Raw genomic sequence first — 54,845 nt, 5'->3', positions numbered from 1 at the left:
CGCGGCGGACCACGCCGAAGGGCGTGGAGACGACCCGGCGCAGCAGCAACGCGGTGGCCGCCGCCGCGACGGCGGGCAGCCCGAGCACCACCGCACCCAGCGCGACGGGCGACGGCAGCACGTCCGTGGGCAACGCGAGCCGGCCGTCCGCGTCGGGCCGGTCGAGCAGCTCGTGGGCGACCAGGAAGACGACCAGGCCGCCGACGGTGCCGAGCAGGCTGGCCACCCCGGTCTCCAGCGCCGCGAGCCGGGTCACCTGGCCGGGGGTCGCGCCGGCCAGCCGGAGGGCGGCCAACCGGCGGTCGCGGGCCGGCGCGCCGAGGCGGGCGCACTGCCCGGCCAGCGCCAGCACCGGCAGGGCGAGCAGCAGCAACGCGAAGGCCGTACCGCCGCGCAGCCCCGGCTCGCGCAGCAGCGCCGTGGCGTACTGGAGCGACCAGCGGACCCCGTTGTCGTCGGTGGCCGGCGGCGTCGGGATGGCCAGCACGGTCAGCGCGGCCAGCCCGGCGAGGGCGGCCAGGGCGGCGCTGAGCGCGGTCAGCACCACCCGGATGGTGTCGGCGCGGGTGCCGGCGAGGGCGAGCCGGCCCAGGGTGCCCGGCCTCACCGTGCCCCGCCCTCCGGCGCCTCGCCCGCCGGCGCCCCGGCGGGCAGCAGCCCCGGCCTGGGCGCGCCCGCCGCCGGCAGGTCGAGCCCCAGGCCGGCCCCGTCGACCTCGCCGTCGCGGAGGATCACCTCGCGGTCGGCGTACCCGGCGATGCGCGGCTCGTGGGTGACCAGCACGACCGACGTGCGCTGCTCGCGCGCCAGCCGGACGAGCTGGGTGAGCACCTGCTCGCCGGCCAGCGTGTCGAGCGCGCCGGTCGGCTCGTCGGCGAAGATCACCCGGGGCTCGGTGACCAGCGCCCGCGCCAGCGCGCAGCGCTGCTGCTGCCCGCCGGACAGCTCGCCCGGCCGGGCGTCGGCCAGGTCCGCCACGCCCAGCCGGGCCAGCCAGGCCGTCGCCACCGTCCGCCCTGCTCGCCGCCCCGTGCCGGCGAGCAGGAGCGGAAGGGCGACGTTCTCCGCCACGGTCAGCTCGGGCACGAGCTGACCGAACTGGAACAGCACCCCGAACTCGGTGCGCCGCAGCTTCGACCGGGCCGCCTCGGACCAGGTGTCGATCCGCTCGCCCCGCCAGAAAACCTGGCCGGCGTCCGGGCGCAGGATGCCGGCCAGGCAGTGCAGCAGGGTGGACTTGCCGCAGCCGCTCGGGCCGGTCACCGCGACGATCTCCCCCTCGGCGACGTCGAGGGTGATCCCGCGCAGCGCGGGTGTGGGCCCGTACGCCTTCACCACGCCGCGAGCCTGAAGTTCCGTCACGAGTGCACCTCCCGGTGCCAGTCGGCGACCCGCTCCAGGGTGGTGTGCAGCCACCGCAGGTCGGCGTCGAGGTGGGCGATGGCGTAGTCGGCCGCGACGACGTCGTCGAGGCTGGCCGAGGGGTCCGTCTTGACGGCGGTCAGCTCGCGCAGCCGGTCGGTGTGCGCCCGGCGCTGGGCGACGAGGTACGACCGGACGTGGCCCGCGTCGGCGACCAGGAGTGCCACCACCACCTTGGCGAAGAGCGTGCTGGCCACGTACGGCAAAGGCGGCTCGACCTCGGCGAGCCAGGCGGCCAGGGCGTCGCGCCCGGCGGGGGTGAGCGCGTAGGCGGTGCGGTCCGGGCCGGCGTCGCGGTCCTGGCCGGCGGGCGCGACGAGCCCGTCCCGCTGGAGGCGGCCGAGCGTGGCGTAGACCTGCCCGAACGCCAACGGACGCGCCCGGGGCAGCCGCCGGTCGTGGGCGCGCTTCAGCTCGTACCCGTGCTTGTCGCCCTCGGCAAGCAGGCCAAGCAGCACGTGCGGGATGGACACACACCCCACTATTCACTGAGCGAATAGCATCGTCAAGCACCCCACCCGCCCCGCCCGGTCCCGCTCCCCCGCCCCGCCCCGCCCGGTCCCGCTCCCTCCCGCTCCCTCCCGCTCCCCGCCCCGGTGATCAAGAGATTTGCGTCATGACGAAGATCAACTTTGACGCTTTTCTCTTGATCACCGGGGCGAGTTGATCACCGGGGCAAGCTGAGCGCGGCAAGGAGCGGTCAGCTTGGTGACCAGTGGGGGTGCCGGCCCATGCGGGTCAGGACGAGGTCGAGCGGGGTGGCGTTCGGCGGGGCGGTGACCGGGGCGGCGAAGGCGCCCATCCGCTGGCCCATCTCGCCCATCCGGTCCATGAACGCGACCAGCGTGGCGATCACGGCCGGCGCGGCCTCGTACGGCTGGCCGGTCGCCCGCGCCAGGTCCCACGCGTGCACGGTCAGGTCGATCAGCGCCATCTCGCCGACGGTCTCCTGCGGCAGGCCCATCCCCGGCGACACGCCCTCCAGCGCGGCCGGGTCGGCCCACGCCGTCACCAGCCGCTGCGTCTCGGCGGCGAACCGGTCCCGCCAGCCGTCGGTGAGGCGGTCGGTCTTGTCCGCCCAGTCCACCGGCCGCCGGGCGGCCAACTCCTGAAAGTTGACCACCACCTGGAAGAGGTGGCCGAGCAGGTCCCGCACGGAGTAGTCCGCGCACGGGGTGGGCAGGTCGAACTGGTCGTCGGAGATCGCCCGGACCACCGCCACGGCGCGCGGCGCGGCGTCCGCCAGCAGTTCACTCGTCTTCGTGCTCATGGGTGCAGCGTATGAGGGCTAGCTTGAAGAAATGCGACACCAGCCGCGCGCCGACAACCGGGGCATTCTCGACCCCGCGCGGCTGCGGCGCGAGGTCCGCTTCCGCCGCCTGCCGCCGGCCCCCGCCCTGCGGCCGTACGTCGAGCACTACTGGCTGATCGACTGGGACCTCGACGAGCCGTTCGAGCAGCGCGTGCTCCCGCACCCGGCGGTCAACCTCGTCTTCCGCCGCGACTCTGCGGGCAGGGCCGTTTCCGAGTCCGCCGAGGTGGCCGGCGTCGGGCGGGACCTGTTCCGGATCAACCTCGCCGGCACCGGCCGGGTCAGCGGCGTGCAGTTCCGCCCCGGCGGGTTCCGCCCGTTCTGGCCGCGACCGGTCGCGGAGCTGACCGGCGAGCGCCGCCCGCTGCCCGCCGGGCTCGTCGCGGGCCGACACCCGTGCGACGGTACGGACGACGAGCGCGCCGCCGCCCTCGACGCCCTCCTGCTCGCCTGGCGCCCCCGCCCCGCCTCGCTGACGGCGACCCGGTCGGCGGCTGCCGCCCCGGCGACCGCCCTGCCGGCGGCCAGTCCGCCGATGACCGCCCTGCCGTCGGCCAGTCCGCCGATGACCGCCCTGCCGGCGGTCGAGCCGGGCGCGGCGGAGGCGATGGCGCTGGCCGGGGAGATCCGCGCCGACCGCAGCGTGCTGCGGGTCGACGAGCTGGCCCGCCGGCACGGCACCACCACCCGACGGCTGCAACGGCTGTTCCTCGACCACGTCGGCGTCGGCCCGAAGTGGGTGATCCGGCGGTACCGCATCCAGGAGGCCATCGAGCACGCCGCCGACGGCCGGCCGATCGACTGGGCGGCCCTCGCCGCCGACCTCGGGTACGCCGACCAGGCCCACCTGATCCGCGAGTTCACCGCCGCGACGGGCCTCACCCCGGCCGCGTACGCCCGCTCGCTCAGTCGGCCGGGGTGAGCCGGGCGAGGCGCAACTCCTCGGCGAAGTGGTCGAGCATCGACGCTCGCTCCGCGGACGCCCTCCGTACTCCCGTGGGGAGCTGCGGAATCGCGGCCCGGACGCCCGGACGGCCCGGGCCGCGACCATTCACACAGTAACCGCATCATCAGCAGAATGTGACCCCAGCGGCCCGTCCGGGTGTCTCCCCCCGAGATTTCCCCGGCCCGGGCGGGACCGCGGCGGGTGTTAGGAAGGGGCCCCTGTACAACAGAAAGCGTTAACAAGGTGCCCTTCCTTGCACCTCACCGGCGGCGGACCGCTACCACCGCCACGTCGTCCTGGATCTCCGTGGGGGCCAGCTCGACCACCAGCCGCTCGCAGAAGCCGTCCAGGTCGGCGTCCACCGCCTCGGCGCAGCCGGCCAGCGCGGCCAGCCCCTCGTCGATGGTGGCGTCCCGCCGCTCGATCAGCCCGTCGGTGTAGAGCACCAGCGTCGACCCGGCCGGCAGCACGAACTCCAGGTCGGCGGGGCGGTCCGCGCGCACGCCGAGCAGCGGCGCGGAGTGCTTGACGTACTCCACCTGGCCGGCGCGGCTGATCAGCGGCGGCAGGTGACCGGCGCTGGCGAGTCGGACCCGGCCGGTGCCGGGGTGCAGCAGCAGCACGCAGAGGGTGGCCAGCTCGCCGGGGAGCAGCGCGCGCATCAGCTCGTCGACCCGGGTCAGGACCACGCCGGGCGGATGCCCCTCGACCGCGTACGCCCGCACCGCGTGCCGCAGTTCGGCCATCACCGTCGCCGCGTGCAGCGAGTGGCCGGCCACGTCGCCGATGGCCACCAGCAGCTCGTCGCCGAGCATCACCAGCTCGTAGAAGTCCCCGCCCACCTCGGTCTGCGCGCTGGCCGGCTCGTAGCGGACCGCGAGGTCCAGCCCGGCCACCTCGGGCAGCCGGTGCGGCAGCAGGCTGCGTTGCAGGGTCACGGCGATCCGGTGTTCCTCGTCGAGGGTCCGCTGCGCCTCCACGGCCGCCGCGAGGGCCTGGGCGAGCTGGCGCACCACCGGGGCGTCCGGGAGCAGGGCCCGGGGCGGCACCGCCACGTAGATGGGGGACCGGTCGGCGCGCAGCCGGGCGACCGCGACGACCAGCTCCGGCTCGCCGCCCCAGTCGTGCACCGCCCACTCGGCCGGGTCCACCTGCTCCCGCAGGATCGCCCCGATCGGCACGTCGTCGGTCGGCATGGGCCAGGGGCGCACCACGGGCTCCGCGCCGGGGCCGGTGGTGGCGGCGGCGAGCGTGGTGCCGTCCATGGTCTCGGCCAGCACGACGGCGGGGGTGCCGAGCATCCTCGCCGCGCCCTTCGCCGCGGCGACCATCAGCCGGGGGAAGCTCGGCGCGGAGTTGACGGCGAGGGTCGTCTCGGCGAGCCGGCTGAGCCGGTCGGCGAGCAGCTCGGCGCGCTGCCGGGCCCGGTAGTAGCGCAGCACCGCCTGGGCGGTGGCGACCAGCTCGTCCGGCTCGATGGGCTCGGCCAGGTAGGCGTCCGCGCCCCGGGTCAGGCCCTGCGCCCGGTCGTTGACGTCGACCGCGTGCGCCGACACGTGGATCACCGGCATCGCCGGGTGGGCCTTCTTGATGCGCTCGCAGACCTCGAACCCGGTCAGGTCGGGCAGCCGGACGTCGAGCACCACCAGGTCGATCGGGTCCACCCCGACCCGCGCCAGGGCCTCGCCGCCGCTCTCCGCCTCCAGCGTCGCGAAGCCGGCCCGGCTCAGCCAGCTCACCAGCAGGTAGCGCTTGGTGCGGCTGTCGTCGACGACTAGCACGGTGACCTCACCACCGTCCACCGTCACGCCCCGCCCACGGGCAGGACGACGGTGAAGGTGCTGCCCCGCCCCGGCTCGCTGGCCAGCTCCAGGGCCCCGCCGAGCAGGTGCGTCACCCGCCTGGCGTACGGCAGGCCGAGGCCGGTGCCGCCGACGCGGGGGCTCCCCGGCACCTGGTAGAACTCCTCGAAGATCCGCTCGTGCAGCTCCGGCGCGATGCCCGCCCCGGTGTCGGAGACGGACAGCCGCCACCACCCGTCGCGGATCTCGGCCCGCAGCCGGACCTCGCCCCGCTCGGTGAACTTGAGCCCGTTGTGCAGCAGGTTGCGCAGCACCTGGGCGAGCAGCACCTCGTCGGAGCGGACCGTGCCGGGCGGCGGCGGGTCCTCCACCACCAGCTCGACGCCGGGCTTGGTGGACAGCGCCCGCAGGGTGCCGCGCAGTTGGCCGAAGATGGCCCGCAGGTCGACCTCGGACCAGTTTGGCTCCAGCCGCCCGGACTCCGCCTTGGCGAGGTCGAGCAGGTCGTTGACCAGGCCGAGCAGGTCGGTGGCGGAGTCCCGGATCAGACCCACCTGGCGGGCCTGCTCGGCCGTGAGCGGGTCGGACGCGGAGTCGGCCAGCAACCGGCTCAGCCCGATGATCGCGGTCACCGGGGCGCGCAGCTCGTGGCTGACGTTGGCCAGGAACCGGCTCTTGGACTCGCTGGCGGTGCGGAGCTGGGCCGACTTCTCGTCCAGCTCGGCGTAGAGGGCCACCACGCCCCGGTTGGTCGCCTCCAGCTCCTCGGTGAGCTGGTTGTAGAGCGCCATCACGCCCCGGTTCGTCTCCTGGAGCTCCTCGTTGAGCACGGCCAGCTCGTCGCGCTGGCTGCGCACCTCGTCCAGGGCGGCGACGAGCTGCTCGTTCTGGAGCGCCAGCTCGTCGGTGGCGCTGGCCGGGGCGGTGCTGCCGAGCTCGGCGCGCAGCTCGGCGAGGCGCTCGGGGGTCAGCGCCTGCGCGTTGGCCGGGACACGTCGGGACATCCTCACGACCGTATCGCCCTCCCGGCCCACCACGCTGAGCATGTCCACCAGGCGTGCCACCGCGCCGGACTGCGGGACGTACCGGTCGCCGGGGAGCGGACGCGCCGGTGCCAGGTCGACGCGCAGGTGGACCGGGCCCTGCGCGTCGACGACGACGCCGAAGGTGACGTCCGCGCCGCCGCAGAGGCGCAGCAGGTCGCGGGCCACCTCGCTGAGCGCGGTGGCGAACCGGACCTGGTCCTGGTGTTCCAGCCCGACCGCCTCGGCCACCTCCCGGCCCCGCTGCCGGATGAGGAAGATGTCGTGCTCGACCCGCAGCGCAAGCTGGAGCAGCGACGGGCCGCCGGCCGGGCCCGTCACCAGGGCGCCCTCGCGGCGAGTACGCACGCGTCGTCCCGCCGCACCCCGGCGTCTCGCAGCACGGTCGCGGCCAGCACCAGCGGGGCACGCCCGGCCAGGCCGGGGTAGTCGTCGAGCTGCCAGCGGTCCGCCACCCCGTCACTGTGCATCACCAGCGCCGCCCCGGCGGGGAAGGGATACTCGTACTCGCGGACGACGGGGCGCTGGTGGCCGGCGATGCCGGGCAGGGAGATGAGCCCGCGCCGCCGCTCGCCCTCGGCGAGCACGGTCGCCGCGATGTTGCCCAGCCCGGCGTACCGGAGCAGGTGGGCCTGCCCGTCCAGTTCGGCGACGGCCAGCGCGGCCCCCCGGGTATGCGTCATCGCGCGGTGCAGGTGCTGCACCACGGCGGCCGGCGCGGCGGCCGGGGCGGACCGGAACGCGGCCAGCGCCGCGTCGGTCGCGGACGCGGCCAGGGGGCCGTGCCCGAGCCCGTCACAGACCAGCACCTGGTGCCGCCCCTCGGTGACGCGGACGGCGTACCCGTCGCCGCTGACCGCCTCGCCGGTCAGCGGCCGGGTCAGCGCCCCGGCCCAGGACTGCGCCGGGGCGGGCCCCTTCGGCCAGATCTGCACGGCGAGCACGGTGCCCCGGCCGGGGAGGGAGTAGCCGTCGAACCAGTCCGCCTGGCGCATGATGGCGCCGAGGCCGATGCCGAGCGTGCCGGCGGTGGAATGGCCGTCCCGGGAGGAGACGGTGAGGTCGGCCATGCCCGGCCCGGAGTCGATGGCGACGAGTTCCACGCCGGCCCGGCCGCCCCGGCGCACGGGGCGCAGCAGCAACACCCCGTCCTCGGCATGCTTGACCAGGTTGCTGGTCAGCTCGGCGGCGACGATGGCCAGGTCGGCGGTGCGGGCGTCGCCGATGCCGAGCTGCCCGCCCAGCCGCTCGGCGGCGCGCCGGACGGCGCTGGCCGCGCTGCTGCTCTCCACCCGGAACCAGATGCCGTGGTCGGGCACGGCGTCCAGGGTCATCGGGACCACTTGGTGACCGTGATCCGGGTGCCCTGCCCCGGACCGGTGTCGATGTCGAACTCGTCGACCAGGCGGCGGGCGCCGCTGAGGCCGAGCCCGAGGCCGCCGCCGGTGGTGTAGCCGTCGGTGAGGGCCAGGTCCAGGTCGACGATGCCGGGGCCCTCGTCGGCAAAGACGATCCGCACCCCGCGCCGCCGGCCGTTGTCCACGGTGAAGACCTCGGCGGTGCCGCCCCCGCCGTAGACGAGGGTGTTGCGGGCCAGCTCGCTGGCGGCGGTGACCAGCTTCGTCTGGTCGACGAGGGAGAGCCGGACCGCCACCGCGACCGTACGCACCAACTGGCGGACCCGCACCACGTCCTCGTCGCTGCGGATCGCCTGGGCCTGCGGGTCGCCCAGGTCGACGCCCACGGTCACGTCGTGTCCGCAGGCTGGTCGCCGGGTTCGTCGAGGTCGTCGTCGCCGTGGTCGTCGCGGGTCGCCGCGATCAGCTCCATGCCCCGTTCCACGTTCAGGGCCGTGCGGATGCCGTTGAGCGACAGGCCCAGCTCGACCAGGGTGATGGCGACGGCGGGACGCATCCCGACCACCACCGTCTCGGCGTCGAGCACCTTGGAGATGGAGGCGATGGTGGAGAGCATCCGGCCGACGAACGAGTCGACGATGTCCAGCGCCGTGATGTCGATGATCACGCCGTGGCAGCCGGTGGCGACGATCCGCTCGGCCAGGTCCTCCTGGAGCTGCACCGCCGTCTGGTCGGACATGTCGACCTGGATCGAGACGAGCAGGATGTCGCCGATCTTCAGGACCGGCACCCGCTCCATCAGGGCTCCCGACGCGATTGGCGGCGAGCCGCCTCCACGCCCGTCAGCCGCAGCACGTGTCGTAGCGCGTCGGCGAGGCTGGCCTTGGTGGCGATGTCGCCGAACTCGATGCCGAGCGCGACGATGGTCTGGGCGATCTGCGGCCGGATGCCGGAGATGATGCAGTCGGCGCCCATCAGTCGGGCGGCCACCACGGTCTTGAGGATGTGCTGGGCGACCTGGGTGTCGACCGCCGGCACGCCGGTGATGTCGATGATCGCGTACGGCGAGCCGGTGTCGACGAGGGTCTGCAGCAGCCGCTCCATCACCACCTGGGCGCGGGCGGAGTCGAGCGTGCCGACCAGCGGGACGGCGACCACGCCCTCCCAGATCTTGACCACCGGGGTGGAGAGTTCGAGCAGTTGCTCGGCCTGGTCGGCGATCAGGCTCTCCCGGGTGCGCACGAAGCTCTCGAAGGTGAACAGCCCCATCTGGTCGACCAGGGAGGAGAAGGCCACGTAGTCGCGCAGCGCCTTGTCGCCGGCGTCGGCCTCCAGCAGCTCGAGCAGGACGTCCTTGAGGGCGTACACGCTGATCGCCGTCTCGGTGGCGGTGAAGCCCTGCCGGGCCCGGCCCCGGGACAGCTCGGCCAGCACGGCGCGCAGCTCGCCGGCCGACTCGGACTCCAGGTCGAACCCGCCGCCACGGGCGGCCTCGATGACGGCCCGGTGCAGCTCCTCCACCTGGCGGCGCAGCTCCGCCTGGCTGAGTCGGCCGCGCAGCGAGGCGGCCACCAGCTCCACCCAGCGCTGGGTGATCCGCTCGGCGTGCCCGTCGAGCAGACCGGTCAGGCGACCGCTTTCCTCCGCGCTCAACGCCACAACATCCTCCCTACGACCTGGATCGGGCCGGACTCTACCACCGGGTAGCCGGAAACTAGTTGTCCCACGGCAACGACATGACGCCCGGCACCCCGGCGCTCCCGGCTCTGCGCCAAACCCCGCTCGTGGGATACGGTTCCACCGATAACAGCAGGAGGTCGGCGAATGTCCTTGACGGTGCAGACGGAACAGCGCGACGACGTGGTTGTCGTGTCGGTCGCGGGCGAGCTGGACATGGCGACGGCTCCGCAGCTCCAGGACCAGATCACGGACCTGCTGGACAAGGGCCGCAGCCGCCTCGTGTTCGACCTGGCGGAGGTCTCGTTCTGCGACTCGACCGGGCTGTCGGTGTTCGTGCGCGCCAAGAACAGCTGCGACGAGGCCGGGGGCGTGGTCCGGCTGGCCGCCCCGCAGCGCGGGGTGCTGCGCATCCTGGAGGTCAGCGGGCTCGTCGAGGTGCTGCACACCTACCCGACGGTCGAGCAGGCCGTCGCGGGTGGTCCCACGCCGGCCTCCTCCTGACCACTCACCCTCTCTTCTCGTCCTCGACGAACCGGGGGCGGGCGATGACCAGGCCCGCGCCCGTCTGCACGGCGAGGGCGGCGAGCAGGAACCCGATCGGCGCGGTCCACCCGCCGGTCGCCTCGTAGAGGACGCCGACCAGCAGCGGGCCGAGGGCCGCGATCACGTACCCGGTGCTCTGCGCGAACGCCGACAGGGCCACCGTCCCCTCCGCCGTGCGGGCGCGCAGCCCGATGGTGGTGAGGATCAGCGGGAACGCGCCCTGGCCGAGGGCGAGCAGGGCCACCCAGAGCAGCGCGCCGTCGCGCGGCGCGAGCGCCAGCCCCAGGTAGGACGCGGCCGAGAAGGCGGTCAGCCCGAACACCAGCGGGCGCAGCGTCCGCAGCCGGCCGGCGAGCGTCGGCATCAGCAGCGCCACCGGCACGCCGAGCGCGGTCACCCCGGCCAGCAGCAGCCCCGCCGTCTCCGGGTGGAAGCCGGCGTCGCGGAAGAGCTGGGCCAGCCAGCCCATGATCGCGTACCCGCTCAGCGACTGCGCGCCGAAGTAGACCGCCATCGCCCAGCCGAGCCGCGTCCGCGCCGGCCGCACCCGGGCCGGGGCGGCGACGGCCACCGCGCCGCCGGCGGCCCGCCGCGCGGCGCGGGCCCGCAGCGCCAGCGGCACCCACGGGAGCACGGCCAGCGCGGCCAGCGCGGCCCAGACCCCGAGCCCGGCCCGCCAGGACCCGAAGGCGTGCGCCACCGGCACCGCCGACGCGGCGGCCACCGTCGTGCCCGTCGTCAACGCCATCGTGTACGCCCCGGTGACCAGCCCGGTGCGGTGCGGGAAGTGCTGCTTCACCAGCATCGGCAGCAGGATGTTCGCCACCGCGATGCCGGCCAGCGCGAGCGCGCTGGTGACCACGAAGACCAGCGCGGAGTCGGTGACCACGCGCAGCACCTGCCCGACGGCGAGCGCCGTCATCGCGACCACGAGCACCCGGGCCGGGGCGTACCGCCGGACCAGCCAGGGGGTGAGCGCGCCGAGCCCGGCGAAGGCGATCGTCGGCAGGGTGGTGACGAGCCCGGCCATCGCCCCGGAGAGCCCGAGGCCGGTGCGGACCTCGCCGAGCAGCGCGCCGAGGCTGGTCACGGCGGCGCGCAGGTTGAGGGCGACCAGCAGCATCCCGACCAGCACCAGCAGGCCGCCGGGCACGGGCCGCCCGGTCTTGTTGATCTCGGTCTGCTCGCCGGGGGTGGGAGCGGGGGCCGGGGCGCGCGCCACGTCGAGGGTCGGGCGGGGTCGGGCGGTCCCGGTGGTGGGTTCCGCGATGGCGGTCGGTGGCGGGGTCATGGCCTTCAACCTACAATCATGGGATGAATCCTGGGCGGGTGATGTAACCAGTGCCACCATCGGTTGATTCCTCACCCCCGCCGGAATCCGCGTCCCTGACCGGCTCCCCGCCGCCGCCCCGGGGTCAACGCGTCCGGCAGACGATCGAGCAGCTCCGGGCCCGCATCCTCGGCGGCGAGTGGCCGGTGGGCGGGCGCATCCCCACCGAGCCGCAGCTCGTCGCCGCCCTCGGCGTGGGGCGCAACACCGTCCGGGAGGCCGTCCGCGCCCTCGTGCACGCCGGGGTGCTGGAGTGCCGGCAGGGCTCCGGGACGTACGTGGTGTCGACCGACGAGCTGGCCCCCGTAGTGGCCCGCCGACTCACCGACGACCGGATGACCGAGGTCGTCGAGGTGCGCCGCGCCTTCGAGGTGGAGGCGGCGCGGCTGGCCGCGCTGCGGCGTACCCCGGCGGACCTGGCCGCCCTCGACGGCGCGCTCGCTGCCCGGGAGGCCGCCTGGCGCGCGGGCCAGGTCGACCAGTTCGTCGAGGCCGACGCGGCCCTGCACACGGCGGTGGTCGCCGCCGCACACAACCGCATGCTCGCCGAGCTGTACGCCTCGGTCGGCGCGGCGTTGCGCAGCACGATCAGCCAGGCGATGGGCGACGCCCTGGAGCCCGAGCGGTACGTCGACCACGACCGGCTGGTCGACGCGATCCGGGCCGGCGACCCGGCCTTGGCGGCCCGGGAGGCTGGTGCTTTCCTGGAGCCCTCCCCGGGGGAACAGGTTGCCCGGGAACCGAACCGGACACCACGGGAGTGACGGATGCTCAAGGGCTTCAAGGACTTCATCATGCGCGGCAACGTCGTCGACCTCGCGGTCGGCGTCGTCATCGGCGCGGCGTTCACGGGCGTGGTCACCCAGCTGACCAAGTCGTTCCTGGAACCGCTGATCCGCGTCCTCGTGCTGCTGATCACCGGCAGCGACAAGGGTCTCGCCGGCACGGCCCCGGAGTTCCGGGGCATCGCCTTCGACTGGATCGCCTTCGTCAACGCGGTGATCACCTTCCTGCTCACCGCGGCGGCGCTGTACTTCCTGGTCGTCTTCCCGATGAACAAGCTGGCCGAGCGGCGCAAGCGCGGCGAGGAGCCGCCGCCCGCCGCCCCCAGCGAGGAGGTCAAGCTGCTCACCGAGATCCGGGACGCGCTGGTGGCCGCCGGCCACACCACCCCGGGCCAGCAGCGGGGCGCCCTGGACGACGTGCTCGGCCGCAACCCGGAGCCGCCGGCCGCGCGCTGACGCCCACGGCACACCGGCCCCCACGGGAATCCCGCGGGGGCCGGATCGTGTCGTACACATGTTCGATAGAGTTCGGCCATGGAGCAGCGGAAGCACTGGTGGAACGGCAAGTGGGGGCGGCTGGCGCGGCGGGACGTCTTCCTCCGGGTGGACGGCGACCGGTGGCACGTCGAGCAGCGCGCCGGGGGCGCGGAGGGCGTCTCCCAGTTCTACGAGCACCCCAGCGCGGAGGAGGCCGAGGAGACCGTCCGCGCGCTGCTCGCCGGGGCGGACGGCTGGCGGGAGTTGTCCCCCCGGCCGCCGGGCTCGTGGCTGCCGGCCCCGGACACCCGCGCCTGACCGCGCCTGACCGCGACGAGGGGCCGGGCGGCGGTCCGGGGCTCGGCGGCGTTCGGCTGGGCCTGACCGGGGCGGCGTTTAGTCCGACGGCGGGGCGGGAACCGCCTCGGGATGGAGCAGCAGGGCACGGATCAGCAGGCGGCCATCTCCCGCGTCACCACCGGGATGCCCGTGGTCGACGTGAGCGGCGCCGAGGTCGGCACCGTGGACCTCGTCCAGCGGGGCGACCCGAACGCGGTGACCGTGCAGGCGTCGACCGCCGCCCCGACGACCGACCCGGGCGGCAGCCTGGACGAGCTGATCGAATCCGCGGCGGTCGAGGAGCCGGACGTCCCGGCCGATCTGGCCGCCCGCCTGCTGCGCACCGGCTACCTGAAGGTCTCCACCGAGCACGCCCGGACCGGCGCGGTCTACGTGCTCGCCGACCAGATCGCCGCCGTCGCCGACGGCCGGGTACGCCTCGACGTCCTCGCGACGAGCCTGCCCGCCGAGGAGTGACGCCAACTCTTTGATCGACTCCATGTCGGCGACATCGCGGTATCCCGGGGCGGTTGATCCCGCCATGTCGCCGACATGGAGTCGATCTAGCGCTCCCCCCGCCCAGCCGGGGCGGGCTCGGCGGGCGGAGCGGGCTCGGCAGGCTGGGCGGGCCCGGTGGGCTGGGCCGGTTCGGCGCGGTCGCCCGCGCGGCGGCGGCGCAGCAGGAGCAGCATCAACCAGCCGGCGAGCAGCCCCCAGAACGCGCCCCCGACGCCGAGCAGGCTCACCCCGGAGGCGGTGACGACGAAGGTCACCACGGCCGCCTCCCGGGTCGCCGGGTCGGCGACGGCCGCCGACACCGCGCCGGCCAGCGCGGCGAGCAGCGCGAGCCCCGCCACGGCCTCGATCAGCACCGGCGGGGAGAGCAGCACGAGGGCGGTGGCGACGCCCGCGCCGAGGCCGAGCAGGGCCAGCCCGACCCCCGCCGTCACCGAGGCGACCCAGCGGCGCTCCGGGTCCGGGTGGGCGTCGGGGCCGGCGGCCAGCGCGGCGGTGATCGCGGCGAGGTTGACCGCGTGCCCGCCGACCGGCGCGCCGATGGCGCTGGCCAGGCCGGTGACCCGCAGCGCGGAGCCGAGCGGGGGGCGGTAGCCGTACCCGGTGAGCACCGCCATCCCGGGTACGTTCTGCGCGGCCATGGTGACCAGGAACAGCGGCAGGGCCAGCCCGATCACCGCCGGCACCGTCCACTCGGGTGCGGTGAGGACGAACACCGGGCGCAGGCCGTGCGCGCCGACGCCGCCCGGCGTGGTCGCCGCGATGGCGACCGCCGCCGCGACGAGTGCGGCGGGCACCGCCCAGCGGCGGGCGAAGCGGTGCAGGACGAGCCAGGTGACGACCACCGGCGCGGCCAGCCTCGGCACCTCGACCAGGGCACGGACCGGCGCGGTGCACAGCGGCAGCAGCACCCCGGCGAGCATCGCGGCGGCGATCGGGCCGGGGATCGCGGCCACCGCCCGGCCGAGCGCCGGGAAGAGGCCGGCGGCGACGATCAACGCACCGCAGACGACGAACGCGCCGACGGCTGCCGGCCAGCCGCCGGGGACCGGGCCGGTGGCCACCAGCAGCGCCGCCCCGGGGGTGGACCAGGCGACCGCCATCGGCAGCCGGTGCCGCAGCCCCAGCCACACCGCGCACAGGCCGGACGCGACGCTGACGGCGAGCAGCCCGGAGGCGGCCTGCCGCTCGTCGGCGCCGACGGCGCGCAGCCCGGCGAGCACGACGGTGAACGAACTGGCGAAGCCGACGAGCGCGGTCACCACCCCGGCGAGCACGGGTTGCAGCAGGCCGGCCACGTCTCCCCCTTCGCCGTTCCGTTTACGGAACGATGGCGTGTAGCACGATAGCGGGATGGAGTCGCCGCCACCAACCACCCACGTGGCCCGGGAGCAGGCAGCCACGGACGCCGGCACGGTCGGCGCCCGGGTACGCGCCCTGCGCGAGGAGCGCGGCCTGTCACTGTCCACCCTGGCCCGGCTCGCCGGGGTGGGCAAGGCCACCCTCTCCGGCCTGGAGAACGGCACCCGCAACCCCACCCTGGAGACGCTCTACGCCGTGACCGCCCAGCTCGGGGTGCCACTGACCGCCGCGCTCTCCGGGCCGGCGGCGGCCCCCACGGTGCGCGGGGCGGCGGTGAGCGCCACCCTGCTGGAGGTGTTCACCGAGGCCGGGGCGACGTACGAGCTGTACCGGATGCGGGTCGCCCCCGGCGTCGGGCAGCTCTCCCCCGCGCACCAGCCCGGGGTCACCGAGCACGTCACCGTCTTCGCCGGGCAGCTCCGCGCCGGGCCGGTGGACGCCCCCCTGACCGCCGGGCCCGGCGGCCACCTGCGCTGGACGTCGGACGTGCCGCACGGCTACGCGGCGATCGGCGACGAGGAGGTGTGGGCGAGCCTGCTGCTGCGCTACCCCCGCCGCTGACCGGTCGAGCGTCCGGGCCGGTCGACCCTGCGGGCCGGTCGAGCGTTCGGGTCGCCGGCCGGTCGGCCATCCGCGCCGACACAAGATTCTTTTCGGGCCGACCCCGGAGCGCGTAGAGACGCCGGGCGGGTCTTCTTGGCAAGCTTGTCGTATGACGCTGATCCTCCGCTCGGCCATCCTCAACGACGTCGGCCTCGTGCGGACCAACAACGAGGATTCCGCCCTCGCCGGCGACCGCCTGGTCGCCGTCGCCGACGGGATGGGTGGCCTGCCGGCTGGTGAGGTGGCGAGCGAGATCGTCATCCGCATCCTCGACGAGTTGGACCCCCCCACCACCACCGAGGGGGCCGCCGACGCGCTGCGGGCCGTGGTGAGCACCGCCAACCAGCGGATCCGGGCCGCCATCTCCGTCGACCCCGCGCGCGAGGGCATGGGTACGACGCTCACGGCCGGCCTGCTCGCCGGGGACGTCCTGGTCCTCGCCCAGGTCGGGGACTCCCGCTGCTATCTGCTGCGGGACAACGAGCTGACCCAGCTCACCCGGGACGACACGTTCGTGCAGGCGCTCGTCGACCAGGGCGCGCTCTCCCCGGACCAGGCGCGGCACCACCCGCAGCGGTCGCTGGTGACCCGCGCCGTGCAGGGCGCCGACACGCCCCCGGCGGTCGGCACGCTCACCGTCTTCGCCGGTGACCGGCTGCTGCTGTGCAGCGACGGGCTCTCCGACTACGTGGACGACGCCGCGATCGCCGCCGCCCTCGCCATGTACGGCGACCGCCAGCAGTGCGGCGAGCAGCTCGTGAAGCTCGCCCACCAGGCCGGCGCGCCGGACAACGTCACCGTCGTCGTCTCCGATGTCACCGCGCTCTCATGACGATCCGGCGGTTGACCAACTCCGAGCGTCCGGCCACCTCCTTCCCGCTCCAGGCGTACGCCTTCGAGGCGTCCCCGATGCGGCCCGAGCGGGCCGAGGAGTTCCGCAGCTACCTGCACTACAACGAGGCCACCCGGACCCTCGTCGCCGAGGAGGGCGGCGAGACGTTGGCCACCGCGTCGGCCATCCCGATGCGGCAGAACCTGCGCGGGGCCGTGCTGCCGATGGCCGGCGTCGCCGGGGTCGCCACCCACCCGCTGGCGCGGCGGCAAGGGCACGTCCGGGCCCTGCTGCGCCAGCTCCTCGACGAGATGCGCGACGAGGGGCACCCGCTGACCGCGCTGTACCCGTTCCGCGCCTCGTTCTACGAGCGCTTCGGGTACGTCGGGCTGCCCCGGGCGCGTACGGTCGCCTTCGCCCCGGCCGACCTGGCCCCGCTGCTGCGCGCGGACCTGCCCGGCGAGCTGGCCTGGGGCCGCAGCGGCACCGGGTACGCCGACCACCGCGCCTTCACGGAGCGCTGCCTGGCCGAACGGCACGGGTTCGCGGTCTTCCCCGAGACCCGGGCGGTGCGGCAGCGCGACGACGACGACCGGTGGCAGCTCACCGCCCGGATCGACGGCGGGACGGTCGGCGTGCTCACGTACCGGATCGACGAACACGGCGGCGAGCTGACCGGCGACGACCTGCTGGTCGCCGACCCGTACGCCCGGGCCCTGATCCTGCAGTTCCTCGCCCGGCACGTCGACCAGGTGGAGCGGGTCAGCCTGCGGATCGCGGCGGACGAGCTGCCCGAGCTGTGGCTGACCGACCTGGCCGTGCACGTCGAGGCGCGGGTCGCCCGGCCCGGTTCGCCCGCGCCGATGGCCCGGCTGCTCTCGCTCGACGCGCTGGCCGGCCTTCCGGCGGGGCCGGGCCGGGTCCGGGTGGAGCTGACCGGGGACCGCTGGCTCGCCGGCGCCCACCTGCTCGACGGCGCGACCGGCCGGCTGGAGCTGTCCGGCGAGGCCACCGCCGGGCCCGTGCCGGCCGCGACGCTCACGGCGGCCGGGCTCTCCGCCCTGGCGTACGGGGTGCTGGACCCGGCGGAGGTCGACGTCCGGGGCCTGGGCCGGGTGCCGGCGGACGCCGCCGCCGAGCTGCGCCGCCTCTTCCCCCGCCGCCTGCCCTACCTCTTCGCGGACTTCTGACCCTGTTTCGCGACTCGGGGGCGCGGGTAGCGTCCTGCGGGTGCCGGAGTGGTCGCAAGCGGGTGGTTGGGGGCTGCTGGCCGGGTCGGCGCTGCTGCTCGGGGCGGCGCTGGGCTGGTTCGTGCCCGTCCCGCGCCGGGTCATCGCGTCGATCATGGCCTTCGGGGCCGGTGTGCTGCTCTCCGCCGTCTCCTTCGAGCTGATCGCCGAGGCGCACGAGCAGGGCGGGCTGTTGCCCACCGCGGTCGGGGCGGCCGGTGGCGCGCTCGCGTACACGGGGGCGAACGTCCTGCTGGCCCGGCGGGGCGCGCGGCACCGCAAGCGCTCCGGCGCGCAGCCGTCGGAGCAGGAGGCCCCGGGCTCCGGGTCGGCGATCGCGGTGGGCGCGCTGCTCGACGGGATCCCCGAGTCGGTGGTGATCGGCGCGAGCCTGCTCACCGGCGGCCCGGTCAGCCTGGTCACGGTCGTCGCGGTCTTCCTCAGCAACGTGCCGGAGGGGCTGTCCAGCGCCGCCGGGATGCGCCGGGCCGGCCGGACCAGCCGGTACGTCTTCGCCCTGTGGGCCGCGATCGCGCTGGTCAGCGGCCTCGCGGCGCTCGCCGGCCACACGCTGTTGGGCGGCGCGCCGCCGGAGGTGCTGGCCTCGATCACCGCCCTGGCGGCCGGCGCGATCCTCGCGATGATCACCGACACCATGGTCCCCGAGGCGTTCGAGGACGCCCACCTGCTGGTCGGCCTGATCACGGTCGCCGGCTTCCTGACCGCCTTCGCGCTCTCCCACGCATGAAGGGCCCCGGCCCACGCCTGAGGGCGTCCCGGACGCGGGGCCGTCAGTAGGGGTTGGTGTGGCCGGGCGGGCGGGCACGGAGCAGGGCCGCCGGGCGGCCCGGACGGTCCGGGGCGGCGGACATCGGCGGGCTGGCCGTGTGCCCGCCGTGCGCCATGCCGGCGAACAGGTCCCGCAGGGCGGCCAGCGCGTCCACCCTCGGCCGCCAGCCCAGCTCGGCCTCGGCCCGCTCGCTGGACATCAGCGGGGCGTTCAGCGCCAGCTCGACCCAGCCGGCGTCCACCGGTTGCAGCCGGGCCCGCCAGGTCAGCGCCGCCGCGCCGCGCAGCAGCGGGGCCGCCACCGGCACCGTCCAGCCGTGGAAGTGCCGGGCCACCAGTTCCGGGGTGAGCACCGGGTCGGCCGCCAGATTGAATGCGCCCCGCGCGTCGCCCAGCACCGCCCGGGCGTACGCGTCGGCCACATCGTCGGCGTGCACGGCCTGCATCCGCAGGCGGCGGTGTGTGGGCACCAGCGGGAGGCGGCCGTACCGCAGCAGCCGCACCGGGGCCAGCGGCCCGAGGAAGTAGCGGGTGATCTCGGTGCCGGCGTCCCGCTGGAAGATCAGCCCGGGGCGCATCCGCGCCACCCGCAGCCCCGGGTGCTCCCGCTCGACCCCGTCGAGCAGCGCCTCCACGTCGGCCTTGTCCCGGCTGTACGACGACCCGGGCACCCCGGTCGCCGGCCATCGCTCGCTGACCGGGTGGTCCTTCGGGCCGGGCGCGTACGTCCCGACGGACGACGCGTATACCAGGGCGGGCACCCGCGCGCGGAGCACCGCGTCGACCACGGCCCGGCTGCCGTCGACGTTGGTGCGGCGCAGCACCCGCCGGTCGTGGCTGGGCTGGATCTGCCAGGCCAGGTGGACCACCGCGTCCGCACCGGCGAAGACCTCCGCCAGCCGGGCGGCGGCGCCCGGTGCCCCGACGTCGCAGGGGTGCCACGCCAGCCCGTCGTACGGCTCACCGGCGTCCGGGCCGGGTGGACGGCGGGCCACCCCGACCAGGTCCAGGCCCTGTTCCCGGCGCAGCCGCCGCAGCAGCGCCGTCCCGGCGTTCCCGCTCGCCCCCACCACCACGATCCGCATGCCTGGCCCCGTACCCGCTGCGCGGGGGCCGAATCACGCGGGGCGTCAGGGGCGGGGGGAGGTGCGTACCCAGCTCTGCCGCTGCCGGCGGTCCCGGCTGCCGCCGGCGGCGGCCAGGCAGCGCGGGCAGACGCGGCCCACGGCGTCGGCCGCGGTGAGCACGTCGGTCGAGGAGTAGTCGAAACGGACGTGCGGGAAGCGGCGCAGCCTGGTCCGGCTCAGGGGCAGCCCGCACAGGGTCTGGTTCTGCCCGGGCAGCCAGGCGTGCACCTCGCCGCCGGGCCGGCGTACCCCGTCGGGGCCGGTTTCCTCGCTCGACGCCGCCACCGCCGGCGCGCTGCTGATCCGCATGTCCCCCGGTTCCCCGCCCGGCGCGATCTATCCCGCCGGGCCCCGGCCGCGATGCCGGGCAGACGCGGCCGGGGCCGGCACGGTCGCGGTGCTTGAATGGTGGGTATGCCGCTCGACGAGTTGCGTGTTCTGCTGGCCCGGCATGCCCGACCCGACCTGGGCACCGGCATCGCCGACGTCCGCATCTTCCGCGCCGACCGGCCCAACCCGCCGACGCCGACCACCTACGGCAAGGTGCTGGCCCTCGTCGCCCAGGGTACGAAGCGGTTCGCGCTCGGCGACCGGTTGTACGAGTACCAGGCCGGCGACTATCTCGTGGCCTCGGTCGACCTGCCGGTGACCGCGCACTTCGCCCGGGCCAGCCCGGAGGAGCCGGCGCTCGGCTTCGGCCTGACCCTGCACCCGGCCGCCGTCGCCGAGGTGCTGCTCCAGGCCGACCCGGCGGACCTGCCGGCTCCCGCCCCCGACGCACCGAGGGGCCTGGCCGTCAGCCGGGCCCCCGTCGAGCTGCTCGACGCCGCCGTCCGGCTGCTGCGCCTGCTCGACCAGCCCCGCGACATTCCCATGATCGCGCCGCTGATCAAGCGGGAGATCATCTGGCGGCTGCTCACCGGCGAGCAGGGCGGCGTCCTGCGCCAGTTCGGCCTGCCCGACAGCAGCCTCAGCCACATCGCCCGGGCCGTCCAGTGGATCCGCGACAACTATGCGCAGCCCTTCCGGGTCGAGGACGTGGCGCAGCAGGCGGGAATGAGCGTCTCCGCGTTCCACCGCAACTTCCAGGCCGTCACCTCGATGAGCCCGATCCAGTATCAGAAGCAGATCCGCCTGCAACGCGCCCGGCTGCTGCTCGCCGCCAACCCCGGCGACATCGCCGGGGTCAGCCGCCGTGTCGGCTACGAGAGCCCCGCCCAGTTCAGCCGCGAATACCGCCGGCAGTTCGGTGGCCCGCCCCGCCAGGACGCGGCCCGCCTGCACGCCCGGACCGCCACGCGGGCCACGTCCCGCGACAATTGACCGGAACTCGCGTTCTCTTGCCCGATCCTGCCCGCCTGCCGAACGGACGGCCGGGCGGCGAAATCCCCCGGTAGCCTCCCCGGACAGAGGGCCGAGGTCGGCCGGGGGCCGACGGACAACGACGGGCGCGTGAGGTACGGGTGGCCGGTAGCGAACTGTTCGGACGCCACGACGACCTGGCACAGCTCGCCGAGTTCCTCGACGGGGTGCGCCAGGGCGGCGGCGCGCGGCTGATCTGCGGCGAGCCGGGGGTCGGCAAGTCCGCCCTGATGACCGCCGCGACGGAGTTCGCCCTCACCGGCGGGATGCGCGTGCTGCGGGCGTCCGGGTCGGAGTTCGAGGCCGACGTCAGCTACTCCGGCCTGCACCAGCTGCTGCTGCCCGCGTACGCGGGCCTCGACCGGCTCCCGCCCGGTCCGCGTGAGGCGCTGTCGGTGGCGCTCGGCTTCGGCGTGGGCACGCCCCCGGACGTCCTCCTGGTCTGCAACGCCGCCCTGCTGCTCGTCACCGAGCTCACGGCCGACGGGCCGGTCGTGCTGGTGGTCGACGACGTGCACTGGCTCGACCGGGCGAGCGCCGTCGTCCTCGGCTTCGTCGCCCGGCGGCTGGCGGGTGTCCGGGCCGGGCTGCTGGCGTCGACCAGGACGGGATCGGTGAGCTTCCTCGACCTGCGGGGGCTGTCCGAGCACGTCGTCGGGCCGCTCGACGACGAGGCGGCGGGGCGGCTGGTCGACGTCCGCCACCCGCAGTTGCCGGCGCGGGTACGCCGACGCCTGCTCGACCTCGCCCAGGGCAACCCCCTCGCGCTGATGGAGTTGCCCGCCGCGCTGCTGGGTTCCGTGCGGCGCACGGAGACGCATCCCGAGGTGGTCCACCTCAGCGACCGCCTTCAGGCGATCTTCGCGGCCCGACTGACCGGGCTGCCCGAGGCGACCCGGCGGGTGCTGCTGCTCGCCACCTTCGAGGGCACCGGCGACGTCCGGGTGCTCCGCGCCGCGCTGCCCGACCAGTCCAGCCTGGCCGACCTGGCCCCCGCCGAGCGGGCGCAGCTCGTCCGGGTGGACGACGCCACGGCGCGGATCGCGTTCCGGCATCCGCTGATCCGGTCGGCGATCGTGGCCATGTCCACCCACGAGGAGCGCCGCACCGCGCACGTCGCACTCGCCGGAGCCCTGGTCGACGACGAGGAGCGCCGCGCCTGGCACCTCGCGGCGGCCGCCGTCGGCCCGGACGAGGCGGTGGCGGAGCTTCTGGAGGAGGCGGCGCACCGGGTGATGCGCCGCGGGGACGGGTTCGCGGCGGTGGCGGCCCTGGTCCGCGCCGCCGAGCTGAGCACCACGAGCGCCGGCCGGGGACGACGGCTCGCCGAGGCCGCGTACATCGGCGCGGAGGCCAGCGGCACCATCGACGACGCGAAGATCCTGCTGACCGACGCCCGCCGGGCGGCTCCCGACTCGGCCGGTTCGCTGCACGCCGCCAACGCGACCGCCTTTCTCATGATCAACGGGGACGGCGACGTGAACACCGCCCACCGGCTGCTGGCGGGCGCCATCGAGACCGGCGACCACGGCTACCGGGCCGACGACCCCGCGCTCGTCGAGGCCATGCACACCCTGCTGCTGCTGTGCTGGTACGGCAGCACCCCGGAGTACTGGGAACCGTTCTTCGCGGTGCTGCGCCGGATCCAGCCCCGGCCGCCGGACGTGCTCGCGCTGGCGAGCGACAGCTTCGCCGACCCGGTACGCACCGGAAAGGCGGCGCGGGGGCAGATCGACGCGGTGCTCCGGACGCTGACCGAGGACGCCGACCCCGCCCGCATCATGCGGATCGGCACGGCCTCGGTGTATCTCGACCGTCTCGGCGACTCGCGGGAGGCGTCCTGGCGGCTGGTCCAGCACGGGCGCAACGGCGGGGCCCCCCGCCGGCACCTCGGGGCCCTGATGCACCTGTGCCTCGACGACTTCCTGATGGGCCGGTGGGACGAGGCCGAGGAACTCGCCACCGAGGGCCAGCGGACCTGCGACACCAGCGGCTTCTCGTTCTTCGCCTGGTACTTCCGGTACAACCGGGCGATCCTGGCCGCCGGCCGGGGGCGGTTCGCCGAGGCGTACGCGCTCGCCGACGAGATCACCCACTGGGCGCTGCCCCGGGGTGTCGCCGCCGCCGCGCTGTTTGCGCAGCACCCCCGGACGCTCGCCGCCATGGGGGAGGGGGACTACGACGCCGCCTTCGGGCACGCCGCCGCCATGAGCCCGCCCGGCGTGCTCGCCTCCCACGTGCCGCACTGCACCTGGGTCATGTTCGACCTGGTCGAGGCAGCCGTACGCATCGGGCGCGTGACCGAGGCCCGGGCGCACGTCCAGGCGATGCGGGACGCGGACGTGGGTGGGTTGTCGCCCCGGATGGCCCTGCTCCAGGCCGGCGCGGAGGCCCTCGTCCTCGACGACGACGAGTCGGTGACCCGCCTGGAGGCACTGCTGGCCGACGCCGCGACGGGACGGTGGCTGTTCGACGGGTCCCGGGTGCGGTTGGCCCTCGGGGAGCGGCTGCGGCGGACCCGGTCGTCGGTGGAGGCCCGGCGGCACCTGCTCGCCGCGCGGGACGGATTCGCCGCCATGGCGGCCGAGCCCTGGCTCGACCGGGTGGAGGGGGAACTGCGCGCCTGCGGCTACCGACCGGCCCCACGGCAGCGGGGCGACCTGAGCGCGCTGACCGCGCAGGAACTCCAGATCGCGGAGCTGGCGGCGAGCGGCATGACCAACAAGCAGATCGCCGAGCGCCTGTACCTGTCCCACCGGACCGTCGGCGCTCACCTGTACCGGATCTTTCCCAAGCTGGGCGTCACGTCCCGGGCCGCGCTCCGGGACGCTCTGTCGCCGCCTGCTGCTGAGCAGCCTGCGCGCTGAGCTCGTCGGCCTGCGCCTCCTTCGCCTCCAGCAGCCGCTCCAGGAGCCGCCGCGTGGTGGGGTCGTCGTCGCCGATCCAGCGCACCGCCTCCTGCAACGTCTGGACGAGAATCCGCGCCCCGACGAGGTTCTGCGTCACGATGCCGACCACGTCACCGTCGGGGAACGCCCGGAAGGAGACCCGGGACCGGGCGCTCAGGTGCTGTGGGTCGTAGTCGCCGACGCACCCGAGTTGCCGGATGCGGGTCGCGACCAGCCGGGCGTCACCACGGTCGCGGTCGGCCACGGCGAACAGGAGCTCCGCGAGCGGCCGGGCCGACGGGGCGCGGACGACCAGCGCGTGCTGCTCGTACTGCAACGACGACACGACCAGGCTCGCCAGCAGCACGTTGAGCAGGCGCGTGGCCGCCGTCAGGTCGACCCGGTTCGACGGCGTGACCGGCCCGTCGTCGAGGTCGAACAGGGCCCGGTCGCGGACCTCGCGCATGCGCAGCACGGTGGGCGGCGATGCGGGGTGTTCCCGTCCTGATGGCGTCACGCCGTCGATGGTGCGGCGCGGCTCCCGGCCCACGCATCTGTCGAATGACCTAACCGCGGGGCCGAGGCGCCGACGTCGGACGGTCCCCTGGGAGCCCGGACCAGGGCATCAGGCCGTGGCGCGGGCCGGCAGCCCCGCTCACGTCACCGGCCCGCCCGGCTGCTGGCCTGCCCGGTTCCGGCACGACCGGCTAGGTCACCGGCCGTCGGCGGCCCGGATCTCGGAAGTCGGATGACTGATGAAGGTCGGCCGGGCGGCCCCGAAAGTGGAGCCCAGCCAGGCAACACCGTCGCCGCCGGTATCCGGCGGCAGCCGCCGAGGAGAATGCCCGATGACCGTCAGCTACGGCTTCCACGCCACCATGACCGCCCGCCCCGGCAAGGGCGACGAGCTGGTCGACTTCCTGCTCGCCTCGCCTTCGCTGGCGAACGACGACTGCGTCGTCTTCCTGATCGGCCGGTCCGCCGCCGACTCCGACGTCGTCCACGTCACCGAGGGCTGGACGACCGAGGAGGCGCACCACAGCTTCTTCGCCACCGAGGAGGCGCAGGCCCTGGTGGCACAGCTCCAGCCGCTGATCGCCGGCGAGCCGGCGTACCTCGACGAGGTGCCGGTCGGCGGCAAGGCCGCCATCTGAGACCCGCCCGCCCGTCCGCCCGCCCGTCGGTCCACTTCGCACACGACAGGAAGCCCCTCATGGCACTGACACGTCCCCCCTTCGACCCCGAGCTACGCGTCCTCCTCGCCGACATGCCGCTCGTGCCCGAACTCAACCGCGAGGTGCTTCCGCAGGTCCGGCAGTTCTCGTCGATGCCCGTGGAGCCGCTGCTCGACGGCCGGGCGATCGACCGACGCGAGGTCAGCATCGCCGGCCCCGATGGCACGGACATCCCGCTGTCCGTCTTCAGCCCCGCCGACCCGGACCGCACCGCCCCGGCCCCGTGCGTCTACTGGATGCACGGCGGCGGCATGGTGATGGGCGACCGCTTCTCCCAGATCGACATCCCCCTGGAATGGCTCGACCTGTTCGGCGTCGTCGTGGTCTCCGTGGACTACCGGCTGGCGCCCGAGGCCACCGGCACCAGCCTGATCGACGACTGCTATCACGGGCTGCTGTGGGTGGCCGATCACGCCGACGAGCTGGGCATCGACCCGGACCGGATCATCGTCGCCGGGGTCAGCGCCGGCGGCGGCCTCACCGCCGGGGTCGCGCTGCTCGCCCGCGACCGCGGCGGCCCGAGCCTCGCCGCCCAGGTGCTGATCTGCCCCATGCTCGACCACCACAACGACACCATCTCCAGTCGGCAGCACGCGGGCGAGCCCGGAGTGTGGACGCGCGAGATGAACGAGTTCGGCTGGCGGTCGGTGCTCGGCGACCTGGCCGACGACGCCGTGCCCGGTCACGTCTCCCCCGCGACGGCCGACGACCTGTCCGGCCTGCCGGACGCCTACGTCGACGCCGGCACCGCCGAGGTGTTCCGCGACGAGGCCGTCGCCTACGCCACCCGCCTCTGGGCCGCCGGCGGCCAGGCCGAGCTGCACATCTGGGCCGGCGGCTTCCACGGGTTCGACGCCCTGTACCCGCAGGCGCGGATCTCGGCGCAGGCCCGCCGCGCCCGCGCCGACTGGCTCGCCCGGGTCCTGACCCCGGCCGCCGAGCCGGACCGGTCGCAGCCCGCCGGGCAGCGGGCCGGGCGATGAGCGGCAACCACCGGGCGGAGTTCCTGCGCGAGTTCCTGCGTGACCCGTTCACCGTCGCCGCGGTCGCCCCCAGCGGCGCGCCGCTGGCCGACCTCGTCACCGCGCCCGTGCCCGGCGTCGGCGAGCCGCTGGTGGTCGAGCTCGGCCCCGGCACCGGAGCGTTCACGGCCGCCATCCAGCGCCGGCTCGCCGGCCGGGGTCACCACCTCGCGGTCGAGGTCAACGAGCGCTTCGCGGGCCTGCTGGCCGCCCGGTACCCCGGGGTCGACACCGCCGTGGCCGACGCCCGCGACCTCGGCGCGGTGCTGGCACGGCGGGGACACCGCCGGGCGGACGTGATCGTGAGCGGGCTGCCGTGGGCGGCGTTCGCCGGGGGCCAGCAGGACGAGCTGCTGCACGCGGTCACCGACGCGCTCACCCCGGACGGGGCGTTCACCACGTTCGGCTACACGCTCGCCCGCTGGGCCCCGCCCGCCCGGCGACTGCGGCAGGCGCTGGGAGACCGGTTCGAGGAGGTCGTGACCGGCCGCACCGTGTGGGCCAACATGCCGCCGGCGTTCGTGTACTTCTGCCGGCGGCCCCGGGTCACCGCGCGACCGCGCACGCTGCTGTCCCTGGCCCGCTGAGAGACGGAACCCGAGAGGAGGATCGGCCATGGGGAAGCGGCAGGGTTCCGATCCAGCCGTGCGTCCGGTCGGCCAGGACCATCGCGCGACGCCGTTCGAGCTGTTCTTCGACCTCGTGTACGTCTTCGCGACGACCCAGATCACCGCCTACCTGGCCCACGAGCACAGCCCGTACGGTGTCCTGCGGGGTCTGCTGATCCTCGCCCTGCTGTGGGGAACGTGGTCCGGCTACACCTGGCTGGGCAACCACTCCCGGGCCGACGAGGGCCTGCTGCGGGCGGGAATGGTCGGCGCGATGGCGGCGATGTTCGTGGTCGCCCTGGCCATTCCCGAGGCGTGGCGGGACGCCCCCGGCGGCCTGCCCGGCCCCGTCGTCCTGGTCTGCGCCTACCTGCTCGTCCGGTGGGTGCACCTCGCGGTCTACGCGGTGGCCGCGACCGGCGACGCCGGGCTGCGGCAACAGATCGCGCTCACCTGGCCGCCCCTGCTGGCCGGCGCGGTGTTGCTCCTCTGCGGGGCGCTGCTGGGCGGCTGGGCCCAGGTGCTGCTGTTCACCGTCGCGTTGCTGGTGGACTGGGCCGGCATCTACCTCACGGCCAGGCGCGGCGGATGGCGGCTGCACAGCCCGGCGCACCTCACCGAACGGCACGGCCTGTTCGTCATCCTGGCCCTCGGCGAGTCGACCGTCGCGATCGGAGTGGGTGCCGCCGGCCAGCCCATCGGGGTGCCGCTGCTGATCGCCGCCGTCCTCGGCGTCGGCACCGCCGTCTGCCTCTGGTGGCTGTACTTCGACGTGGTGGCGCCCGCGGCCCGGCGTCGCCTCGTCGAGGCGCACGGCGTCGCCCGGGTCAGCCTGGCCGTCGACGCGTACACCTACGGTCACTTTCCCCTGGTCGCCGGGATCGTGCTCACCGCGCTCGGCGTGGAGGGTGTGGTGGCCCACGCCGACGAGACAGGGCCGTTGGGAGCCTTCTACGCGCTGTCCCTTTTCGGCGGTTCGGCGCTCTACCTCGCCGGGCACCTGCTGTTCGCGTGGCTCGTGCACCGTGCGACGAGCCTGCCGCGCCTGGTGACCGTCGGCGTGCTCGTCGCCGCCGGTCCGGTGGCCGCCACCCTCGCGCCGGTGGTCGGCCTGGCCGGCCTGGTCGCCGCCCTGATCGTCCTGATCCTCGTCGAGACCCGCCAGCACCGGCGGAATTCGCGTCCGCCGATGCCGTCGGTCGAAGTGGCGACGATCGTCGGCGGACCGGAATCGGAGAGGATCGAGCAAGGAATCGCGAGGATCGAGATGGATGTCGCACCCGAGAACTGATTACCTGAACACTTCGTTCGAAAAACGCGATACCCGATCAATGAGCGGGAGGTGACGACGATGACCGATCAGACACACAGCACCATTTCCCTGCTGGTGAACGACGTGACCCACCGACTGTCGGTGGACAACCGTCGAACGCTGCTCGACGTGTTGCGGGAGGACCTGGGCGTCACCGGGCCGAAGAAGGGATGCGACCACGGGCAGTGCGGCGCCTGCACGGTGCTGCGCGACGGCCGGCGGGTGGTCTCCTGTCTGGTCCTCGCGGTCGCCGCCGATGCTGCCGCGATCACCACCGTCGAGGGGCTGGCCGTCGAGGGCAGGCTGCAGCCGATCCAGGAGGCGTTCGTGCGCCTGGACGGATTCCAGTGCGGTTTCTGCACCCCGGGGCAGCTCTGCTCGGCGGTCGGGATGCTCGCCGAACACGCGGCTGGCTGGCCGAGCGCCGTCACCGCCGACGACTCACCGGACGCCGTGCCGGAACTGGACGAGGCCGAGGTACGCGAGCGGATGAGCGGCAACCTGTGTCGCTGCGGGGCGTACCCGTCGATCGTGCGCGCGGTGATCGAGACCGCCGCCCGGCAGGGGGTGGCGGGGTGAAGGAGTTCGCCTATCAGCACGCCACGCAGGTTCACGAGGCGCTCACGGCGGTCACCGGGAATGCCGGCGCCCGGTATCTGGGCGGCGGCACCAACCTCGTCGACCTGATGAAGTGCGGGGTCGAGGAACCGACCCGGCTGGTGGACGTACGGCAGCTTCCCCTCGACGGTGTCCACGACGCGCCGGACGGCGGCCTGGTCATCGGTGCGACCACCACGAACAGCGACGTGGCCGCGCACCCCGAGGTGCGCCGCCGGTTCCCGGCGCTGGCCCAGGCCGTGCTGGCGGGCGCATCCGGCCAACTGCGAAACATGGCCACGGTGGGCGGCAACCTGTTGCAGCGGACCCGCTGCGGCTACTTCACCGACCTCTCCTCGCCCTGCAACAAGCGGGTCCCCGGCAGTGGATGTGCCGCGATCGCGGGAGTCCACCACAACCACGCGGTCCTCGGCCACTCCGCGCACTGCGTGGCCACCCATCCCTCGGACCTGGCGGTGGCGCTCGCCGCGTTCGACGCGGTCGTGCGCTACGAGACGCTCGACGGCCCCAATGAGATCCCGTTGGCGCAGTTCTACCTGCCGGTCGGTGACCGTCCGGACCGGGAGACCGCGCTGCCACCCGGCGCGCTGATCACCGCCGTCGTCCTGCCTGGGTCCGCGCGGAGCCCCCGGTCGCGCTACCGCAAGATCCGCGAGCGCGCGTCGTACGCCTTCGCGACGGTATCCGTCGCCGCCGCGCTCGACATCCGCGACAGCGTGGTACGCGACGTGCGCATCGCCCTCGGCGGCGTGGCGTCGCATCCCTGGCGGGCCCGCTCCGCCGAGGCCGTGCTCCGCGACGCCCGGCCCACCGCCGAGCTGTTCCGCGCCGCCGCCGAGGCGGAACTGAGCGCCGCGAAGCCCCTGCGCGACAACGGATACAAGGTGGCCCTGGCGCGGAACCTCGTCGAGGCCGTGCTCGGTGGGCTAGCCGGAACGGAGAGGACCCGATGAGCGCAGACCTCAATCCCGGTGCCATCGGCAACCCACGCCCCCGGATCGAGGGCCCGCTCAAGGTCACCGGCACCGCCCGCTACGCCGCGGACGTGCCGATGCCGGACCTGGCCCACGGCTGGATGGTGACCGCCACCATCTCCCGGGGCCGGATCCGCGACATCGACGCCTCGGCCGCGCTCGGCATGCCGGGTGTGCTGGGGGTGCTCGACCACCGCAACGCGCCCCGGCTCGATCCCCGGGCCGGCAACTACTTCGGGCCGGACGGCAGCATGCAGCTGCTCCAGGACGACGTGATCCCCTACGCAGGCCGGCCGGTCGCGCTGGCGGTGGCGGAAACGCCCGAGCAGGCCAGGGCGGCAGCGGCGGCGCTGCGGGTGACGTATGACGTCGATCCGCACGACCTGGACTTCAGCCTGGAGCACCCGGCCGCGCGGCCGGCATCGACCGCCTTCGGCCCGGAGGCGGACACCGGCGACGTGGACGCGGAACTGTCGGCGTCCGCGGTCGTGGTCGACGAGCGTTACCGCACTCCGGAGGAGAGCCACAGCGCACTGGAGCCGCATGCCGCGACCGTGTGGTGGGACGGGGGCCACGTGTACGCCGTGGACTCCAACCAGGGCGCGTTCAGCGTGTCCGAGGTTCTGGCCGCGCTGTGGTCCATCGACCGGGAGCGCGTGCACATCCGCGCCGAGCATGTCGGGGGCGGCTTCGGCGGCAAGGGCGCCTGCGGCCCGCAGGTGATCCTCGGGTCGATGGCCAGTGAGCGGTTCGGACGCCCGGTGCGGGTCGTCATGACCCGGGCGCAGGTCTTCGAGGCGACCGCGTCGCGGCCCCCGACGGACCAGCTGGTGCGCATCGGCGCCGACGCCGACGGCCTTCTGCGTGCCATCCACCACCGGCCGGCGTACGCCCTCTCACCGCTCGCCGAGTACATCGAGGCGTGCACCGAGCAGGCCAAGATCCTGTACGCGGCGCCGGCGATCCGCACGCAGCTCACCGCCGTGCCCCTCGACATCCTGCCGCCGGCCTCGATGCGTGGGCCGGGCGCGACGCCCGGCTCGTTCGCCCTGGAGTCGGCGATCGACGAGGTGGCGGAGCGGCTCGACCTTGACCCGCTGGAGTTGCGCCTCCGCAACCAGCCCGTGGTCGGGCCCGTGTCGGGGTTGCCCTTCAGCAGCCGCCGCCTGGTCTCCTGCCTGCGGGAGGGCGCGCGCCGGTTCGGCTGGGCCACGCGCGACCGGCGTCCCCGCGTCCGGCACGAGGGTCCGCTGCTGATCGGCACCGGCATGGCCGCCACCTCCTTCAGTGCCGGGGTGTTCCCGTCGACGGCCTCGATCACGGCCGAGGCGGACGGGACGTTCACGGTGTCGATCGGCGCGAGTGACATCGGCACGGGCGCCCGCACCGCGCTGACGGCGGTCGCCGCCGACGCGCTCGGGGTCGGCACGGAACGGATCCGCATCCGGATCGGCGACAGCGACCTCGGCATGGCGTGGGGCGCGGGCGGCTCCCGTGGCACGACGTCCTGGTCCTTCGCCATCACCGAGGCCGCCAGGAAACTGCGGAAGAGCATGGGCGACCCGGCCCGGCCGGTGACCGCGACGGTGGACACCACCACGATGATCGACTACCAACCCGGCCGGGAACGGCAGACCTTCAGCGCCGTCTTCGCGGAGGTGGCCGTCGACCCGGCGACCGGCGAGGTACGCGTGCGCCGCCTGCTCGGCATGTTCGCCGTGGGCCGGGTGATCAACCCGCTGCTGGCCCGCAGCCAGGTGATCGGCGGAATGATCATGGGGCTCTCCATGGCCCTGCACGAGGAGAGCGTGCGCGACCCCCGCACCGGCAGACAGGCCAACGGCGACTTCGCCGGCTACCACTTCGCCGCCCACGCCGACGTGCCCGACGTCGAGGCCGACTTCGTACCCGACTACGAGCCGCAGGACCCGTCGGGGTTCAACGGCCTCGGCGAGATCGGCACGGCCGGCACCGCGGCGGCGATCGCCAACGCCGTATGGCACGCCACGGGCATCCGTCAGCGGATCCTCCCGATCCGCCTCGACCGGGTGCTGGAGCCCGCCGACCCCGGCGCAACCGATGCTGCGTGAGGTCTGGTCGTTCGTCGACGCCCATCGCCGGGTCGGACGCCCCGTCGCCCTCGCCCGGCTGGTCGCACGGGACGGCCCGGGATCGCGGCCACTCGGATCGACGATGGCCGTCGCGGCGGACGGCACGTGGCGCGGCTCGGTGTCCGGGGGTTGCGTGGAGGCCGTCGTCGTGGAAGCCGCCCGTGCCGTCCTCGCCGGAGCGGCGGCGCACGTGCTGTCGGTGACACCGGGCGAGTTCCTGCTGCCGTGGGAGGACGCGCCCGCCTGCTCCGCCAGCATGGAGGTGCTGGTCCTGCCCGCACCACCGCCATCGGTACACGACGCGATCACCGTGGCGTTGCGGCGGGACAGACCCGTCGCGGTGGGCGTCGGACTGCAACCGCCGTACCAGTGGTCGGTGGCCCCGACCACGGACCAGCTCCCCGGCGGCCACCCCGCGTACGTCGAGGAAATGCCGCGCCGACGGCGGCTGGTGCTCGCCGGAGCGACCGACCTGGCCGCGGTGGTGGCCACACTGGCGGAGTCACTGGACCTGGCGGTGTCCGTCATAGACCCACGCCCCGACCACGTCGGATCCGGGGCGCTGCCGGCCAGCGCCCGGGTGGTGCGCGCCTGGCCGGACGAATGGCTGACCCGCCACCCGCCCGGGCCCGGCGACGCCGTGGTCACGTTGAGCCACGACCCCCGTATCGACGACCGGGCGATCCGCGCAGCGCTGGCCGGCGGCGCGGGACACGTTGCGGCGCTCGGCAGCCGGGCCACCCACGCCCAGCGCCTGCGACGCCTCGCCGGCACACCCGGCCTGGACCGGCTGGCCGGTCCCGCCGGACTGGACCTGGGCGGCACGTCGATCGCCGAAGCGGCCCTGTCCATCCTCGCCGAGGTCGTCGCGGCGGGACATGGCCGGGCCGGAGGCCGGTTGCGCGACTCGCAGCTTCCCATCGGCGTCCACGCGGCGACGACGGCCCATGGTTGACGTGCGATCACCGGACGGCCCTGCGCCGGCCGGCCAGACAACCCGTTCCCGCAGCCTCATCCGCCCGAACGGGCAACGAACGTCCGATGGACCGGGGTGAAGCCTGACAGCACGGCGAACCGCGTCGCCGGACTGGTCCTGGCCGCCGGGGCGGGGCGTCGCTACGGCGGTCCCAAGGCACCCGTGTTCCTCGGGCAGGCGCTCCGCGCGCTCCGGGACGGCGGGTGCGACCCGCTCATCGCGGTCCTCGGCGCCGGAGCCCGCCAGGCCCGGTCGGCCGTCGACCTGGCAGGCGTCCACGTCGTAGACAATCCGTACTGGGCCGGGGGGATGGCCTCGTCGTTACGGCTCGGCATCAACACGGCCGCCGGCCTGCCCGGAATCTCGGCCGTGTGCGTGCACTTGGTGGACATGCCCGGAGTCACCGCGGCGGCGGTGGCCCGGCTGCGGGCCCACGCCCACCCAAGCTGCCTGGCCCGCGCCTGCTACGACGGCGAGCCGGGCCACCCTGTTCTGCTGGGCCGCGACCACTGGGCGGAGGCAGCCGCGACCGCGCGGGGCGACCAGGGCGCGCGGGCGTACCTGCGCCTGCGAGCCGACCAGGTGAGTTCCATCGAGTGTGCCGACGTGGCCGCCGGCTACGACATCGACGAACAGTGACGCCGGTTCCCTCCGGTCCCGGTGCCCGGCATCAGCTGCGCCTGCGGCACCCGGCCCTTCCGCGCCCGACGACGGAACGCATCACCAGGCGGTGGACGGTGAAGGTCCACAGCCAGCCCACGGCTCTCCCCTGCGCCCGTCGCCGCACTCGGCCCGGACGCCGGCGAAGCTGCCCGCCGCCCGCCAGGTAGGTGTCCGAGGTGCTGCCGGACAGGCTCCGGACCACCGGCAACTGGCCGCGCCACTCTGCGGCCATTCCTGACCGGGGTGGCGGCAAGCACTCACAGGTCGAGGCAGGAAATCCGACGATATCCACACAAGCAGCGGCAGTTGGGCAAGTTGGTGTATTTCTTCAGTTCAAGCGGTGGGCCGGGGGCAGCACCATGCGAACCGCGCCGCCACGATCGCCGGCGACCCGCTGCCCCTAGGTTTGCCCAGCTGACGGGCGTCGGGCAATGCTCGATGACCTCGACTTGCCGACCCATACGATTCGCCTCGCCCGTGCGTGATGTCGGCTGAGGCTCGCGGGGATCAGGCGATCTGACGGAGGTCGCTGCCGTAGTCGAAGATGATCCGCATCCGGGCGCCGAGCGCTCGTGCGTACCGGCCGAGGGTCGCCACCTCGTTGGCGTCCAGGTCGCCGTTCTCGATCTGGCTCACCCGACCGGGCGTGACTCCCATCAGCTCGGCCACCTGCCGCTGGGTGAGACCGAGACGCCTGCGCTCCTCGGCGATGATCCAGACCCCAATCAGCCCAACCGCCAGCCGGTTGCCATGACCTGGACCGCTTCGACCCCGTCTGGTCGGCAACGAGACAGCCCTGGTGACGCCAGAAGCTGGAAAGGTAGAACATCTCGTTCTACACTTTATCCATGGAGCGCATCGGTGTCCGGGAGCTGAACCAGAACACGAGCCAGGTGCTGGCTCGGGTGAGCGGCGGCGAAACCATCGAGATCACCGATCGCGGGCACCCGATCGCCCGACTTGTTCCAGTAGGGGACGACCGGTCGACGCTAGCCAGGCTGGTAGCTGCGGGGCGGGCCGTCGCCCCCACCGGCGGCGGTCCTGTTCCGCTTCCGCCGAAGCTCGGCGACGAGGATGTGGACGTAGCCGCCACGCTCGCCGCGATGCGGGACGAGGAGCGCTGGTGATCTACCTCGACTCCGCCGCCGTCGTCAAGTTGGTTCGGCAGGAGGCATGCAGTGCCGACCTGGTCTCCTGGCTCAACGCTCACGACGACGTGCCGCTGGTCTCCTCCGCGCTCGTCGAGGTGGAAGTGCCCAGAGCGTTACGCCGGTCGGCTCCGCAAGCCTTGATCGGCGTGCCGGCGGCAGTCGGACGGCTCTTTCGACTGGAGATCGACAGCACGATCCGCGCAACCGCAGCCGCGTTCGATGAGCCGACCCTGCGCAGCCTCGACGCCATCCATCTGGCCACCGCCCAGCTTCTGACCAACGAGTCCGGAACGGCACTCATCGCCTTCGTCACCTACGACCGGCGACTGCTCGAATGCGCCAAGGAAGCAGGACTGCCCACAGCAAGCCCCGGCCAGAACTGACCCACGAGTCCACCACCCTGGGTGTGCAGCACGGCAGTAGGACCACGGCGTCGGCCATGGCCTGCGACTTCGCCGCGCCGGCCCCCTCCGTTTGGGTATCCGTTTCGGTGGGCCGCCTGGGACTCGAACCCAGAACCTAAGGATTAAAAGTCCTCAGCTCTGCCATTGAGCTAACGGCCCGCTGGGCCACAGATTACCCGAACTCCTTCGTCGAGTCGGGTTCGCCTGAGGCTCGCCCTTCGACGCCGGTGTAACTGACCGTGCTGGTGACCGCAGATCGTCCGGCGCTCGGCGCAACCTCCGAGGAGGCGACGCGGCTGCTGACCGAGCACCAACGACGAGACACCCCGTCCTTCCCGTACTACCTGGCCCCCGCGCAACTCACCGCAGAGGCCGGCCAAGGACTCGTCGCCCCCGCCGAACGGCCACCTCCAACCGGAAACGCCTGCCCGGAGAGGCGATCGACACGCTCAGCGGCGCAGTCGGCTCGCTCGCATCTGTCGGGAAAGGCCACAGGCCGCCCGCCTATTCGCGCTCGGTGCTGCCCCCAGGGCGTCGTCGCCCCGGGGCCGGTGGTGAGTGTGTCAGGTCAGCGCTCCCGGCGACGGCGGGCGTGCCGATCATGGCGGTGACCATCGCCGATGCGGCGAGGGCCCCCAGGGCACTCCTCACTGTGGCCGTCCTCGATTGGCGAGGCGCGCCGGTGAGGGGGGAGAGGGGGATCGCCGTGCGCGTTGCCTCAGACGCCGCGTCAGTCGGGGGGCGCTGCCGGCCGCGTGGGCGGTGTTCCGTCGAGCCGTGCCCGGACGGTAGCCGCTTCGGAGACGCCAAGCTCCTCGAGGATCGTGAGCGCTTGCCGCCACGCACGTCCGGCCGCCTCCGGCGAGCCGTCTGCCTGGTGGGTGTCGCCCAGATGGACCAGCATCTCCGCCTCGTTGTTCCGCTCACCGATCCGGCGGATGAGGGCCAGCGCGCGCCGGTAGGCGGTGACTGCTTCCCCGTACTGCCGGAGCCCGTGGTGGGCGAAGCCGATACTGTCCCAGGCCTGGGCCTGCCCCAGCCGGTCTCCGACGGCCCGCGTCAGGTCGAGGGCGCGGGCGCAGGAGGCGAGCGCGACCTCGTAGTCGCCGAGCAACGCATGCTGCCAGCCCAGCCCGTTGTACGCGCGGGCCTGCCCGGGACGGTGACCGGCACGCTCGAAGAGTTCCAGCGCCCGCCGGGTGTGCTCCAACGCTGCCCGGTACTCGCCGTTCCGTTCGCAGAGCAGGCTGAGGTGGAACCGTACGTAGCCCTCGTCGATGGGCCGGTCGGCGGCGGCGAAGTTCCTCAGGGCCCGGTCGAAGTGGATGCGGGCTCGGATTCGGCGGTTGTCAATGCTGCTGTAGGCGCGGCCGAGTCCGCGATGGGCGTAGCCCAGGGCCAGCGGGTCGCCGATCCGCCGTGCCGCGGCCAGTGCCACCCGTTGCAGGGCGGCCCACTGGTGGCGGGTCACCTGGCGGTACAGCATCGGTTCGAACGCCCACGTCAGTTGCCAGGCACGGGCGTGGAAGCCGGACCGAGCGGCGCCGTGGATCGCCGCGACCAAGGTGTTTACCTCGGCCGCACACCAGTCCAGTGCGGCGGCTTCGTCGCTGAAGGCGGCCACGGTCACCCCTTCGCCGGGCGGCGGAATGGCGATGGTGTGACGCTGGGGGTCCAGTATCCGGCTGGCAGCGTAGGCGGTGTGGAGCAGATGGTCGAGAAGCCGACCCTGCGCCACCCGTCGACGCGCTTCGGGATCGGTGGCCCGGGCCAGCTCCATCGCATAGGCGCGCAGCAGGTCGTGCGTGCGGTACCGGTCAGGATGGGGCGACGTGACGAGATGCGCGCGGGTTAGTTCCGCGAGGGCCGGCCGGACCTGCTGCACGGGTACGCCCGCGAGGCTGGCGGCGGCGGCCACCGTGAAGTCGGGACCAGGGTGCAGCCCCAGCGTCCGGAACAGGTACGCAGCGGTCGGGCTCAGCCGTCGATAGGACCAGGAGAAGGCGGTACGGACGTCGGCGCCGTCCGTGCCGGTGGACAGCCTGTCGAGCACCGCGGGGCCGGTCCGTAACTGCGCGGCGAGGGCGGCGAGTGGTTCGTCGGGGCGGGCGGCTGCGCTGGCGGCGGCGATGGCCAGGGCCAGGGGTAGCCGGGCGCACCGGTCGACGATCTCCGCCACGGCTGCGGGTTCCTCTGCCGCCCGGCGGGTGCCGAGTCGGGACGCGAACAGGTCCGCCGCGTCGGTGGAGGACGGCAACTCCAGCCTGAGCGTCAGCGCGCCCTCGCCCACGACCAGGCCGGTCATCTGGTTGCGGCTGATCACCAGAGCCAGGCAGGAGGGGCCGCCGGGCAATAGCGGGCGGACTTGGCCGGGGTCACGCCCGTTGTCCAGCACCACCAGCACCCGACGGTCGGCCAGCATGCTGCGGTAGAGCGCGACGCGCGTGGACAGGTCGTCCGGCAGCCGGTGGGGGTCGGTGCCCAGCGCGATGAGGAAGCCCCGCAGGGCGTTCTCGGGGGAGACCTGGGTGCCGTTCGTGTCGAAGCCGCCCAGGTCGACGTAGAGCTGACCGTCGGGGAACCGGCCGCCGGCCCGGTGTGCCCACCACAGCGCGACCGTGGTCTTGCCGACACCGGCGGTACCGTCGATCACGACCACGGAGGCCGACCCGTCCGGCTTCCCGCAGCTTGCGGCGGCCCTGTCGAGGGTGGCCAGTTCGGCCGCCCGGCCCACCAGGTGTCGGGCGACCGGGGGGAGCTGCCGGGGCACCGGCCACTGGCGGGATGCCGTGGGCGGGCGGGAACCGGTGCCACCCGGCGGGGTACGCCTGCGCTGGAAGGCGTACTCCAGCACCGCGTACCGGGGTCGCCAGGTCTCCTCGATGCCGGTACGCAGGGACAGCCGGGACAGCCGGTTGTGTGCCCGTGCGTGGTCGTGGAAGCACTCCACCAGGCGACGCACCACGTCCCAGTCCGGTGGCCGGCGGACCGTGCCGTTGAGGATCGCGCCCACCTGGCTCTTACCGAGACCGACCCGGGCGCTCACCACCCGCAGGCTCGGTCCCTGCGCCTGCGTCCAGAGCAGACGCAGATCGGCGCAGAGATCACGAAGCATCTCGTCTGGCTCCTCGGCGGGCACGGGCGTCATCCTTCCGCTCGCTCGCTGGCGGAGTCGGCCGCTGGCTGTCCGGTGCCGTCCGGCCGGGGCGGTCGGCAGCGTGCACCCGACCAGCGGCATCACGGTACCGCGACGCAGACCGTCCGCTCCGGACACTCACCGTCACCGATGCAGTCGACCCTGAATGGTCCCGACGAGAGGGAGTAGGAATGACAAGAGGTAAGACGAGGTCCCGGGGCCGACCGGTGCGCGTCCTGCTGGCCGCCCTGCTATCCATCGTGGTGGTAGCGCCCGCCGGCGTTCGACCGGCGAACGCCGCGATCGGGTGGACCCAGGTGATCACCGCAGCGATCAGTGCGATCAGCTCGTGGGTGAACGCCGGTAACACCCAGGCAGCGATCGAGGAGGCGACCCGGCAGATCCTGGGCGCGGTCAACTCGGCCAAGAGCGAGATCCTGGCGCAGATCCAGACGATCACGGTGGCGCAGACGCGGGCCTGCGCCAACCATGCCGTGATCGAGTTCGCCGACATCGAGCGGATGACGCCGGACAACATGCAGCGGTTCGCCCAGGACGCCACCGGCTGCGCGGTGTTGATCGAGAGCATGATCCCCGCCCTGACCGACCCGGCGAGCGTGGACCAGCTCGGTTTCGCGATGAACATCGTGGCGCCGATCGCCCTGGTGGCCCGGTCCCGGACCGGCCTGACCACCGACGGGCTGAAGAACACCCTGCGCTCGGCCAACACTCAGGTGGCGTCGAAGATCTGGGCATCGGTGCGCTGCGGCTCCCCCTGGTCCCCCGACTTGGACCCGGAGCTGCCTCCGCCCCGCAAGGGTCAGTTCGTCACGTTCTATTTCGACTGCTGGTCGTACAACGGCTCGGCGTTTGGGTACGTGGAGGTCGTCTGGCCCGACCCCATTCCGGACAGCGCCTGGGATGCGGTTATGACAGACGCCACCAGTAACACCAGCCGGGCGATCGCCGTCGCGGTGTTGCCCATGCTGGGAGGCTGACAAGGGACGGCGCTCCCGCGCACGGTCAGTCCCGTGCCGGGCACCTGTCACACCTGCCTCGTCGGTGTGGCAGGTGCCCGCCGATCGGACTGTCGCACGAGCAGGGCGAAATGGGCACGTTCGGGTGCTCGGACGTCGGGGAGCTGGCATGGAACCCCTCGGACCGGCACGGAAGTCGGGCCCCTGCCCCGGTCGCAGGCTGCCTCATAACCGGCACCTCCTACGACGAAGCCACCGCCTGGACCAGCCTCCAACCCAATCTTTGACAAACAGGAACATGGGATGTCTGCCGCGAGCGTCGGTGGAGCACATGGCGGTGCGCTCGCCGATGCCGAACAGGGAGGCCAGGTGCAGCGCGTCCGGGCCGTGGTAGAGGGCCTTTTCGAGCTGTCGGTTCCTGCTGATCGCCTCTTCCCGAGGCTCCGTGGCGGCGGTGCTGATTCACGCCACTGTGCTCGGCGTTGTCCTCACCTGGCTGCCGGCGCCCGTGAGTGAGCTGGAATCAGCACCTCGACGACCAGTCCACCGCCATCGCGTGGCCGGGCGGTGGCATGGCCGTCGCAGGCATCGGCGATGGCGCGCACGATGGACAGTCCCAGCCCGGCTCCGTCGGTGCGCCCGGTCCGCTCGGCGCGCCGGTAGAACGGCTCGAACAGGCGGTCCGCCTCGTCGGCGGCGATCACCGGGCCGGTGTTGCTGACGGTCAGGCGTCCATCCGTGTCGAGTTCGACGAAAGCCTGCCCGCCGGGCCGGTTGTAGCGCAGCGCATTGTCCACAAGGTTGTGTACCAGTTGAGCCAGCAGCAACGGATCGCCGGACACAGTGCAGCGGGAGGGCACGTCGATCCGCAGCCGGGGACCACCCGGCGCGGCGGTGGCCGCCGACTCTGCCGCTGCCTGGCGGACGATCTCGTCGAGTTCGACGGCCTCCCGCCGGCGCCGGCCATGCTCGCCGCGCGCCAGGGTGAGCAGGCCGTTAATGAGCGCGATGCACCGGTCGTTGTTGCGCAGTAGCTCCTCGCGGACGCGGTTGATCCGCGCCGGGTCCTTGGTGGCCAGGCCGACCTGCAGCGTTGTGCGGGCCACGGTGAGCGGGGTTCGCAGCTCGTGGGAGGCGTTGGCGATGAACCGGGCCTGGGCGCTGAACGCTTCTTCGAGTCGGTTGAGCAGGTCGTCGAAGGTGTCGGAGAGCTCTTTGATCTCGTCGGCCGGCCCCTGTACGGCGATTCGCTCGTGCAGGTTCGCCGTCGAGATGCGCCGTGTCTGTGCGGTCATCAGGTGGACCCGGTGGAGTACCCGCCCGGTGACCCACCAGGCCAACAGCCCGGCAATGGCAGTCATCACGACCAATGCCACGATCCACTGGGTCAGCAGCGTGCTCAGCGCCTCGTCCCTCCTGACGGCGATCGCATCCAGGTTTCTCGTGGAGGCGGTCCTCTGCGCCGGTCCGGCCGCCCACACCGTGTCGCCGGGCACGTCGTTCGCCTTGATCGCGACCGCGATCACGTTGCGATTCTGCAAGTACGCCATCGTGACGACCACCACGCCCGCGCCCAGGAAGACAGCGGTCTGCAGGACGGTGAGCCGCCATCGCAGCGTGAGGCGGCTCAGCATGCCGGGCCGGTCATCCGGTAACCGACTCCGGGCAGGGTGTCGATGACGGGTGGTTCGCCGAGCTTCGCCCGCAGCCGGTGCATCGTCACCCGCACGGCGTTGGTGAACGGGTCAGCGTTCTCGTCCCATACGGTCCGTAGCAGCTCCTCGGCGCTGACGATCGCGCCGTTCGCGGCCATGAGCATGGCCAGCACGCCGAACTCCTTGTTCGACAGGAAGATGGGCCGTCCGTCCCGCAAGACGCGCCTGTGTGCCGAGTCGAGCGTGATGTCGTCGTGACGGAGCACGGGCGGCACCGCCGGCCGGGACCGCCGGCCGAGCGCATCGAGCCGCGCGACCAGCTCGTCGAAGTCGAACGGTTTACCGAGGTAGTCGTCAGCGCCGAGGCGGAGCCCGGCAACACGGTCGTCGACCTCTGCCAGCGCGGTGAGCATCAGCACCCGAGTGCGCCCGCCCTGGTCGATGACCTGCCGGCAAACTTCGTCGCCGTGCGTGCCCGGCAGGTCCCGGTCGAGCACAACGACGTCGTAGCTGTCAGTAAGGAGTTTGTCGAGCGCGGTGGTCCCGTCGTGGGCGACGTCGACGGCCATGGCCTGCCCTCGTAGTCCCTCGGCGATGTATCCGGCCAAGGTCTCCTCATCCTCTACCACGAGTACACGCATGATCACCTCCGCGGACGCGTGGGGACATCCAGTCGAACCGTAGCGCTGACGGTGTTTCACCGGCATAACGCACGTCGGCGGTTTCCGGCGAAACGCCGGCGAAACGCCGGCCTGCGTAGAACGTTCCCTACGGCCGGCGTCTACCTGCCGGGTCACGAAGCACAGGAGCGAAACATGCGTAGGGCGAGACTGTTCCAGGCCGGGCTCGGCTTGTTGCTGGCCGCGAGTTGCGCGCTGGCGGGATGCGGCGACTCCGGCGACGTTGGTAACGGGGTTGCTAGCGGCGGCGGCAATGGGGCGGCCGCGGGCGCGTCGGCCACCGCCTCGGTGAGTCCCGACCTGGCGAAATGGACGAAGTGCCTGCGGGACAATGGCGTCGACGTGAAGGACCCGGGGCCCGACGGCGCGATCACGCTGCCAATGGACAGCCCCGCGATCCAGCAGGCGCGGGAGAAGTGCACGCAATACGAGGGCGCCGACGGAGGGTCGACCGGGATCGATCCCAACGACCCCGAGCAACAGGAGCAACAGCGGAAGTTCGCCAGGTGCATGCGGGACAACGGCATCGACTGGCCCGACCCCGATCCGAACCAGCAGGCGGTCAATGCACCGACGATCACCCCGCAGATGCGTGAGGTACTCAACAAGTGCATGAAAGTGAGCAGGGACGGTAGCAAGTGACGCAGCGACGAATCGGCCGGAGGATCTCGGTGGCACTGGTCGTGACGGTCGTCGCTGTCGGCGTGGGGGCTACCCTGTTCCTTGGTGGCCGCCAAGGTGACCCTCCGGCGCCGGTGGACAGACCCGAGTCGACGGTACCGGTGACGAAGACCGACCTCGTGGAGACCCAGCAGGTCGACGGCCAGCTCGGTTACGCCGGCACGGCGTCCGTCATCGCCGGCCGCAACACGATGGTGACGTGGCTTCCGCAGCCCGGCGACACCATCACCCGGGGGCAGCGCGTGTACGACGGGGACAACCGGCCGGTCCTGTTGCTGTACGGCAAGACCCCGTTCTGGCGCGAGCTGAGCCTTGGCGTCACCGACGACCCGGACGTGCAGATCCTGGAGGAGAACCTGCGGAGCCTCGGCTACGGCAAGAACCTGACCGTCGACAACAAGTTCACCGCCGCCACTGCAGCCGTGATCAGAAAGTGGCAGAAGGACCACGGTCTGGAGCAGACCGGCACGGTCGCGCTCGGCGACGTCGTAGTGCTGCCTGGCCCGATCCGGGTGGCCGAGGTCAAGGCCAAGACCGGCGCGCCAGCCTCTGGTGAGATCCTCACCGCGACGGGCACCGTCAAGCAGGTAACGGTCGACCTGCCGGTCACCAAGTCGGGGCTGGCGGTCAAGGAAAAGGCGGTCACCGTAGGGCTCCCCGACGGCACGACCGGCACCGGCAAGATCACCGCGGTCGGCGCCATCGTCGCGGCGGACGGCAAGGGCAACGGCCAGAACAGTGCGGGCGGTACCCCGACCATCCTGGTGACGATCGCGCTGGACGATCCGGCTGTCACCGGGACCCTTGACGGGGCGCCGGTCACGGTGAATTTCCGAGGTGAAGAGCACAAAGGAGTGCTGACTGTGCCGGTCAACGCACTGTTGGCGCTGGCCGAGGGCGGCTTCGGCGTACAGAAGGTCTCCGACGACGGCAGCAAGAGCATCGTCACCGTCGAGCTCGGTGCCTTCGCCAACAGCCGGGTCGAGATCACCGGCACCGGCGTGGTCGAGGGCATGAAGGTGACGGTTCCGGCGACATGACGACCACACGGCCGGTCATCGAGCTCGACCGGGTCACCAAGTCCTATCCGGGTGGCGTCCAGGCCCTCCGCGACGCCTCGCTGCGGATCTGGCCGGACGAGCTGACCGCCATCGTCGGGCCCTCGGGATCGGGCAAGTCCACCATGCTGCAACTGATGGGGACCCTCGACCGCCCCACCCACGGCACCGTGCGCATCCTCGGTCACGACGTGGCCACCCTCGACGACCGGCAACTCTCGGCGGTACGGGCGGCCTGGATCGGCTTCGTGTTCCAGCAGTTCCACCTCACTGCGCATCTGACGGCGGTCCAGAACGTCGCCAACGGCCTGTTCTACCACGGCATCCCGCGCCGGACACGGCTGCGCCGAGCCGCCGAGGCGCTGGACCGGGTCGGCCTCGGCCATCGGCTGAGCCACCGCCCGCACGAATTGTCCGGTGGCGAACGGCAGCGGGTGGCGATCGCCCGCGCACTGGTCGCTCGCCCTGCCATCGTGCTGGCCGACGAGCCCACCGGCGCGCTGGACTCCCGCTCCGGCGAGACAGTCATCGCGTTGCTGCACGAGCTGCACGCCGAGGGCACCACGATCACGGTCATCACCCACGACCAGGGCATCTCCCGGTCGTTCGACCGCCAGGTCGAAATCCTCGACGGCGCGATCCGCGGGGACAGCGCGGCGGAGAGTGCGACATGACGACCATCCCGCCGCTGCCCCGCACGACCCGGCTCAGTGCGGCCGACGTCGTCAGCGTCGGGCTACTCGGCCTGCGGGGCCGGCCGCTGCGCGCGGTGCTGTCCGCACTCGGCATCGCGATCGGGATTGCCGTGTTGGTCGCCGTCGTGGGCATCGGGGCGGCCAGCCAGGCCCTGCTCCTGAGCAAGATCGCCAGCCTGGGCACCAATCTGCTGACCGTCACGCCGGGCCAGAGCTTCCTCGAAGGCAAGGCCCGACTGCCGGAGGAGTCGATCGACATGGTCAAACGGATCGGCCCCGTCCTGTCGGCCAGCGCCACCGGCAACGTCGCCGATGCCACGGTCCGCCGCACCGACAAAATCGACCCCCGCGAAACCCAGGGCATCGGGGTCGTGGCAGCCCGGGAAGACCTTCTGCGCACCCTCGGCGCCGAGCTGGCCGGCGGGGTATGGCTGAACTCGGCCACCGCGAAGTACCCAGCCGTGGTCCTCGGCTCGACAAGCGCCCGGCTGCTCGGCGTCGACGGCGCGGGACAGCAGGTGTTCATCGCCGGTCAGTGGTTCACCGTGATCGGCATTCTGCAGCCGGTCGATCTCGCACCAGAACTCGACACGTCGGCGCTGGTCGGCTGGGACGTCGCCACGGGACGCCTCAGTTTCGACGGACACCCAACCCGCATCTACACTCGGTCGGTCGACGAAGCCGTGGACGCGGTACGAGCCGTGCTGCCCCGCACGGTCAACCCCAAGGACCCGATGGCGGTCAAGGTGAGCCGCCCCTCCGACGCACTCACCGCGCAACTGGCAGCCAAGAACACCTTCGGCAGCCTGCTGATCGGCCTCGGCGCGGTGTCCCTGCTCGTCGGAGGGGTCGGCGTCGCCAACACGATGATCATCTCGGTGCTGGAACGCCGGCAGGAGGTTGGCCTGCGCCGGGCCCTCGGCGCCCGGCGACGGCAGATCCGCCTGCAGTTCCTCACCGAGGCCGTGGCACTGTCCGCACTGGGCGGCCTGGCCGGAGCTGCGCTCGGCCTCGCGGTGGTCTTCGCCTACGCCATGTACCAAGGCTGGCCGCTCGTCCTCCCGCTGACCGCGATCGCCGGCGGCGTCGCCGCCTCGATCGCCATCGGGGCAATCGCCGGCCTCTACCCGGCCACCCGGGCATCACGCCTACCACCCACGGAGGCACTGGCCGCCACCTGACCCAGCCGCGCACAAAGCCAGCTGGACGCCGCGGCAGCCAACGACTGCCCGCCTGGACAGTACAACAGCTGGAGGTAGTCAGTTTCATTAGCAATGGCTGCGGCGCCGGGATTCCCCGGCGCCGCAGCACCGTTGAATGAAGAGGCCATACGTGGGACACAATTCAATTGATCGGACCAGGGGGAAGCTGCCCCACCGGATGGAATTGCCTCGTCCACACGCAAAAAAGGGGGTTCGGGAACGAGTCAGGATCGCTGGCGGGCCCGAGGCAGGAGCGGGTGATGCCGAACTCCTGACTCACGATTCCTCTTCGGCAGTCAGACGCGCGATCACCCAACGACACGACGTTCCGGACGCCGTCTTTAGCCTGCTCGCCGTGGACCCCAACAACAAGGTCCGGTTGGCAGTGGCAAAGAACCCAAGCTGTCCACCGGCAATTCTCGCGAACCTAGCGATCGACGCAGTTCTTGACGTCCGGTTTGCCGTCCTCGAAAATCCCAACGCCGACTACCAAGCACGCCAGGCGATCTGCAGGTCACCGGACGAGGACATGCGGCGACTGTTGGCCGAATCTAACTCGGTGGAAGAAGACATCAGGAACGAACTGCTCTCCGACCCGTCGGCGGCTGTACGCGCTGGCATGGCCGCTAACACCACGGCACCCCATATCCTTGCCGCGCTCATTCAAGATGCTGATGCGAAGGTCCGAGCCGGAGCCGCTCTGAATCCCCTCACCAGCACAGAACAGCGACGACGCTTGGCGCGAAACAAATCCGCGTCGGTAAGGATAGCCCTGGTTCAATCAGTCGAACTCGCAAGGGAGGACCTTGAAGTCCTCGCCACAGATCGATCTGCCAACGTCCGCTGGTGGGTGGCCACAGTGCCGGGCACTCCTATTTCCGAAAGAACCATGCCACAGCATACAAAGAGAGCATCGCTTAGTACTCCGACGCCATTTAGCTTCGGCGCTGGACGTGGCGTGGACATGGAGACGGCCACCGCGTTGATCATCGATGGTTTGTGAGAACAACCAAAGATCTCATGGCCTCCTCACTACCGCACGCGTTCATCGGGAGGGGCTGGGCGTTCGTGCTGCCGTACCTGCTCCTGCACTGCGTACGCCCACTGATCCTTCTGCCTACGCTACGCGAACACCCGCTCCGCGGCCTCTACGTCCGGTCCGTGCTGTGGCGCCTCGCCACGGCGCCGATCTGGATCGGCGGGGCCCTTGTCAGCGACACGGCCCGCGCCGCCCTGTGGGGTGTCGCGGTGGTCGTGGACATCGTCGCCGCGCAGCTCCGCTGGCCGGTACCACGGATGGGCCGGCCGCCGGTCAGCGCGTGGGCCGTGGACAGCCGCCACCATCTGCCCGAGCGATACCAGCAGTTCCTGCTGATCGCCCTCGGCGAGACCGTCCTGGCCGCCGGGATCACCTTCACCGACCAGCCGATCACCCCGGCCACGTCGGCGGCGCTGGTGGTGGCGTACCTGTCGACGGTGCTGATGTGGCGCATCTACTTCTACCGCTCCGGGCAGGTCCTCGCCGAAGCCGTCGCCGCCGCCCGGGACCGGCTCGCCGCCGGCTGGGCCACCGGCATCGCTCACGTCGTGATGGTGATCGGCATCGTCACCGTCGCCGTCGGCTACGAGATCACGCTCCGACACCCCTCCGGGCGCCCCGATCCCGTCTGGCTGTCGGTGCTCCTCGGGGGACCCGCGCTGTTCCTTTACGGCCGCATCCGACTGGAACGGGTGGTGTTCGACCGGCTGTCACTACGCCGGATCGTCGCCATCGCCGCGCTGGCCGCCGCAGCCGTGCCCCTCGCCTTCACCACGCCGCTGGTCGCCACCACCGTGGCCGCGATCGTCCTGCTGGCCGTTGCCGTCGCCGACGCGCGCCGGGCCGCCGGCCGACCGCCCGAGGCCCCGTCCCCGGCGCACTGAACGACTCGGCGTCCGCCCGTCCTGTACCGGCACTTCCCACCGCCTTGAGTACCAGCACCGCGCGGAGCTGCCACACCGTGTCGATGCGGCTGAACAGCAGTAGCAGGACGACGCCGGCTGCGGAGCCGGTGGCCATCAGGGCACGGCCGCCGTGGCGGTCAAGCCACCGGCCGACCGGCACGGCCAGCACGGTGCCGGTCAGGACGCTGGCGGTGAATGCTCCGGGACCGTCGTGGTGCTGGCATGCAGGTCGGTTATCAGGGGGATGAGCAGGACGGCGAAGGCGTATTAGAGGGTGACGGCGAGCGCGGCGACCATGGTCCGTTCGTGACGGTCCCCGCCAGCGCTGGTGAGTGGTGGTGTAGGCGTACTTGCCGCCGTTCCTGCTCATAGAGAAACGTGGCGCAACACCAACGCCCGCCACCCCGACGTACTCGCCGCCCAACGCAAGGAACGCGCCCGCATCCGCAGCGAAAAGGGCATCCGCTGGGGCGGAGGCCCCCTCAACACCGCAGCCTGACCAACCGCGAACCGCAGCTCCCGAACGCCGAAGGGGCAAGTTCAGGAGAAGGACAGCGATGGAAGGATGACTCAGGAGACGAGCGGCTTGATCTCCCCCGCGAACACGATGACCTGATCGATGAGGTTCCGTCGCAGATGGACGACGTCCGTTCCCGCCAGGCGGGGGCCTCCATCAGGCGTGGTGAAGTGCCACTGGTACCGGGCCCATTCGTCAGGCATGTCCACCGCTGAGCAGCGCACCATCGTGCCGGTTCCCGCCGGGTGGCGCCGGATGTCCAGCACGAACCGCTCGACCGCCGCGATTCCTTCGCTGCGACCCAACGGTCCCCAGAAGACCACGTCTGAGGTCAGGGCCTGGGAGAGCAGGGCAGTCACAGAGCTGTCGTCCGAGGCGCTGAACGCGGAGATGAACGTGTCGATCGCGGAGCGTGCGGTCTCTTCCTGCATGCCCTAGTAATACCAGCCGTTTCGCGTGCGCTCGTCCCACGAGCCGCCTTCTGATCACGATGAACCATCCCGGTCACAGCACTAGAGAGATAAGCTCCTTCCACCGCGCGGCCGTACATCTGTCGTTTGATCGTCTTGATGCGGTTGACGTGGCCCTCGACTGGGCCTGAGCTCCAGGGCTGGGTGAGGCCGGCGACGAGCGTCGCGGTCACTGGCCAGGCCGGCGGCGAAGCCGCGCAGTTCGGGGTAGCCGGCGCGGCGGGCACGGTCGATCCAGGCGTCGAGGTGCTGGCCGGTGCCCTGGTGGCGGACCAGCGCGGCGGCTCGTTGATCATGTCGTGAGTGCGAAGCGGTGTGGGTATCGGTCAACCTTGTCGGATGAGCGGTGGATGTTGATGGAGCCGGTGCTGACCGCTCGGCGGGCGGCACGGGTGGGGTTGGGGATCAGCCGCGGGACCACGTTCTAATCCGCTGGTGGTCGATGGCGGATGACCAGCAGGGCGATGTCGTCGTTGGGGTGTGCCTCCGCCGTGGTGACCATGATGTGGTCGCACAACGTCTCGGCTGGCCCGGACTGTACGGAGTCGGCGAGCCGTTCGATCCCGGTGTCGATCAGTTCGTTGCGGCGTTCGACCAGTCCGTCGGTGTAGAAGACGAGCGCCGCACCCGGCGGTAGGTCCAGGACGGTGGTGCGGCGATTGGCCACCGGTCGGCCCACACCGAGTGGCCGGTCCACCGCAAGTTTGACGAGTTGGGTGGGTTGGCCGGGGGCGGCCAGCAGCGGTGGCAGATGTCCGGCGCAGGAGAGGTGCACGGTGGCGCGGTCGGGGGCGATGAGGGCGTAGACGGCGGTGGTGAGGGTGCCCGCTTCGAAGTGGTGGATCTTGCGGTCGAGGGAGGTCAGCGCTTGGGCGGGATCGTCGGAGCCGAGGGCGTAGGCGCGTAGCGCGCTGCGGATACGGCCCATGACGACGGCGGATGGCAGCCCGTGGCCGGAGACGTCGCCGATGACGGCGCCCAGCCAGCCCGAGGGCAACGTGAACACGTCGTACCAGTCGCCGCCGATGCCCAGGTCGTGGCCGGGAATGTACCGGGCGGCCAGGTCCAGGCCGGGGATGTCGGGTAGCCGGCCCGGTAGCAGGCTGCGTTGCAGGGCCAGCGCTGCCTGCCGGTCGAGGACCTGCGCCCGGGCCTGACCCGCGAGGCCGGCACGATCGGCGACGAGCTGCAACAGCTGCACGTCGTCGGGACCGAACCGCCGCAGGGCCAGGGAGCCGACGTGGAGTACGCCGACGAGGTTGCCGTTGACCAGCATGGGCACGCCCAGCAGGGCACGAATGCCCGCGGCGAGCAGGATGGGGTTGACCACGTCGTCGGGCTTGACGTCGTAGATCGTGACCGGCGCGCGCGTCGCCGCCACCCGCCCGGCGAAACCGCGTCCGACCCGGACGCGGAAACCGCGACGTACCTCCTCCTCCAGGCCCTTGGCCGCTGTCGCGACAAGCTCGTCGGTGTGTTCTTCCAGCAGCAGGATGGTGGCGGTATCGACCTTGAGCAGGTCACGGACCCGTTCCAGGAGTTCGTCGAGCAACTCGGCGATGTTCAGCACCGACAGGGCGGCGTCGGTGATCGCCTCGATGCGACGCAGCCGCTCCTCGTTCGTCATTAGCTCGACGTCGGCCACCCAGGAAGCCTAGTGCGTCGTCCATGAACGTTCACCGGGTCGATGACACGCCGGGCGACGTGCGTTCGGATGAGGTGGTGAGGCTCACTCTCGGCGGCGGTGATGTAGGCCGTTGAGAGTGAGGTGGGTGGATTCGCCGAGCCGGTACGGGCGCGGTGGTTGACGCAGGACGAGGGCCGCAGGCTCCAACAACTCGTGCGACGAGGCAAGCACGACTCGGTCCGGGTCCGACGGGCGATGATCGTCATGGCGTCGGCGTCCGGGACACCTGTCACGTCGATCGCTCGGCTGGTCGCCGCGACGGCGGTTGACGCCGCCCGGCGTGTTCCCGACCCGGTGAACGTTCATGGACAACGCACTAGACGCAGGCACACCGCCGATGGCACGCCAGGAGCGAGATCAACAGTGTCGCGCCGCTGGCGTGGGGTACCTTTTCATGTCACATCGATGCATTTGGCGGCCGGTGACCCTCTTCCAAGAACCATCGTTCGTCGCACCACCGGTAAGGTCACCGGCCTTCGCGTCCGACCGGAGGGGAGTAGTGGCGAACCCACCGTTGGGCCAGGATGCCCCCACCGTCGGGAAGCCCCTGTTCTCGACGTCGTTCACCCTCACAGCTCTGACCCGCGTCCGTCACGAGGTTGAGGCGGTCAGTCGCCGGTGCGGCCTCGACCACGACGAGCTTGAGAACTGGGTCGTTGCAGTCAACGAATTGATGATCAACGTGATTCGGCACGGGGGTGGCAACGGCAGCGTACGCCTACTCCTCGGCGGCCCCCTCATCTGCGAAGTTGCCGACCAGGGGCGGGGCTTCAACACTGCTCACTACTTTCCGCGCGCCGAACGACCGCCCCTGTCGCACGCTGGAGGATTGGGCCTATGGATCGTCGGGCAAATGGCCGACTACCTCCTCGTCGACAGCGGACCCGCAGGCACCATCATCCGCATCGCGGCACGCACCCGCGACGCTGTCCGATAGCCGCCTCCACCCTGGCGACGGCTCGGGAAAGCACTTCTCCGAGAGCCAGCTCGGGATGCCAGCCGGTGAGGCGAACCACCCGACATAACTGGCGCGTACAGCACTCAAGCGGGTGGCTGTGCGGCGGTGGGTGTTCCGTGGGTGATCGGATGCCAGCGACCCTGGACGGATTCCACGCCCAGAATCTGGATTTCCACTGCCATTAACGACGAACTTGGCGAACGTAATGGGTAATGACTGCCCTGACCTGCTGATACTTTGCAGTACCCTCCTGGATTCGAAGGCGAGAATCGGGACGAAGAGCTGTACGCTCAGTAGCGGGGAGAGAAAAGATACACGCTTGGGATTAAAAGTCCTCAGCTCTGCCATTGAGCTAACGGCCCGCTGAGCCACAGATTACCCGAATGCCTCCTCCGGGTCGGGTCCACCCGCGGGCAACCCTGGCCGAGGGTGGCCAGCCGTGCTGGAAGCCGTAGACGCCTTCCAGTCCTACGTGACGATCGCCCACGACGGCTCGCGAGCACCCGCCCAGGGGATCTACGACTGCCTCGCCGCCCGACGCAGCCTCCGCCTGGCTGATCGGCCGCAGGTACTTAAGGCAGGGCCCGGGTTTGGCGGTACGGTCCGCCCTTCGGGCAACGTGGCTGCGGGCCGCCGTGGGGACGGGCTCGGGATAGTCTGCGCCCACCATCGCAAGGGAAGTGGCGCTCATGACGGAGAACCCGCCGCCGGACGGCATCGGCCAGGCTACGAGAGTTTGCACGCTCGTTCTAGCGGTGCTGCTGGTCATGGCCGGATGCTCGCGCTCCGCAGGAACCGCCGAGTCGCGGGCCTCCGCCCAGTCGTCGCCTGGCCCCAGCGTTGCTGCGATGCGTCTCGACAAGCCGGAGAAACTGCTCGGGGCCTGGAACGAATCGGTCGACCGACGACTGATCGGGCTGGCCGAGAAGAACATGGGCTACTTCAAGGGTTTCGTCAAAGGAGAACCGACCAGCGCGGTGGGCACCGCCTACGTGACGGCGAAGGAGCAGTACTCGCCGGAACTCGGGGTGCACCGGGACGACGACCGGTTCATCCTCCTCAGCGGAGTGTCCGGCACCGTCACCGCTCCGGATGCGGTGCTGGACGCAGTGTTCGCCGGACTGACGGCGGTCGGCGATGTGAAGTCCGTCCCCTCAGGCCCGCTCGGCGGGATGGCCCGCTGTGGCAGCGGCCAGAGTAAGGATCTCCGCGTTGCGGTCTGCGCCTGGGCGTCCTCGCAGGCCCTCGGCATGATCCATCTCGGTGGCCTCACCCAGGCTGACGACCCAGCCCAGATGTTCAGGCAGATCCGTTCACAGACCGAGCACACAGCAGGCTAGAAGCCCGCCAGCCCGCTGCAGCCCGGTCCCGGCCTGCAGCGGCGGGATCCCCGTACGCGGTCCGGTCGGTGATCCACCGGGGACACCGGTGGGTTGCCTGGTCCACGGGGTGGGGCCACGCCCAGCGGAAGCGCCACCGTCGAAGCCGGCAGCCGAACCAGCCGGGACGCTGGCGGCGGACGGGGCCGGGCTGGTCGAAGCGGGACCGCCAGCCCCGGTCAGTTTCCCGAGGAGCCGAGCTGCCGCGCCTCGGCGATCGCCGCCTCGACATGCTGCCGGGCGATGCCGGCGCGCTGCACCACCAGGACCAGGACCTGCTTGATGCCGTCCAGGGCCTGGAGCAGCGGACCGGGCTGGCCACCTTGCAGGATCATCGCGACGAGCTGCTGTGCCTCACCGATCCGGGCGATGACGCCGGTCGTGGCGTCGCGGGCACTGTCCACCGCGGCCTGAACGGGGGCCAGCCCGGCGATCGTCTCCTGAGAGGTGGATTCGCGCGGCACGGCCGCAGTCGCCTTCGTCGCCTCCCCAATCGAGGCGGCAAGGCTGCCCAGGCCGCCCTGGATCTCCGTGATGGCACTGCCGACCCGGGTCATTCCCGCTGCCACCGCGACGAAGCCGGCACCCGCGGCCCGCAGCGCCACTTCCTGCGCCTGGTCACGGGCAGCGGCCACCAGACCCTGCGCGCGCTCGACGCCCGCCGACAACGCACGCAACTCACCGGTGATCTTCTCGATGTGCGACACAGGGCCGACTTTCCGATCGAAGACAGAGACGACAAATGTCCCCCGAAACTACCGGGGCCTACCCGCGGCCACCAGAACCCCCGCTGCCAGCGCCCTGGTCACCAACGCCGTCGACCACAGCAGAACACGTTCCTGGGTGTGACCAGCCGGGCGCAGCGGCACGGCGTACCCGACTTGCCACGGGGCCACTCGCAACGGCTAGGTGATCGAGAAGAGGCGATCCGCAGGGTCCACAACGGCGGCCAGCGACGCGCCGGGCACGAGGGCCGGATCGTCGCCCCGGACCGTGTCCGCTTCGAAGGTGACGAACCCGGGCCCACTGATCCGTAGGCGGAGCTTCAGCCCGGGGTCCTCTCCGCCCAGGTTGTTCGACACTGCGAGGATCTGCGCCGTCGCGGGGACACCGAAGGCGGACAGCCGGCGCGCGTCGTGCCGCGAGCGGGAGACCAGTCGCCACCCGAAGACACCAAAGCCGACACCGATGGGTGTGATCAACGCGCCGCCGGCGAGCAGGCCCCAGAAGTCCGTGGGCGACCGTGGTGGATCCAGCGTCACGGCGGCGACGAGCAGGACCGGCCCGGGCAGGCAGATGGCGAGGAATACCAGCCGGCACAGCAGCGCGCTGATCGGACCGAGGCGCCGTTCCGCCTCCCGGGGAGCACTCGTCACTCCTGCAGCCTAGTGCCGGGCCAGTAGGTCCAGCGCGCTCTCATCGATCGCGGGAGAGGCGCGGGGTGGGAAGCCTGTTGCGGCAGGCAGTCGAGGATCGGGGGTGGACGGCCGATGCCGGCCGCCCGGCGGGCGCATGATGCCAGGTCGCCGCCACTGCGCACCCCTTCGACCGTGGGCAATGTCACACGAGTTTGCATGTTGCAAATTGCAGCCAGCCAGAGGCGCGGCGCTGCATTTCCTTCAGCGTGTCCGCTACGAGGAATATGAGATGGTTTGTAGGGAGCGAACGCAGAAACCGGCCTGAATGTCAACGTACAAGGCGTGTGGCAATACGGTGAGGCAATAGTCACGGTGGCTGGTCGCTGCTGCGCCCTTGCCCGCGTTTCCGCCACAACGTCCGTCACTCCCGCCCCCGCTGAGCGTTGAGTCGAACGCGAGGGGAGTGCGTAGACCTTCTCCGGGTCACCGGTGTCCGAAGAAGAAAGGGTGCCTGACGGCCCCAACGAAACAAGCCCCGCTCGTCCCGGGAGGCAGCCAGCGCCCCGGGACGGCACGGTCCGGGCAGTGGAGGCGTTGGCCACCGCATTCGAGCTTGCAGCAGTAGTGCTGGAAGCCCGGGGAAACGGTGGCCCTGCTGACGCAGCCAGGGCCACCGCCCACCTGCTACGCCTGATCGCCGCACTCGCAAAGCTCAACGATCAGAGGTAGCCGCTCCTGGTGCGGGGCCGGCGCGTGCCGGCCCCGCACCATTCTCAGCATCCAACGAGGACGGTGCAATAACGACGCGGCAGTCTCGCAAGTACGCACTGAAGTGCGAAAACATCCGTACGGGAAGAAGATAGCCGTCCACCGATTGGATATGGCGCACTGCCGCCTCCGGCCATAGCGGTCGGGGGCGGCAGTGTGTCGTGGGTCAGGACGGCGGTCAGCCGCGATGCGCATCCGGACAGCGCGCAGGATCGGCGCTTCCACCAGCATGGGGTGACTCACTGCGCCCCCCTTCCGCGCTCGTGATGGTGTGGGCCTCGATGTAGGCGTGAAGACTTCGGAGCGGGATGCGGATGCTGCCATTCGGCCCATCGCCCTTGATCGCTTCCAGCGCGCCGGCCCCGATGTAGCGCCCAACGCTCCACCGGGAGACCCGAAGGACGTCCGCGACCTCTTGAACGGTCAGGAAGCGGTCCGTGTCCAGCTCGGCCATCGGAGACCACCTTGCATCGAATCACAGCGCATCCGTGCGTTACACGATGCTACCCGACGAACACTCCCGCTGCAAAGCGATACGAAAACGGTGGCGCGGAGAAGCGCTGAACTGGGCCCGCCTGAGTGGGGCTATGTCCGGATCATGCACTCGTGCTACAACATGCACGTGACTCAGGGGCCCGAGAGGGGTGTGGCGTACGACTTCTGGTGGCGCGTACGCACAGAGCAGGGCACACGCGGTTGGACGGACGAGGAGCTGCGCGCCCGAACCGGCGTCGCCCGCACGACGGTCGACCGCCTCCAGGCCGGCAAGCGGCCACCCACCGCCCGCGTCGTCAACGCCCTCGCGGAGGCCCTCGACATCGACCTCACCGAGGCGCATCGACTCGCCGGTCGCACGCCGGT

Annotated in this window: 58 protein-coding genes, 1 tRNA gene and 1 pseudogene (2 of these 60 only partly in view); 35 read left to right on the top strand and 25 right to left on the bottom strand. The window is 72.3% G+C overall.

Annotated features, from left to right (window positions below):
* The 4 genes from ACFYWL_RS09035 to ACFYWL_RS09020 all read right to left on the bottom strand — a co-directional run.
* A protein-coding gene (locus ACFYWL_RS09035) for an FtsX-like permease family protein (protein ID WP_386969435.1) crosses the window boundary here: on the bottom strand, positions 1-607 show its start. 857 nt of this gene lie to the left of the window's left edge; only the first 607 of its 1,464 coding nucleotides appear in the window; the start codon lies at positions 605-607; its stop codon lies off the left edge, out of view.
* Positions 604-1,362, bottom strand: a complete 759-nt coding sequence (locus ACFYWL_RS09030) for an ABC transporter ATP-binding protein (RefSeq protein WP_386969432.1) — start codon at positions 1,360-1,362, stop codon at positions 604-606. Before ACFYWL_RS09030 ends, ACFYWL_RS09035 begins: the two co-directional genes overlap by 4 nt.
* Positions 1,359-1,895 (bottom strand): PadR family transcriptional regulator, encoded by a 537-nt coding sequence (locus ACFYWL_RS09025; protein WP_386969430.1) that lies wholly within the window; start codon positions 1,893-1,895, stop codon positions 1,359-1,361. Before ACFYWL_RS09025 ends, ACFYWL_RS09030 begins: the two co-directional genes overlap by 4 nt.
* A 227-nt stretch (positions 1,896-2,122) precedes the next feature.
* On the bottom strand, positions 2,123-2,692 hold the full coding sequence (locus tag ACFYWL_RS09020; RefSeq protein ID WP_386969428.1) for a TIGR03086 family metal-binding protein: 570 nt from the start codon (positions 2,690-2,692) through the stop codon (positions 2,123-2,125).
* 31 nt (positions 2,693-2,723) lie between these two features.
* Between ACFYWL_RS09020 and ACFYWL_RS09015 the strand changes: the two genes are divergently transcribed.
* Positions 2,724-3,656 carry a DUF6597 domain-containing transcriptional factor gene (locus ACFYWL_RS09015; RefSeq protein ID WP_386969425.1) on the top strand — a complete coding sequence of 311 codons (933 nt, stop codon included), beginning with the start codon at positions 2,724-2,726 and terminating at the stop codon, positions 3,654-3,656.
* A 284-nt stretch (positions 3,657-3,940) separates the two neighbouring features.
* Here ACFYWL_RS09015 and ACFYWL_RS09010 read toward each other — a convergent pair whose 3' ends face one another.
* Genes ACFYWL_RS09010 through ACFYWL_RS08985 form a run of 6 tightly spaced genes read right to left on the bottom strand, consistent with a single transcriptional unit; the run spans position 3,941 to position 9,542 of the window.
* Positions 3,941-5,482 (bottom strand): SpoIIE family protein phosphatase, encoded by a 1,542-nt coding sequence (locus tag ACFYWL_RS09010; protein ID WP_386969422.1) that lies wholly within the window; start codon positions 5,480-5,482, stop codon positions 3,941-3,943.
* Between the two features lie 2 nt (positions 5,483-5,484).
* On the bottom strand, positions 5,485-6,846 hold the full coding sequence (locus tag ACFYWL_RS09005) for a sensor histidine kinase (RefSeq protein ID WP_386969777.1): 1,362 nt from the start codon (positions 6,844-6,846) through the stop codon (positions 5,485-5,487).
* On the bottom strand, positions 6,843-7,859 hold the full coding sequence (locus tag ACFYWL_RS09000; protein WP_386969775.1) for a SpoIIE family protein phosphatase: 1,017 nt from the start codon (positions 7,857-7,859) through the stop codon (positions 6,843-6,845). Before ACFYWL_RS09000 ends, ACFYWL_RS09005 begins: the two co-directional genes overlap by 4 nt.
* Entirely contained in the window at positions 7,856-8,275 is a 420-nt protein-coding gene (locus ACFYWL_RS08995; protein ID WP_386969419.1) for an ATP-binding protein, read from the bottom strand. Before ACFYWL_RS08995 ends, ACFYWL_RS09000 begins: the two co-directional genes overlap by 4 nt.
* Complete coding sequence (locus ACFYWL_RS08990) at positions 8,272-8,682, bottom strand: STAS domain-containing protein (RefSeq protein WP_386969417.1); 411 nt, start codon at positions 8,680-8,682, stop codon at positions 8,272-8,274. The genes ACFYWL_RS08995 and ACFYWL_RS08990 overlap by 4 nt, the downstream gene beginning before the upstream one ends.
* Positions 8,682-9,542, bottom strand: a complete 861-nt coding sequence (locus ACFYWL_RS08985; protein ID WP_386969416.1) for an STAS domain-containing protein — start codon at positions 9,540-9,542, stop codon at positions 8,682-8,684. The genes ACFYWL_RS08990 and ACFYWL_RS08985 overlap by 1 nt, the downstream gene beginning before the upstream one ends.
* Before the next feature lie 165 nt (positions 9,543-9,707).
* On the opposite strand from ACFYWL_RS08985, the gene ACFYWL_RS08980 reads away from it, so the two are divergent.
* On the top strand, positions 9,708-10,064 hold the full coding sequence (locus tag ACFYWL_RS08980) for an STAS domain-containing protein (protein ID WP_386969413.1): 357 nt from the start codon (positions 9,708-9,710) through the stop codon (positions 10,062-10,064).
* Positions 10,065-10,068: 4 nt separating this feature from the next.
* On the opposite strand, the gene ACFYWL_RS08975 is transcribed toward ACFYWL_RS08980, so the two are convergent.
* Positions 10,069-11,397: an MFS transporter gene (locus ACFYWL_RS08975; RefSeq protein ID WP_386969411.1), complete on the bottom strand. Its 1,329-nt coding sequence runs from the start codon at positions 11,395-11,397 to the stop codon at positions 10,069-10,071.
* A gap of 95 nt (positions 11,398-11,492) precedes the next feature.
* On the opposite strand from ACFYWL_RS08975, the gene ACFYWL_RS08970 reads away from it, so the two are divergent.
* The 4 genes from ACFYWL_RS08970 (at position 11,493) to ACFYWL_RS08955 (ending at position 13,514) form a co-directional block, all read left to right on the top strand.
* A complete protein-coding gene (locus ACFYWL_RS08970) occupies positions 11,493-12,200 on the top strand; it encodes a FadR/GntR family transcriptional regulator (RefSeq protein WP_386969772.1) in 708 nt (235 codons plus the stop codon).
* Positions 12,201-12,203: 3 nt separating this feature from the next.
* A complete protein-coding gene (mscL, locus tag ACFYWL_RS08965) occupies positions 12,204-12,677 on the top strand; it encodes a large conductance mechanosensitive channel protein MscL (protein ID WP_386969408.1) in 474 nt (157 codons plus the stop codon).
* Between the two features lie 78 nt (positions 12,678-12,755).
* Complete coding sequence (locus ACFYWL_RS08960) at positions 12,756-13,016, top strand: hypothetical protein (protein WP_386969406.1); 261 nt, start codon at positions 12,756-12,758, stop codon at positions 13,014-13,016.
* 111 nt (positions 13,017-13,127) lie between these two features.
* Complete coding sequence (locus tag ACFYWL_RS08955; RefSeq protein WP_386969404.1) at positions 13,128-13,514, top strand: hypothetical protein; 387 nt, start codon at positions 13,128-13,130, stop codon at positions 13,512-13,514.
* Positions 13,515-13,600: 86 nt separating this feature from the next.
* Here ACFYWL_RS08955 and ACFYWL_RS08950 read toward each other — a convergent pair whose 3' ends face one another.
* Positions 13,601-14,851, bottom strand: a complete 1,251-nt coding sequence (locus ACFYWL_RS08950) for a benzoate/H(+) symporter BenE family transporter (protein ID WP_386969401.1) — start codon at positions 14,849-14,851, stop codon at positions 13,601-13,603.
* Between the two features lie 55 nt (positions 14,852-14,906).
* On the opposite strand from ACFYWL_RS08950, the gene ACFYWL_RS08945 reads away from it, so the two are divergent.
* From ACFYWL_RS08945 to ACFYWL_RS08930, 4 genes are all read left to right on the top strand, one after another.
* Positions 14,907-15,476, top strand: a complete 570-nt coding sequence (locus ACFYWL_RS08945; RefSeq protein WP_386969399.1) for a helix-turn-helix domain-containing protein — start codon at positions 14,907-14,909, stop codon at positions 15,474-15,476.
* A gap of 151 nt (positions 15,477-15,627) precedes the next feature.
* Positions 15,628-16,350 (top strand): PP2C family serine/threonine-protein phosphatase, encoded by a 723-nt coding sequence (locus tag ACFYWL_RS08940; protein WP_043961285.1) that lies wholly within the window; start codon positions 15,628-15,630, stop codon positions 16,348-16,350.
* The gene (gene eis / locus ACFYWL_RS08935) at positions 16,347-17,540 is read left to right on the top strand and encodes an enhanced intracellular survival protein Eis (RefSeq protein ID WP_386969397.1); all 1,194 of its coding nucleotides are present in this window, start codon (positions 16,347-16,349) and stop codon (positions 17,538-17,540) included. The genes ACFYWL_RS08940 and eis overlap by 4 nt, the downstream gene beginning before the upstream one ends.
* Positions 17,541-17,580: 40 nt before the next feature.
* Positions 17,581-18,327 carry a ZIP family metal transporter gene (locus ACFYWL_RS08930; protein ID WP_386969395.1) on the top strand — a complete coding sequence of 249 codons (747 nt, stop codon included), beginning with the start codon at positions 17,581-17,583 and terminating at the stop codon, positions 18,325-18,327.
* 43 nt (positions 18,328-18,370) lie between these two features.
* Here the strand turns inward: ACFYWL_RS08930 and ACFYWL_RS08925 are convergent, their stop codons facing one another.
* Entirely contained in the window at positions 18,371-19,453 is a 1,083-nt protein-coding gene (locus ACFYWL_RS08925; protein WP_386969392.1) for an NAD-dependent epimerase/dehydratase family protein, read from the bottom strand.
* 45 nt (positions 19,454-19,498) lie between these two features.
* Positions 19,499-19,804, bottom strand: coding sequence for a hypothetical protein (locus ACFYWL_RS08920; RefSeq protein ID WP_386969390.1), 306 nt, complete (start codon positions 19,802-19,804; stop codon positions 19,499-19,501).
* Between the two features lie 96 nt (positions 19,805-19,900).
* On the opposite strand from ACFYWL_RS08920, the gene ACFYWL_RS08915 reads away from it, so the two are divergent.
* Both ACFYWL_RS08915 and ACFYWL_RS08910 read left to right on the top strand, forming a co-directional pair.
* Positions 19,901-20,818, top strand: coding sequence for an AraC family transcriptional regulator N-terminal domain-containing protein (locus tag ACFYWL_RS08915; protein ID WP_386969387.1), 918 nt, complete (start codon positions 19,901-19,903; stop codon positions 20,816-20,818).
* Positions 20,819-20,958: 140 nt separating this feature from the next.
* Entirely contained in the window at positions 20,959-23,724 is a 2,766-nt protein-coding gene (locus ACFYWL_RS08910; RefSeq protein WP_386969385.1) for an ATP-binding protein, read from the top strand.
* Here the strand turns inward: ACFYWL_RS08910 and ACFYWL_RS08905 are convergent.
* Positions 23,660-24,262: a ferritin-like domain-containing protein gene (locus ACFYWL_RS08905; RefSeq protein ID WP_386969382.1), complete on the bottom strand. Its 603-nt coding sequence runs from the start codon at positions 24,260-24,262 to the stop codon at positions 23,660-23,662. The genes ACFYWL_RS08910 and ACFYWL_RS08905 overlap by 65 nt on opposite strands.
* Positions 24,263-24,593: 331 nt before the next feature.
* Here ACFYWL_RS08905 and ACFYWL_RS08900 point away from each other — a divergent pair, with 331 nt between their 5' ends.
* The 9 genes from ACFYWL_RS08900 to ACFYWL_RS08860 all read left to right on the top strand — a co-directional run bounded on the left by ACFYWL_RS08900 (position 24,594) and on the right by ACFYWL_RS08860 (position 33,240).
* Positions 24,594-24,899 carry a putative quinol monooxygenase gene (locus ACFYWL_RS08900; protein ID WP_386969380.1) on the top strand — a complete coding sequence of 102 codons (306 nt, stop codon included), beginning with the start codon at positions 24,594-24,596 and terminating at the stop codon, positions 24,897-24,899.
* A gap of 59 nt (positions 24,900-24,958) precedes the next feature.
* On the top strand, positions 24,959-25,963 hold the full coding sequence (locus ACFYWL_RS08895; protein ID WP_386969377.1) for an alpha/beta hydrolase: 1,005 nt from the start codon (positions 24,959-24,961) through the stop codon (positions 25,961-25,963).
* Positions 25,960-26,589 (top strand): class I SAM-dependent methyltransferase, encoded by a 630-nt coding sequence (locus ACFYWL_RS08890; RefSeq protein ID WP_386969375.1) that lies wholly within the window; start codon positions 25,960-25,962, stop codon positions 26,587-26,589. Before ACFYWL_RS08895 ends, ACFYWL_RS08890 begins: the two co-directional genes overlap by 4 nt.
* 28 nt (positions 26,590-26,617) lie before the next feature.
* The gene (locus tag ACFYWL_RS08885; protein ID WP_386969372.1) at positions 26,618-27,901 is read left to right on the top strand and encodes a low temperature requirement protein A; all 1,284 of its coding nucleotides are present in this window, start codon (positions 26,618-26,620) and stop codon (positions 27,899-27,901) included.
* Positions 27,902-27,961: 60 nt separating this feature from the next.
* Positions 27,962-28,501, top strand: coding sequence for a 2Fe-2S iron-sulfur cluster-binding protein (locus ACFYWL_RS08880; RefSeq protein ID WP_386969369.1), 540 nt, complete (start codon positions 27,962-27,964; stop codon positions 28,499-28,501).
* Positions 28,498-29,493, top strand: coding sequence for an FAD binding domain-containing protein (locus ACFYWL_RS08875; protein WP_386969366.1), 996 nt, complete (start codon positions 28,498-28,500; stop codon positions 29,491-29,493). The genes ACFYWL_RS08880 and ACFYWL_RS08875 overlap by 4 nt, the downstream gene beginning before the upstream one ends.
* Positions 29,490-31,604, top strand: a complete 2,115-nt coding sequence (locus ACFYWL_RS08870) for a xanthine dehydrogenase family protein molybdopterin-binding subunit (protein ID WP_386969364.1) — start codon at positions 29,490-29,492, stop codon at positions 31,602-31,604. The genes ACFYWL_RS08875 and ACFYWL_RS08870 overlap by 4 nt, the downstream gene beginning before the upstream one ends.
* Entirely contained in the window at positions 31,594-32,580 is a 987-nt protein-coding gene (locus ACFYWL_RS08865; RefSeq protein WP_386969361.1) for an XdhC family protein, read from the top strand. The genes ACFYWL_RS08870 and ACFYWL_RS08865 overlap by 11 nt, the downstream gene beginning before the upstream one ends.
* 96 nt (positions 32,581-32,676) lie before the next feature.
* Positions 32,677-33,240, top strand: coding sequence for an NTP transferase domain-containing protein (locus ACFYWL_RS08860; protein ID WP_386969359.1), 564 nt, complete (start codon positions 32,677-32,679; stop codon positions 33,238-33,240).
* A 531-nt stretch (positions 33,241-33,771) separates the two neighbouring features.
* Here the strand turns inward: ACFYWL_RS08860 and ACFYWL_RS08855 are convergent.
* Positions 33,772-34,050 carry a helix-turn-helix domain-containing protein gene (locus ACFYWL_RS08855; protein WP_386969356.1) on the bottom strand — a complete coding sequence of 93 codons (279 nt, stop codon included), beginning with the start codon at positions 34,048-34,050 and terminating at the stop codon, positions 33,772-33,774.
* A 62-nt stretch (positions 34,051-34,112) separates the two neighbouring features.
* Between ACFYWL_RS08855 and ACFYWL_RS08850 the strand changes: the two genes are divergently transcribed.
* Both ACFYWL_RS08850 and ACFYWL_RS08845 read left to right on the top strand, forming a co-directional pair.
* Positions 34,113-34,391 (top strand): type II toxin-antitoxin system Phd/YefM family antitoxin, encoded by a 279-nt coding sequence (locus ACFYWL_RS08850; RefSeq protein ID WP_386969353.1) that lies wholly within the window; start codon positions 34,113-34,115, stop codon positions 34,389-34,391.
* Positions 34,388-34,798, top strand: a complete 411-nt coding sequence (locus ACFYWL_RS08845; RefSeq protein ID WP_386969350.1) for a type II toxin-antitoxin system VapC family toxin — start codon at positions 34,388-34,390, stop codon at positions 34,796-34,798. The genes ACFYWL_RS08850 and ACFYWL_RS08845 overlap by 4 nt, the downstream gene beginning before the upstream one ends.
* Before the next feature lie 108 nt (positions 34,799-34,906).
* Here ACFYWL_RS08845 and ACFYWL_RS08840 read toward each other — a convergent pair.
* Positions 34,907-34,978 (bottom strand) — tRNA-Lys (locus ACFYWL_RS08840).
* Between the two features lie 571 nt (positions 34,979-35,549).
* Positions 35,550-37,934, bottom strand: coding sequence for a tetratricopeptide repeat protein (locus ACFYWL_RS08835; protein WP_386969347.1), 2,385 nt, complete (start codon positions 37,932-37,934; stop codon positions 35,550-35,552).
* Positions 37,935-38,182: 248 nt separating this feature from the next.
* On the opposite strand from ACFYWL_RS08835, the gene ACFYWL_RS08830 reads away from it, so the two are divergent.
* A complete protein-coding gene (locus ACFYWL_RS08830) occupies positions 38,183-38,953 on the top strand; it encodes a hypothetical protein (protein WP_386969344.1) in 771 nt (256 codons plus the stop codon).
* Between the two features lie 467 nt (positions 38,954-39,420).
* Here the strand turns inward: ACFYWL_RS08830 and ACFYWL_RS08825 are convergent, their stop codons facing one another.
* On the bottom strand, positions 39,421-40,566 hold the full coding sequence (locus tag ACFYWL_RS08825) for a sensor histidine kinase (protein ID WP_386969342.1): 1,146 nt from the start codon (positions 40,564-40,566) through the stop codon (positions 39,421-39,423).
* Positions 40,560-41,228 carry a response regulator transcription factor gene (locus ACFYWL_RS08820; RefSeq protein ID WP_386969339.1) on the bottom strand — a complete coding sequence of 223 codons (669 nt, stop codon included), beginning with the start codon at positions 41,226-41,228 and terminating at the stop codon, positions 40,560-40,562. The genes ACFYWL_RS08825 and ACFYWL_RS08820 overlap by 7 nt, the downstream gene beginning before the upstream one ends.
* A gap of 174 nt (positions 41,229-41,402) precedes the next feature.
* On the opposite strand from ACFYWL_RS08820, the gene ACFYWL_RS08815 reads away from it, so the two are divergent.
* The 7 genes and pseudogenes from ACFYWL_RS08815 to ACFYWL_RS08785 form a co-directional block, all read left to right on the top strand.
* Complete coding sequence (locus ACFYWL_RS08815) at positions 41,403-41,909, top strand: hypothetical protein (protein WP_386969336.1); 507 nt, start codon at positions 41,403-41,405, stop codon at positions 41,907-41,909.
* A gap of 29 nt (positions 41,910-41,938) precedes the next feature.
* The gene (locus tag ACFYWL_RS08810) at positions 41,939-42,988 is read left to right on the top strand and encodes a peptidoglycan-binding protein (protein WP_386969334.1); all 1,050 of its coding nucleotides are present in this window, start codon (positions 41,939-41,941) and stop codon (positions 42,986-42,988) included.
* The gene (locus tag ACFYWL_RS08805; protein ID WP_386969331.1) at positions 42,985-43,680 is read left to right on the top strand and encodes an ABC transporter ATP-binding protein; all 696 of its coding nucleotides are present in this window, start codon (positions 42,985-42,987) and stop codon (positions 43,678-43,680) included. The genes ACFYWL_RS08810 and ACFYWL_RS08805 overlap by 4 nt, the downstream gene beginning before the upstream one ends.
* A complete protein-coding gene (locus ACFYWL_RS08800) occupies positions 43,677-44,882 on the top strand; it encodes an ABC transporter permease (protein ID WP_386969330.1) in 1,206 nt (401 codons plus the stop codon). Before ACFYWL_RS08805 ends, ACFYWL_RS08800 begins: the two co-directional genes overlap by 4 nt.
* Positions 44,883-45,258: 376 nt before the next feature.
* Entirely contained in the window at positions 45,259-45,906 is a 648-nt protein-coding gene (locus ACFYWL_RS08795; protein ID WP_386969327.1) for a hypothetical protein, read from the top strand.
* Between the two features lie 17 nt (positions 45,907-45,923).
* Positions 45,924-46,826, top strand: coding sequence for a low temperature requirement protein A (locus tag ACFYWL_RS08790; protein ID WP_386969325.1), 903 nt, complete (start codon positions 45,924-45,926; stop codon positions 46,824-46,826).
* 400 nt (positions 46,827-47,226) lie between these two features.
* Positions 47,227-47,346, top strand: a pseudogene (locus ACFYWL_RS08785) (integrase); the annotation flags it as partial.
* A 71-nt stretch (positions 47,347-47,417) separates the two neighbouring features.
* Here ACFYWL_RS08785 and ACFYWL_RS08780 read toward each other — a convergent pair.
* Entirely contained in the window at positions 47,418-47,795 is a 378-nt protein-coding gene (locus ACFYWL_RS08780; protein WP_386969322.1) for a nuclear transport factor 2 family protein, read from the bottom strand.
* Positions 47,796-47,978: 183 nt separating this feature from the next.
* Between ACFYWL_RS08780 and ACFYWL_RS08775 the strand changes: the two genes are divergently transcribed.
* Entirely contained in the window at positions 47,979-48,137 is a 159-nt protein-coding gene (locus ACFYWL_RS08775) for a hypothetical protein (RefSeq protein ID WP_386969807.1), read from the top strand.
* Positions 48,138-48,258: 121 nt separating this feature from the next.
* Here the strand turns inward: ACFYWL_RS08775 and ACFYWL_RS08770 are convergent, their stop codons facing one another.
* Positions 48,259-49,479 (bottom strand): PP2C family protein-serine/threonine phosphatase, encoded by a 1,221-nt coding sequence (locus tag ACFYWL_RS08770; RefSeq protein ID WP_386969319.1) that lies wholly within the window; start codon positions 49,477-49,479, stop codon positions 48,259-48,261.
* 541 nt (positions 49,480-50,020) lie between these two features.
* On the opposite strand from ACFYWL_RS08770, the gene ACFYWL_RS08765 reads away from it, so the two are divergent.
* Both ACFYWL_RS08765 and ACFYWL_RS08760 read left to right on the top strand, forming a co-directional pair.
* Positions 50,021-50,458: an ATP-binding protein gene (locus ACFYWL_RS08765; protein WP_386969317.1), complete on the top strand. Its 438-nt coding sequence runs from the start codon at positions 50,021-50,023 to the stop codon at positions 50,456-50,458.
* An 869-nt stretch (positions 50,459-51,327) separates the two neighbouring features.
* Positions 51,328-51,819 (top strand): hypothetical protein, encoded by a 492-nt coding sequence (locus tag ACFYWL_RS08760; RefSeq protein WP_386969314.1) that lies wholly within the window; start codon positions 51,328-51,330, stop codon positions 51,817-51,819.
* A gap of 218 nt (positions 51,820-52,037) precedes the next feature.
* Here ACFYWL_RS08760 and ACFYWL_RS08755 read toward each other — a convergent pair whose 3' ends face one another.
* The 3 genes from ACFYWL_RS08755 to ACFYWL_RS08745 all read right to left on the bottom strand — a co-directional run bounded on the left by ACFYWL_RS08755 (position 52,038) and on the right by ACFYWL_RS08745 (position 54,438).
* On the bottom strand, positions 52,038-52,565 hold the full coding sequence (locus tag ACFYWL_RS08755) for a DUF6244 family protein (protein ID WP_386969311.1): 528 nt from the start codon (positions 52,563-52,565) through the stop codon (positions 52,038-52,040).
* Between the two features lie 198 nt (positions 52,566-52,763).
* The gene (locus tag ACFYWL_RS08750) at positions 52,764-53,234 is read right to left on the bottom strand and encodes a hypothetical protein (protein WP_386969310.1); all 471 of its coding nucleotides are present in this window, start codon (positions 53,232-53,234) and stop codon (positions 52,764-52,766) included.
* A gap of 928 nt (positions 53,235-54,162) precedes the next feature.
* Entirely contained in the window at positions 54,163-54,438 is a 276-nt protein-coding gene (locus tag ACFYWL_RS08745) for a helix-turn-helix domain-containing protein (RefSeq protein ID WP_386969308.1), read from the bottom strand.
* A gap of 168 nt (positions 54,439-54,606) precedes the next feature.
* Between ACFYWL_RS08745 and ACFYWL_RS08740 the strand changes: the two genes are divergently transcribed.
* Positions 54,607-54,845 carry the 5' portion of a multiprotein-bridging factor 1 family protein gene (locus ACFYWL_RS08740; protein ID WP_386969306.1) on the top strand. The gene runs 154 nt beyond the window's last position, so only the first 239 of its 393 coding nucleotides appear in the window; its start codon is at positions 54,607-54,609; its stop codon lies off the right edge, out of view.

Origin of the sequence: Micromonospora sp. NPDC002575 (assembly GCF_042889525.1) — a bacterium.
GTDB classification, from domain to species: Bacteria; Actinomycetota; Actinomycetes; order Mycobacteriales; family Micromonosporaceae; genus Micromonospora; species Micromonospora carbonacea.
This window is presented reverse-complemented; position numbering and strand designations above follow the sequence as displayed.

Excerpts from the sequence above, each read along its gene's own strand:
- ACFYWL_RS09020 (WP_386969428.1), bottom strand. The coding sequence starts at position 2,692 with ATGAGCACGAAGACGAGTGAACTGCTGGCGGACGCCGCGCCGCGCGCC.
- ACFYWL_RS09015 (WP_386969425.1), top strand. The coding sequence starts at position 2,724 with ATGCGACACCAGCCGCGCGCCGACAACCGGGGCATTCTCGACCCCGCG.
- ACFYWL_RS09000 (WP_386969775.1), bottom strand. The coding sequence starts at position 7,859 with ATGACCCTGGACGCCGTGCCCGACCACGGCATCTGGTTCCGGGTGGAG.
- ACFYWL_RS08990 (WP_386969417.1), bottom strand. The coding sequence starts at position 8,682 with ATGGAGCGGGTGCCGGTCCTGAAGATCGGCGACATCCTGCTCGTCTCG.
- ACFYWL_RS08980 (WP_386969413.1), top strand. The coding sequence starts at position 9,708 with ATGTCCTTGACGGTGCAGACGGAACAGCGCGACGACGTGGTTGTCGTG.
- ACFYWL_RS08975 (WP_386969411.1), bottom strand. The coding sequence starts at position 11,397 with ATGACCCCGCCACCGACCGCCATCGCGGAACCCACCACCGGGACCGCC.
- mscL (WP_386969408.1), top strand. The coding sequence starts at position 12,204 with ATGCTCAAGGGCTTCAAGGACTTCATCATGCGCGGCAACGTCGTCGAC.
- ACFYWL_RS08960 (WP_386969406.1), top strand. The coding sequence starts at position 12,756 with ATGGAGCAGCGGAAGCACTGGTGGAACGGCAAGTGGGGGCGGCTGGCG.
- ACFYWL_RS08955 (WP_386969404.1), top strand. The coding sequence starts at position 13,128 with ATGGAGCAGCAGGGCACGGATCAGCAGGCGGCCATCTCCCGCGTCACC.
- ACFYWL_RS08945 (WP_386969399.1), top strand. The coding sequence starts at position 14,907 with ATGGAGTCGCCGCCACCAACCACCCACGTGGCCCGGGAGCAGGCAGCC.
- ACFYWL_RS08940 (WP_043961285.1), top strand. The coding sequence starts at position 15,628 with ATGACGCTGATCCTCCGCTCGGCCATCCTCAACGACGTCGGCCTCGTG.
- eis (WP_386969397.1), top strand. The coding sequence starts at position 16,347 with ATGACGATCCGGCGGTTGACCAACTCCGAGCGTCCGGCCACCTCCTTC.
- ACFYWL_RS08925 (WP_386969392.1), bottom strand. The coding sequence starts at position 19,453 with ATGCGGATCGTGGTGGTGGGGGCGAGCGGGAACGCCGGGACGGCGCTG.
- ACFYWL_RS08920 (WP_386969390.1), bottom strand. The coding sequence starts at position 19,804 with ATGCGGATCAGCAGCGCGCCGGCGGTGGCGGCGTCGAGCGAGGAAACC.
- ACFYWL_RS08915 (WP_386969387.1), top strand. The coding sequence starts at position 19,901 with ATGGTGGGTATGCCGCTCGACGAGTTGCGTGTTCTGCTGGCCCGGCAT.
- ACFYWL_RS08900 (WP_386969380.1), top strand. The coding sequence starts at position 24,594 with ATGACCGTCAGCTACGGCTTCCACGCCACCATGACCGCCCGCCCCGGC.
- ACFYWL_RS08895 (WP_386969377.1), top strand. The coding sequence starts at position 24,959 with ATGGCACTGACACGTCCCCCCTTCGACCCCGAGCTACGCGTCCTCCTC.
- ACFYWL_RS08890 (WP_386969375.1), top strand. The coding sequence starts at position 25,960 with ATGAGCGGCAACCACCGGGCGGAGTTCCTGCGCGAGTTCCTGCGTGAC.
- ACFYWL_RS08885 (WP_386969372.1), top strand. The coding sequence starts at position 26,618 with ATGGGGAAGCGGCAGGGTTCCGATCCAGCCGTGCGTCCGGTCGGCCAG.
- ACFYWL_RS08880 (WP_386969369.1), top strand. The coding sequence starts at position 27,962 with ATGACCGATCAGACACACAGCACCATTTCCCTGCTGGTGAACGACGTG.
- ACFYWL_RS08870 (WP_386969364.1), top strand. The coding sequence starts at position 29,490 with ATGAGCGCAGACCTCAATCCCGGTGCCATCGGCAACCCACGCCCCCGG.
- ACFYWL_RS08865 (WP_386969361.1), top strand. The coding sequence starts at position 31,594 with ATGCTGCGTGAGGTCTGGTCGTTCGTCGACGCCCATCGCCGGGTCGGA.
- ACFYWL_RS08850 (WP_386969353.1), top strand. The coding sequence starts at position 34,113 with ATGGAGCGCATCGGTGTCCGGGAGCTGAACCAGAACACGAGCCAGGTG.
- ACFYWL_RS08835 (WP_386969347.1), bottom strand. The coding sequence starts at position 37,934 with ATGCTTCGTGATCTCTGCGCCGATCTGCGTCTGCTCTGGACGCAGGCG.
- ACFYWL_RS08825 (WP_386969342.1), bottom strand. The coding sequence starts at position 40,566 with ATGCTGAGCCGCCTCACGCTGCGATGGCGGCTCACCGTCCTGCAGACC.
- ACFYWL_RS08820 (WP_386969339.1), bottom strand. The coding sequence starts at position 41,228 with ATGCGTGTACTCGTGGTAGAGGATGAGGAGACCTTGGCCGGATACATC.
- ACFYWL_RS08815 (WP_386969336.1), top strand. The coding sequence starts at position 41,403 with ATGCGTAGGGCGAGACTGTTCCAGGCCGGGCTCGGCTTGTTGCTGGCC.
- ACFYWL_RS08805 (WP_386969331.1), top strand. The coding sequence starts at position 42,985 with ATGACGACCACACGGCCGGTCATCGAGCTCGACCGGGTCACCAAGTCC.
- ACFYWL_RS08800 (WP_386969330.1), top strand. The coding sequence starts at position 43,677 with ATGACGACCATCCCGCCGCTGCCCCGCACGACCCGGCTCAGTGCGGCC.
- ACFYWL_RS08790 (WP_386969325.1), top strand. The coding sequence starts at position 45,924 with ATGGCCTCCTCACTACCGCACGCGTTCATCGGGAGGGGCTGGGCGTTC.
- ACFYWL_RS08780 (WP_386969322.1), bottom strand. The coding sequence starts at position 47,795 with ATGCAGGAAGAGACCGCACGCTCCGCGATCGACACGTTCATCTCCGCG.
- ACFYWL_RS08760 (WP_386969314.1), top strand. The coding sequence starts at position 51,328 with ATGCGTCTCGACAAGCCGGAGAAACTGCTCGGGGCCTGGAACGAATCG.
- ACFYWL_RS08745 (WP_386969308.1), bottom strand. The coding sequence starts at position 54,438 with ATGGCCGAGCTGGACACGGACCGCTTCCTGACCGTTCAAGAGGTCGCG.